The organism is Streptomyces sp. NPDC002133 (assembly GCF_040296405.1).
GTDB lineage: Bacteria > Actinomycetota > Actinomycetes > Streptomycetales > Streptomycetaceae > Streptomyces.
In genome coordinates this window covers 56,455-109,814 of sequence record NZ_JBEOXF010000022.1, presented here as the reverse complement: position 1 = coordinate 109,814, position 53,360 = coordinate 56,455, and the positions used below count along the sequence as shown (strand labels likewise).

Annotated in this window: 35 protein-coding genes, 5 pseudogenes and 2 CRISPR repeat arrays (1 of these 42 running past the window's edge); of the genes and pseudogenes, 12 read left to right on the top strand and 28 right to left on the bottom strand. The window is 68.0% G+C overall.

Translation table 11 applies throughout. The features are described 5' to 3' along the window. Positions 1 to 196: 196 nt before the first annotated feature. Together ABT078_RS21860 and ABT078_RS21855 are read right to left on the bottom strand one after the other, a co-directional pair. Entirely contained in the window at positions 197 to 1,843 is a 1,647-nt protein-coding gene (locus ABT078_RS21860; RefSeq protein WP_351230156.1) for a hypothetical protein, read from the bottom strand. Between the two features lie 116 nt (positions 1,844 to 1,959). Beyond that, positions 1,960 to 2,907, bottom strand: a complete 948-nt coding sequence (locus ABT078_RS21855; RefSeq protein WP_351230154.1) for a hypothetical protein — start codon at positions 2,905 to 2,907, stop codon at positions 1,960 to 1,962. Positions 2,908 to 3,285: 378 nt separating this feature from the next. Between ABT078_RS21855 and ABT078_RS21850 the strand changes: the two genes are divergently transcribed. Together ABT078_RS21850 and ABT078_RS21845 are read left to right on the top strand one after the other, a co-directional pair. Then, positions 3,286 to 4,071 carry a DUF5707 domain-containing protein gene (locus ABT078_RS21850; protein ID WP_351230152.1) on the top strand — a complete coding sequence of 262 codons (786 nt, stop codon included), beginning with the start codon at positions 3,286 to 3,288 and terminating at the stop codon, positions 4,069 to 4,071. 423 nt (positions 4,072 to 4,494) lie between these two features. Further along, positions 4,495 to 6,324 (top strand): serine/threonine protein kinase, encoded by a 1,830-nt coding sequence (locus ABT078_RS21845; protein WP_351230150.1) that lies wholly within the window; start codon positions 4,495 to 4,497, stop codon positions 6,322 to 6,324. A gap of 1,225 nt (positions 6,325 to 7,549) precedes the next feature. Here ABT078_RS21845 and ABT078_RS21840 read toward each other — a convergent pair. From ABT078_RS21840 to ABT078_RS21830, 3 genes are all read right to left on the bottom strand, one after another. Further along, positions 7,550 to 8,551 carry a Dyp-type peroxidase gene (locus tag ABT078_RS21840; RefSeq protein ID WP_351230147.1) on the bottom strand — a complete coding sequence of 334 codons (1,002 nt, stop codon included), beginning with the start codon at positions 8,549 to 8,551 and terminating at the stop codon, positions 7,550 to 7,552. Positions 8,552 to 8,812: 261 nt separating this feature from the next. Then, positions 8,813 to 9,103, bottom strand: a complete 291-nt coding sequence (locus tag ABT078_RS21835; RefSeq protein ID WP_351230145.1) for a phospholipase D-like domain-containing protein — start codon at positions 9,101 to 9,103, stop codon at positions 8,813 to 8,815. 24 nt (positions 9,104 to 9,127) lie between these two features. Beyond that, positions 9,128 to 16,963 carry an RHS repeat-associated core domain-containing protein gene (locus ABT078_RS21830; protein ID WP_351230143.1) on the bottom strand — a complete coding sequence of 2,612 codons (7,836 nt, stop codon included), beginning with the start codon at positions 16,961 to 16,963 and terminating at the stop codon, positions 9,128 to 9,130. 419 nt (positions 16,964 to 17,382) lie between these two features. Here ABT078_RS21830 and ABT078_RS21825 point away from each other — a divergent pair, with 419 nt between their 5' ends. Beyond that, positions 17,383 to 18,111: an IS3 family transposase gene (locus ABT078_RS21825; protein WP_351230141.1), complete on the top strand. Its 729-nt coding sequence runs from the start codon at positions 17,383 to 17,385 to the stop codon at positions 18,109 to 18,111. An 89-nt stretch (positions 18,112 to 18,200) separates the two neighbouring features. Here the strand turns inward: ABT078_RS21825 and ABT078_RS21820 are convergent. The 10 genes and pseudogenes from ABT078_RS21820 to ABT078_RS21775 form a co-directional block, all read right to left on the bottom strand. Beyond that, positions 18,201 to 18,995: pseudogene (locus ABT078_RS21820) on the bottom strand (IS256 family transposase); the annotation flags it as partial. 17 nt (positions 18,996 to 19,012) lie between these two features. Continuing rightward, the gene (locus tag ABT078_RS21815; protein ID WP_351230139.1) at positions 19,013 to 20,227 is read right to left on the bottom strand and encodes an IS110 family RNA-guided transposase; all 1,215 of its coding nucleotides are present in this window, start codon (positions 20,225 to 20,227) and stop codon (positions 19,013 to 19,015) included. A 218-nt stretch (positions 20,228 to 20,445) separates the two neighbouring features. Continuing rightward, a pseudogene (locus tag ABT078_RS21810) lies at positions 20,446 to 20,919 on the bottom strand (transposase); the annotation flags it as partial. Positions 20,920 to 21,091: 172 nt separating this feature from the next. Continuing rightward, a complete protein-coding gene (locus tag ABT078_RS21805; protein ID WP_351230135.1) occupies positions 21,092 to 23,038 on the bottom strand; it encodes a hypothetical protein in 1,947 nt (648 codons plus the stop codon). Between the two features lie 69 nt (positions 23,039 to 23,107). Beyond that, positions 23,108 to 25,039: a hypothetical protein gene (locus tag ABT078_RS21800; protein WP_351230133.1), complete on the bottom strand. Its 1,932-nt coding sequence runs from the start codon at positions 25,037 to 25,039 to the stop codon at positions 23,108 to 23,110. Beyond that, positions 25,036 to 25,626: a hypothetical protein gene (locus tag ABT078_RS21795; protein ID WP_351230131.1), complete on the bottom strand. Its 591-nt coding sequence runs from the start codon at positions 25,624 to 25,626 to the stop codon at positions 25,036 to 25,038. The genes ABT078_RS21800 and ABT078_RS21795 overlap by 4 nt, the downstream gene beginning before the upstream one ends. 242 nt (positions 25,627 to 25,868) lie before the next feature. After that, positions 25,869 to 27,137 (bottom strand): DNA polymerase III subunit beta family protein, encoded by a 1,269-nt coding sequence (locus ABT078_RS21790; protein WP_351230129.1) that lies wholly within the window; start codon positions 27,135 to 27,137, stop codon positions 25,869 to 25,871. Positions 27,138 to 27,551: 414 nt separating this feature from the next. Then, positions 27,552 to 27,929 (bottom strand): hypothetical protein, encoded by a 378-nt coding sequence (locus tag ABT078_RS21785; protein ID WP_351230127.1) that lies wholly within the window; start codon positions 27,927 to 27,929, stop codon positions 27,552 to 27,554. 226 nt (positions 27,930 to 28,155) lie between these two features. Then, on the bottom strand, positions 28,156 to 28,842 hold the full coding sequence (gene lexA / locus ABT078_RS21780; protein ID WP_351230125.1) for a transcriptional repressor LexA: 687 nt from the start codon (positions 28,840 to 28,842) through the stop codon (positions 28,156 to 28,158). 262 nt (positions 28,843 to 29,104) lie between these two features. Then, positions 29,105 to 30,292, bottom strand: coding sequence for a hypothetical protein (locus ABT078_RS21775; protein ID WP_351230123.1), 1,188 nt, complete (start codon positions 30,290 to 30,292; stop codon positions 29,105 to 29,107). A 421-nt stretch (positions 30,293 to 30,713) separates the two neighbouring features. On the opposite strand from ABT078_RS21775, the gene ABT078_RS21770 reads away from it, so the two are divergent. Beyond that, entirely contained in the window at positions 30,714 to 30,941 is a 228-nt protein-coding gene (locus ABT078_RS21770) for a hypothetical protein (protein ID WP_351230121.1), read from the top strand. Between the two features lie 231 nt (positions 30,942 to 31,172). Continuing rightward, a complete protein-coding gene (locus ABT078_RS21765; RefSeq protein WP_351230119.1) occupies positions 31,173 to 32,831 on the top strand; it encodes a hypothetical protein in 1,659 nt (552 codons plus the stop codon). Positions 32,832 to 33,291: 460 nt separating this feature from the next. Here the strand turns inward: ABT078_RS21765 and ABT078_RS21760 are convergent, their stop codons facing one another. Continuing rightward, positions 33,292 to 33,729, bottom strand: coding sequence for a VOC family protein (locus ABT078_RS21760; protein WP_351230117.1), 438 nt, complete (start codon positions 33,727 to 33,729; stop codon positions 33,292 to 33,294). Positions 33,730 to 34,072: 343 nt separating this feature from the next. Between ABT078_RS21760 and ABT078_RS21755 the strand changes: the two genes are divergently transcribed. Continuing rightward, complete coding sequence (locus tag ABT078_RS21755) at positions 34,073 to 34,759, top strand: recombinase family protein (protein ID WP_502981272.1); 687 nt, start codon at positions 34,073 to 34,075, stop codon at positions 34,757 to 34,759. A 154-nt stretch (positions 34,760 to 34,913) separates the two neighbouring features. Continuing rightward, on the top strand, positions 34,914 to 35,291 hold the full coding sequence (locus tag ABT078_RS21750; RefSeq protein ID WP_351230115.1) for a hypothetical protein: 378 nt from the start codon (positions 34,914 to 34,916) through the stop codon (positions 35,289 to 35,291). Between the two features lie 125 nt (positions 35,292 to 35,416). Here the strand turns inward: ABT078_RS21750 and ABT078_RS21745 are convergent, their stop codons facing one another. Then, complete coding sequence (locus ABT078_RS21745; RefSeq protein ID WP_351230113.1) at positions 35,417 to 35,719, bottom strand: hypothetical protein; 303 nt, start codon at positions 35,717 to 35,719, stop codon at positions 35,417 to 35,419. A gap of 522 nt (positions 35,720 to 36,241) precedes the next feature. On the opposite strand from ABT078_RS21745, the gene ABT078_RS21740 reads away from it, so the two are divergent. Further along, on the top strand, positions 36,242 to 36,763 hold the full coding sequence (locus ABT078_RS21740; protein ID WP_351230111.1) for a hypothetical protein: 522 nt from the start codon (positions 36,242 to 36,244) through the stop codon (positions 36,761 to 36,763). A 245-nt stretch (positions 36,764 to 37,008) separates the two neighbouring features. Here ABT078_RS21740 and ABT078_RS21735 read toward each other — a convergent pair whose 3' ends face one another. The 4 genes from ABT078_RS21735 to ABT078_RS21720 all read right to left on the bottom strand — a co-directional run bounded on the left by ABT078_RS21735 (position 37,009) and on the right by ABT078_RS21720 (position 40,872). Continuing rightward, entirely contained in the window at positions 37,009 to 38,154 is a 1,146-nt protein-coding gene (locus tag ABT078_RS21735) for a polyprenyl synthetase family protein (protein ID WP_351230109.1), read from the bottom strand. Positions 38,155 to 38,177: 23 nt separating this feature from the next. Then, positions 38,178 to 39,392, bottom strand: coding sequence for an enoyl-[acyl-carrier-protein] reductase FabV (gene fabV, locus ABT078_RS21730; protein WP_351230107.1), 1,215 nt, complete (start codon positions 39,390 to 39,392; stop codon positions 38,178 to 38,180). Between the two features lie 128 nt (positions 39,393 to 39,520). Beyond that, a complete protein-coding gene (locus ABT078_RS21725; protein ID WP_351230105.1) occupies positions 39,521 to 39,673 on the bottom strand; it encodes a hypothetical protein in 153 nt (50 codons plus the stop codon). Further along, complete coding sequence (locus ABT078_RS21720) at positions 39,670 to 40,872, bottom strand: radical SAM/SPASM domain-containing protein (protein ID WP_351230103.1); 1,203 nt, start codon at positions 40,870 to 40,872, stop codon at positions 39,670 to 39,672. Before ABT078_RS21720 ends, ABT078_RS21725 begins: the two co-directional genes overlap by 4 nt. A gap of 214 nt (positions 40,873 to 41,086) precedes the next feature. On the opposite strand from ABT078_RS21720, the gene ABT078_RS21715 reads away from it, so the two are divergent. Next, complete coding sequence (locus ABT078_RS21715) at positions 41,087 to 42,409, top strand: NsdA family TPR-like regulatory protein (protein WP_351230102.1); 1,323 nt, start codon at positions 41,087 to 41,089, stop codon at positions 42,407 to 42,409. Between the two features lie 340 nt (positions 42,410 to 42,749). Here the strand turns inward: ABT078_RS21715 and ABT078_RS21710 are convergent. After that, positions 42,750 to 43,037, bottom strand: a pseudogene (locus tag ABT078_RS21710) (RDD family protein); the annotation flags it as partial. Between the two features lie 330 nt (positions 43,038 to 43,367). Continuing rightward, positions 43,368 to 43,702: direct repeats of the CRISPR family, unit length 28 nt; unit sequence GGACCATCCCCGCGGGCGCGGGGCCGAC. A gap of 114 nt (positions 43,703 to 43,816) precedes the next feature. On the opposite strand from ABT078_RS21710, the gene ABT078_RS21705 reads away from it, so the two are divergent. Both ABT078_RS21705 and ABT078_RS21700 read left to right on the top strand, forming a co-directional pair. Further along, positions 43,817 to 44,659 (top strand): IS5 family transposase, encoded by an 843-nt coding sequence (locus ABT078_RS21705; protein WP_351230100.1) that lies wholly within the window; start codon positions 43,817 to 43,819, stop codon positions 44,657 to 44,659. Positions 44,660 to 44,733: 74 nt separating this feature from the next. After that, on the top strand, positions 44,734 to 46,260 hold the full coding sequence (locus ABT078_RS21700) for a hypothetical protein (protein WP_350986694.1): 1,527 nt from the start codon (positions 44,734 to 44,736) through the stop codon (positions 46,258 to 46,260). An 82-nt stretch (positions 46,261 to 46,342) separates the two neighbouring features. On the opposite strand, the pseudogene ABT078_RS21695 reads toward ABT078_RS21700, so the two are convergent. After that, positions 46,343 to 46,504 (bottom strand): annotated as a pseudogene (locus ABT078_RS21695) (reverse transcriptase/maturase family protein); the annotation flags it as partial. A gap of 5 nt (positions 46,505 to 46,509) precedes the next feature. Here ABT078_RS21695 and ABT078_RS21690 point away from each other — a divergent pair. Next, positions 46,510 to 46,647, top strand: a pseudogene (locus ABT078_RS21690) (IS5/IS1182 family transposase); the annotation flags it as partial. Between the two features lie 48 nt (positions 46,648 to 46,695). Beyond that, positions 46,696 to 48,430: a CRISPR direct-repeat array (repeat unit 28 nt; unit sequence GGACCATCCCCGCGGGCGCGGGGCCGAC). A 972-nt stretch (positions 48,431 to 49,402) separates the two neighbouring features. Here ABT078_RS21690 and cas6e read toward each other — a convergent pair. From cas6e to casA, 5 genes are all read right to left on the bottom strand, one after another. Further along, complete coding sequence (gene cas6e / locus ABT078_RS21685) at positions 49,403 to 50,155, bottom strand: type I-E CRISPR-associated protein Cas6/Cse3/CasE (protein WP_351230167.1); 753 nt, start codon at positions 50,153 to 50,155, stop codon at positions 49,403 to 49,405. A 5-nt stretch (positions 50,156 to 50,160) separates the two neighbouring features. After that, a complete protein-coding gene (cas5e, locus tag ABT078_RS21680) occupies positions 50,161 to 50,931 on the bottom strand; it encodes a type I-E CRISPR-associated protein Cas5/CasD (RefSeq protein ID WP_351230165.1) in 771 nt (256 codons plus the stop codon). A gap of 23 nt (positions 50,932 to 50,954) precedes the next feature. Continuing rightward, a complete protein-coding gene (cas7e, locus tag ABT078_RS21675) occupies positions 50,955 to 52,109 on the bottom strand; it encodes a type I-E CRISPR-associated protein Cas7/Cse4/CasC (RefSeq protein ID WP_351230097.1) in 1,155 nt (384 codons plus the stop codon). 91 nt (positions 52,110 to 52,200) lie between these two features. After that, positions 52,201 to 52,791 (bottom strand): type I-E CRISPR-associated protein Cse2/CasB, encoded by a 591-nt coding sequence (casB, locus tag ABT078_RS21670; protein WP_351230095.1) that lies wholly within the window; start codon positions 52,789 to 52,791, stop codon positions 52,201 to 52,203. 60 nt (positions 52,792 to 52,851) lie between these two features. Further along, positions 52,852 to 53,360, bottom strand: the 3' portion of a protein-coding gene (gene casA / locus ABT078_RS21665; RefSeq protein WP_351230093.1) for a type I-E CRISPR-associated protein Cse1/CasA. The gene runs 1,219 nt beyond the window's last position; 509 of the gene's 1,728 nt are visible here — the last part of the coding sequence; its start codon lies beyond the right edge, outside the window; the stop codon is at positions 52,852 to 52,854.

Sequence of the window (53,360 nt, the reverse complement as noted above, 5' to 3'; positions counted from 1 at the left end):
AACAAGGACCTAGACAATCCTCATTCTCGCTGGTCAGAGGCACTTTCTGCTTGTGTGACCGCCTGTCGGACAGCCCGCTTCATGAAAGCGCGAGGCTAGGTGACGGGCAAGGGGGCCGACCATTGCGCCATGGGCTGGGTGCCCAACCATCAGGCCTGGCAGCGATCAATCAGTGCCGGGGTCATGAAGGTTTTGCTCAGTGCTCGGTCTCCCAGGCAGGCCCCAAGGAGAGGTAACTGCCCGGGGGGAGCTCGAAGAGCGTAGGGTTCTCATTCGGGCCGTCCTCGAAGATCTCAGCGTGCGGGATGTCCGGACTGCTGACGCGATAATTGAGGTAGCGCGTCTCCAGCCAACCGAGGTGCCAGCTTTCGGGAATGTTCCAATGGCGCCATTCGGCTTCGTACTCAAAGATCTGACGCCGCCACCCGGGACCGACCTCTACGCCGTGAATGTTCCAATCCCCATCTTCGAAGGGATAGATGGACCGAGGGAACCATCCCTCGTGTTCGGACATGAACAATTCATCGCTGATGGGGTAACCGTGACCGCCATGCGGGCCGCCATCGGCCCAGTACAGACGGAACATGTTCCATGCGACACCGTACGTGCCGTGGGACGGGTGGTGGAAGAGGCCAGCGCAGGGCTCGCCCTCGCCGTTGTCCCTCCGAAAGAGAATGAAGCGACCGCCGCGAGGGCCCGGCTGCCAGTCGTCTCGCGTTGAGCGCCCGCCAAGATTCTCGCGACGGAAGTCGACGGAGATGAGGTCGTCGTGGGCGAGGATCCACTCCCACTTCTCGACCAGCGGGTCTTCGTCTCGCAGACGCCGGGGAAAGGGCGGCGGTACGGGGACATCCTCATCGGGAGCTATGACGCATTGGCTGGTGTCATCAGAACAAGCGGTGGCGCGGCGGGCCCAGCGCGGGAGACGGGCTTCGAGAGCTGCCCGGTAGTCCACCAACGGGGCTGTGTCGAAACTCTCGAACTGTTCGGGGTAGCGCAGAATGAAACCAACTTCGTTGCGCTGGGCGAGGCCGTCGACAACCTGGCGTCCGCACTCCGTGATGATCTGCTCACGAAGATGCGACTCCGCCCAGCTCAGCCCCGTGGGCAGCGGAAGGTACTTCATTTCCTTCAGATTGGCCCGGTAGTCGACCGGGTTGTCGCGAACCGCGGCGTTGAAGCCGCGGTAGAGGTCTTGCAGGTCGTCGAGGTCGGAGGGATTCTGCAGGCCTTCGCTGCCGTCCATCATGACGAGGATCGACATGTTGGTCTTCTGCTTGAACGTGTCGACCGCATTACGGAACGCGGCCTTAATCTCCCCGCCGGCAAAGAAACCGCCGACGGACGCCCGCAGGTCTGCTTGAAGATCGCTGTGCGAGCGCTCACTGCGGGTCTCGAACTTGAACAGGCCGAAGAACTCGCCGCCGCTGTAGATCTCGTCAATGAAGTGATCGCCGTAGAGCGACCGGAAGTCACCCGGGCTCGTCTCGTACAGCGCCTTGGCCGCCGCGGAGAGCCGCGGATTGATCATTGTTCTGGCCGGGCTCTGCACGTACGCCCAGAACTGCACATAGAGCGAACGGCTGTTGACCTCACTTTCGCGAACGAACTGGACCTTCGCTTCGACCGACGCCAGGCCGTACCGGAACGATGCACCAACTGACACATTCAGACTCTCCAGCAAAGTCTCCTGCGACTCGATCAACCGAACACCCGACCGGGTTTTCGCCCCTCCGCTACTGGTCGTGTCGCCGTCATGGTCGATCGCCCGACCCCGGACCTGTTCGGTCAGGCCGTCCATACCCATGCCGAACCGCATACCCTCACGCATGTTGACCAGCATCGTTTCCCCCCACTGAAGTGGATGAGCTCTTTGATTGCCGCCCGTTTGTCGAAGAGGACCTGAAGCATGTGCCAGCGCTGCACTCCAGTGACTGCGTTATCAACGTCCTGGCAGGGTCAGATCGTGACGCCGAGAGCCACGGCCAACGGGGCAAAGTCGGATGCATAGCCAATACCCGAAGCAGCATCGCCGCCGTGGAGAAGGCCAACGACCTGGTTGTCCTCGTCGACAACAACAGAGCCAGAGTCACCCGGCTGCGCGAACCCGTCCGGGTTCAGGTCCGGGTCGTTGGTTGCCACGATCTCCATCTGGCCAATCATCCACCAAGCCGTCGCGTGGCCCGGGTGACTGAAGAGGATGCTGCCGAACATGCCACTGACGAGTCCGTGGGTAAGTCGTGTCGTGCAGCCGCGTTTGCGAACCGACTGCATGACCCCGCGCACGGACGCAATGCCGCTCAGGGTGCCGATGTCGGCGATCTCACCAACGGCAGCGGACCGGTCCATCGTGCAGACTGCCGCGTCCCAGAAGCCGCTCGGGAAGCCGCCGGGGTTCCACGATGGAGTAGTCGGGATCTCCCACCGACGAAGCCTCCCCACCCGATAGCCGGCACGGTTGGGCTGCCAGATCTCATCGTCGTAGAAGATCGCGAAGGGGTCGATGCCCGCCAAGACATGGGCGCAGCTGACGCCCACGGGTGCCAAGCCGTTCTGGGAGTCCCGCAGCACACAGCCCAGCGTGCCTGGGGCGTGAGAAAGAACCCCGGTGGTGCCGCGCGCAACCTCGATCCCGCCGACCACTTCGGGGTAGAAGCCGTCATCGGGAGGGACGCTGAAGAGCGACGGATTGCGCTGGATCACATGAACCGGCCAACCTGCGAGCGAGTCGGGAACGTCCGCAGGGACGTCGCTGAGGTCCGCGACCATGATGCGCAGGCTCGAGGCACCATCGTCGTCCAGTCCTATGTCGAATCCGGTGACGCCTTCGATCGCCATTAGAGCGGAGCTGCCGTCCGCCAGCGCCTGAACCATCTCAGGATCGACAGTGATCGGCCCCTCATTCATGATCCCCCCGTGTGTCCACGCCGCCCCCAGAATGGACCTTTAACACAAACATGGCAATGGCTCTCACCTCACATCTCTCCGACTTGAGTCGGTCATGCTGGCTGACCGGGCTGCGCGGATGCGCCGGCCAGGAGCGTGACACCCACGCGGCAACGAGGCCGGTGAGATGCACCATCCATGGCGAAGAGGCGAGTGGGCAAGGCGAGCATGGACACGGGTGAGCCGGGACCGTAGTCGGCGGGGCGAACGCCGTGCTTGCGGCCTACAACCATTCCTCTCCACCGTCCGTCTGATCACGCGAGTCAAAAGACTCGTAACTCTGTCGGTCCAGCGTGAAGGCATCCTCACCGCGGACCTCTTCACCACATGAGGAAACACATGCGTATACGTGTCACTGCGGCCGCCGTGACGATCTGCGGTGCTCTCACACTGAGCGTTCTCGCAGTCCCGGGCGCGCAGGCCGCCGGGGGGCCGACGATCACTAAGGTCGTTGTCAACGGTGGCAAGAACATCGTGGTGAGCCCGACCACCGCCACGAATTTCACCGCGACAGTGACCGCCTCGGACCCCTCCGGGGTCATCGAGACAGGGCTCACTCTCTGGTACGGCAGTGGTTCTTACAACGATGCGAAGGGCTGGATCGCCAGCTCCGGCGAGCGCAAGTGCATCGCCTCCAGCTCCACCACGACCACCTGCACGATCCCCTTCCAGGTCATCGCCAATCCCAGGGCCTTGGTCAACGAGGTAACCAACTCCCTCGCGGGCACCTGGCACGTCTCTGCCTCTGCCTTCTCCAGGAACCGGGTGCAGACCGTCAACGAATCCTTCACCACAGTCAAGGTCCAGCGCGCCTCCCAGCTCACCGTCAACGCCACGCCAGAACCTGTGAAGAAGGACGCGACCATCACGGTCACCGGAAAGCTCTCGCGCGCAAACTGGGACACCCACAAGTACGCGGGCTACGCGAGCCAGCCGGTCAAGCTCCAGTTCCGCGCGAAGTCCAGCGGGACCTACACCACGGTCAAGACCATCACGACCAGCAGCGCCGGCACCCTCAGCACCACAGTGAAGGCGATGGCTGACGGGTACTACCGCTACTCCTTCGCCGGCACCTCGACGACCCCGGCGGCCAACGCCACCGGCGACTTCGTCGACGTGCAGTAAGCGAAGGGGACGAAACACATGACCGCTTGAGCTGGTGAAGGCCGCCAGCTCAAGCGGTCACAGCTGAAGCCGAAGAAGCCAGCGCTCCACCTGGCACCTGGCGCCTCGGCACGCTGGTGGGGATCAGCGCGATCCGCCCCCACCGTCTCCTGCTTGACGAGACCTGAGCGCGGACGCCGTCTCAAGTACGAAGCCCCCAGCCTTCGAGGTCGGGGGCTGATTGCGTTTCAGGGGTCAGTTGACCTGGGCGACCCAGGGCTTCCTGCATGGGAGCGTTTCGACGTGATTCCTGAACCGGGGCAGACCTGGAACGGAACGGTTTCAGAAGTGGAATGGACACGCCAAACCCCCTGTTGGCAGACTCCCGACTCCGAGACGCACTCGTTTGGCGCGCAGCCCATAGAGACTGATGAGGAATCAGCCGTGAACTGGGACAATGTTCCGCTGCCACACCGGATAGGGCCGTACCGCATCGTCGGACGGCTCGGCCAGGGCGGCATGGGCCAGGTCTACATCGGCCGCAGCCCCGGCGGCATGAAGGTCGCCGTGAAGGTGATCCGGCCGCAACGCGCCGACGACACCGAGTTCCACCGCCGTTTCGCCCGCGAGGTGCAGGCCGCCCGCCAGGTCAACAGCGCCTACACCGCAGCCGTCGTGGACGCCGACGCCGAGGCCGACGAGCCGTGGCTTGCCACCGTCCACGTGGCCGGGCTTTCCCTCGACCAGGCCCTGAGGCAGCACGGACCGTGGCCCGCGTCGTCGGTACGAGCCCTCGGCGCCGGACTGGTGGAGGCACTCTCCGCGATCCACGCGGCCGGCGTCGTCCACCGCGACCTCAAGCCGTCGAACGTCATCCTGACCCCGAACGGCCCACGCGTCATCGACTTCGGCATCTCCGCAGTGGCCGGCGCCACCACGATGACCGCTCCCGGCGCATTCATCGGCACCCCGGGCTTCGCGTCACCCGAGCAGATCCAGGACCAGCCCATCGGGCCCGCCTCCGACATCTTCTCGCTCGGAGTGCTCCTCGCCCACACTGCCACCGGGCACAACCCCTTCGGCCGGCACACCACCGATCCCAGCGTCGTCTTCTACCGCACCATGCACGAGCCGCCAGCCCTCGACGGCCTGCCGGCCGACCTTCACGCTGTCATTGCGCCCTGCCTGGCAAAGGACCCGGCCGCCAGGCCGACCCCGGCCGCACTGCTGCGACAACTGGTCGAACCGACCGACGACATAGTCACTGTGCTCGGCACCGACGCCTGGCTGCCGCGCCCGGTGGCCGAGCTGGCCGCCCTACGCGGCGCCGAACACACCAGTGCCACCACACCGGCCACCGAGCAGGCCACGCCCGCCACCACGCCAACCGCCGTCGCCACTGTTCAGGACGACACCCCCGAAACAGGCCGGGCCGGAGCCCCAATGAAAGGTGACGGCGTCAACCCCGCCGTCCCTCAAGCCGACACCGCACCCGCCGCCGCCTCACCCTCACCATCCCCTCGCCCCGAATCCAAGGCCTCCACCCACGACCACCGGGCCGTAGGCCGCCGCGGACACCGCACGAATCCCACGCACCGGCGCTGGTTCCTTCCCGGTCTCTCCGCCGCCGTTGCCCTCACTCTGCTGGCCACCGCGGGCTGGTGGTGGACCCAGGATGAGGGCAACGGCGGCACTCCGGATGCCACATCCACGCCGTCGGCTGCTGGAACGACCCCAAGCACGATCTCCTCGTCTCCTGCTGCCCGCCGATCGGCGAGCGGAGGATCCCCGAGTACGCCCACTCGCCAGTCCCCGGCCGCAGGTCAACCCTCAAGCGGAGGGACTTCGCCCGCAGCCAGCGCCTCCGCGTCCTACTTCGCCGGCGCTCCGCACTGCCGCCAGTCGATCCCGGTAGATAAGAGCGGTACGCACCCCGCCAAGATCAACCCTTGTATCTCGATTGACAGCAACAACCAGGTGATCATCTGGAGCGACTACACGGCGCAAGAGACCGGAACCTTCACCGTGTTCATCTGGCTGGCAGACGCCGCCAACGCCGACCCCGTGACCAGCATCTACGCCCGCTGCCCGGTCACATTCACGTACGTGGGCCAGCAACAGAAAACGCCCTGCAAGAAGAGCGGCATCACGCCACCCCGCCCAGGAAAATGGAGCGCATCGATGGTCGTGGAGCCTGGCACTCCCCAAACGCCCGCCCTGTGGAACACGAACTACAAGGGCACACAGAGCGGCGGGGTGATCTGGAACGGATAGCCGCTCTCCCGGCGGCCACGGGACACTCAGGCCGACGCTGGCCATCCGGGCCGCGCCCCCGGTTGGCCCACGACGGTCCGCACCTGAGTGCCACAGGCATACTTCCTCGATGAGGCTCGCCGGCGAGTTCGGCGGTCACAGTGACCGACATGCTCAGCTCCTCTCGAAGGGCGTGTGGTCCGGGTGTTGCCCGACCGCCACCACCAACCAACAAGACAACCATATCTTATATCAATCACACACGTCCACCCTGAACCCCCCCCGTCACCGGCGGGAATCTACGCCGGCCGATCCGGCCCGGCGCGCCTACCCCAGCGCCGTGTACGGGTCGCTCAGCTGGCTGAGTCCGCAGTGGCAGCAGCGGCTGTCCCGGTACAGCACCCACGTCGTCGAGGACATCCTCGACGCCTCCGAACGCACTGAGGTGGGGCCAATCGACTCATTCACAGCAGGCCCTGTATCGCTAATCGGGGCCAAAGGACTTGTTCCCCTAGGGCCAAAAGTCTCGTTCGCGGCCAATGCTGCACGCGGTCGGCGCTGTGCAGCGGAGAGCAGCAGCCGGTAGCACCAGGTGAACCGCTTTGTTCCCGCGGAGCAGAACGAACGGCGACCCGCTGCTGTCGTCCGGCGGCGTACGCCGCGGGCAGGATCACGGCGCTGCGCTGGCCCCGGCCGCTGCTCGTCCCCAGGACAGGGCCGCTGCGCGAGCAGAACCCGTATGCCGCCTGGGTCGTGCGAATGCTGCGCGTCGGACCCACGGTGCAGCCGACATGCAGCGGGACCAAGGAGCATGAGCAGCGCCAGGAGCAGCGCCATCCAGTGACCGGAAGCAGCGAGCAGCAGCGGCTACAGGTTCCGGGAGAGCGTTACCGAGGGGAACTGTCGCCTGGTACGGATCGCCTTCGGCCGCGTTCTCGGCTGCCTTGCCCAGCATCATCGTGAGGCTGCTCAGCGTCTCGCCCCGGAGTGCTGCGCCGCAAGGCGGGGGATGTGAACCTGACCTGCGGGGAGGCGTTCGACTCGGATCGGGCGATGGAGCGTATCGGCGGCGCCTTGGCCCACGCCGGCTACAAGCGACATGTCCCCCAGGGCGAACTGCGCGCGGGCGAACTGCGCAATCAGCTCCTTCGTCTGGGTGACGAGCTGTTCGTAACGCTGCCGGGTGAGGTGACCCCCGGGGAGGCGGCCGGTTGGCTCGAGGCGATTCTGATCGCCGGACCACTGTTCACTGGCGGAATGCCCTGTCGATCCAGGCGTCACCAAGCGGTGGCACGAAGAAGTACCCGCCACCGGTGGTGAGCATGTACTTGGCCATGGCCTCGCCCTCGAGCCGCTTCTGCACGGCCTCGAAGCCCTTGACGAGGTCCCGCTGGAAGCACGAGAAGATCAGGCCCATATCGCCCTCGCCACGGTCATAGCTGTAGCCACGCCGCACGATCGGCGGAGGATTGCGACGGTCGGGTGCCGCCAGTCGCACGTGCGAGTCGAGCGGGGTTAGCCGACCCTGCGGGTCAGCAGCGAAGTTCGGCTCCTCGCCGACAGGGGTTCCGTCCAGCCAACGCCCGTCACGGCGCCGACCGATGATGCGCTCCTGCTCCTCAACCGAGTCCTTGTCCCACAGCTCGGTCGCCAGTCGCACGATCCGAACGACCTGGTACATGCCGCCTACCGCCCAGGCTGGCTCACCCTGGTCGGGCCGGACAACTGTGCGATCGGCGATGTCCCGCTGTGACGCGGGATTGCCGAACCCTTCCGTGAAGTGGAAGGGATTCCGTGCGAGGCCCTTGCCACTCTGGCTCCGGTTGTCCGACCGCTGCCCGTTGAGCTGCCACCGTACCGACCAGCGCTTGGGCAGGGCCGCGATGAGCGCCTCGCATGAGGCTCTTAGTTCGGAGTCATTGTCAGCCGACAGTTCTATGAGGATGTCGCCGCCAGTCTGCGTCGGGTCAAGGAGATCTCCGGCGAAGGCAGGCATCGCCTTCAGCTGCCGAGGCCGCTGGTGTTCGGCGGTGAAGAGGCTGTGTCCCAGTGCAACCGCGCTCCGGAGACCCTCGCGCTCAACGGAAGCTATTGCCGAGGCCAGCTCCTGAAGCGCCCTGGAGCGCGACGGCTCGCCTGACTTGGCTAGGTCAAAGGCGATGGCATGCAGGTGCGGATCGAGTTTGGACCTCAGAAGTGGCTGCTGAGGAGTTCGGGTGGTCCCCTCGTCCGCTCGCAGTGCTGCCACACCTGTGCCTCCCACCGCGGCCAGGCATGCCGTGGCTGCGAGAACTGTACGGCGCCTCACCATGATTGTGCAGATCACCGCTTTCCTGATGAATGGTTCACGCCATGATGCCCGGTGCTTCAGGATGTACTTCCTGCCCATTGCGACGATCCCGCGAATTAGCGGCACCTCAGAGTCCTCGCGAACTTCCTATCAAAGCCGATCGCCGTCGATGGCCATACGAATTCTCCATGGATTCTGCACTATGGACCCTTGTGCAGTTCAGGATTCAGGCGGGGCTCCAAGCCTGTCGGCGAGCACGCTGGGCCAATCAGGTTTCCCGAGACCAGCGCCCATCAGGAGATTCCTCCAGTCCCTTTTCGCCGCATCGACGATGGTTTCGATAGCGACTCCCCTCTTGAAGAGGATGATGATCGCGCCTGCAATGCGATCCAGGTCCTGTCCGCCAAATACCGATTCATCCAGGCTCGAGACTGCCGACACTAGGGCTGCACGGCGGCCCTCGTCGAATTCTCGCGCAATAACACTGGACGCCCAATCCGACAGAATCATATTGCACCTTTCGCTTTTCCCGGCTCACCGTAGGGGCGGTGGAATCATGTAGTCGAAGGCCGATGTTCCCTCCCGGGAGAATGTGTATCCGGCGTCAAGCAGTTGATTCAACTCGCGCGCGTACACCGACTCATCAAAACCGTCCACCCCTGCCAGGTACTTACTATTTATGGGCGTCGCGAGATAGACCTTCTGTCGTTTTGCAATCACGCCTCGGATGAACTCATCATTCTTGTCGATGTCCCAGTTCTTCATGAAAAGGACTTCGTGGTTTGGCCAGTCGATAGCAATCGCGGTGTCGTCGTAGTCTCCCAGGGCGACGTACTCATCGGTGTTGGTTGAGGGGAGCCTAGTGCACATGGTGTTGTGCACCAGAAGGGGAGTGTTGCCGGCTAGCGCGTAGTAGGTGTGAAGGTCCTCAACGGTGAGGTTGTAGACCGTCTGGTGTTCACGGCGGTGGCCTAGTGCGGAAATCTGGACATAGGTACCGGCACTCGTCTGCAGCCATTGCCCCGCCTTGAGGTCAGCGGCGTCCACCCACTGGCGAAGCTCTGGAACCCAGAAGGGGTGGCCGTCGGTGGCCGTTAGTTCGCCAGCTAGGCCGTCGGTGTCAATGGTGATGTCGACGAGTTGTTTCTCACCGGTTCCCTGGATGAGGGCCGTGACCTTGCGAGGGCCAGTCTCGCCGGTTTCAGGGTCGGTGGCGGGGACCTCATCGCCCACCTTGATGTCCTTGATCGGTTTGCGGGTTCCGTCGGCCATCAGGACTGGGGTGCCTGGGGTGAAGCTGTTGTTCTTGCAGCCGCGGCTGGCCCACTTGAGTCCGCCCCAGGCTCCGAGCATTCCAGAGGCGCAGCCCATGGCGGCGGCTTGGCCGACTTGGCCCCAGTTGACTTTGCGGCCGGAGAGGCGCTGGATGCCCCAGTCGAGGGCGCCGTCGAAGAGGGCTCCGGCAGCGCAGCCGGCGAGGAGGGGGTTGTTGCCAGTGGGGTCGGTGTAGGTGGTGGGTGAGCTGAGGGCGTATTGGTAGAGGTTGGGGCCGCCGGCGTGGCCAATGGGGTCTTGGGAGATGAAGCGGCCGGTCTCGGGGTCGTAGTAGCGGTTGCGGTAGTAGAGCAGGCCGGTGTCGTCGTTCTCGCGGCCGGTGAAGGTGTACGGGTTGGAGGAGGCGGTGCCGGTGGTGGTGGGCTGGCCGTAGGGGTCGTAGGTGTAGCGGGTGGCGATGGTGCCGTCTTGGTTGGCGAGGCCGACGACAGTGCCAAGCGCGTCGGTGAGGTAGATCTGGGTCTGGCCGTTCTCGGTGCGGGTGAGGTAGTCGTCCAGGCCCGAACTGGCGACGCTGGCAGCTGTCCCGCCGGATGCGTTCTGTTCGACGAGGGGGTTGGAGCCGTCGGTGAGGTACTTGGTGGTCGTGCCGGCGAGGGTCTTGCTGGTGCGGGTGCCGAGCGGGTCGTAGCCGAACGAGCTCGAGGGTCCGCCTGTCTTGGTCAGGCCGGTGAGCTGGCCGCGGGCGTTCCAGGTGTAGCTGCGCTGGCCGTCGCCGGTGAGTTGGCCTTCGTTGTCGTAGGTAAAGCTGCGGCCGTTGAAGGTGGTGAGGCGGTTGTCCTTGCCAAAGACGGAGCCGGTTTCGGCGGCGGGGATGGCGATGCTGGCCAGGGTGCCGGTGAGGCCGGTCTGCAGTCCGCGGGTGTCGCGGGTGTAGGTGAGGTCGCCGATGGTGGACGTGCCCTGGGTGTAGGCGATGTCCTTGATGACGCCGGTCTTGTCGTAGCCGGTGGTGCGAATGATGCCGCCGGGCAGTGTCGCGGTCTTCTCCCGGCCCACCGCGTCAAGGCCGAAGGCGACGTTCTGGGTGCCGGTGGTGACGCTAATGAGGATGTTGGACTTGTCGTAGCCGTAGGTCGTGCTGGTGCCGACTGCGGTCATCTCCGTGCGGCGGTCGGCTCCGTCGTAGTCGTAGCCGACGGTGCCGGTCGGGCCGGTTACGGTCTTGAGCCGGTCGTAGGCGTCGTAGGTGAATGACTGGTTGCCTGCGGCGGTGTCGGCGATGGTCTTTGGCAGGTCGACGGTGTCGTAGCCATAGGTGACTGTGGACTCGGCCTGGCCGGCGAGGTCGACGCCGTACTTCGTGGTCTTGGCGCGGCCCAGGAGGTCGTAGTCGGCGGTGGCGATCTGGCCCGATCGGTTGGTGACCTTCGCGATCTGGCTGGCGGGGTGGTACTCGAATTCGGCGGTGCCGCCGAGCGGGTCGGTTGCGGTCTTGGGCCGGTCGGCCTGGTCGTAGGCCCACGTGGTGGCGTTGTTGCGGGCGTCGGTGAGGGTGGTGAGGTTGCCGTTGTCGTCGTACCCGAAGCTGATCACGTGGCCGAGCGGGTCGATGACGCTGCGGGTCTGATTCAGCTTGTCGTAGCTGACGGTGGTGACGGAGCCGGCCTCGTCGGTCAGGACGACCGGCCGGCCCACTGCGTCGAGGAACTGGCCGCTGATACGACCCTCGGCGTCCTTGACCGACACCAGGTCGCCGTAGCGGTAGGTGTATTCGGTAACCGCACCGGCGGCATCGGTCACCTTCTGGATCTGGCCGTCGGGCAGGAAGTCCAGCTGGGTGACCCTGTCTTCGGGGTCGGTGATGGTGTCGAGGTCGCCGTTACCGTCGTAGGTGAGGGTGGTGGGGTTGCCGAGGGGATCGGTGATCCGGGTCGGCTGATCGAACGGACCGTCGAAGGCGACGGTGCCCGAGGTGCGGGCCTGCGGGGTGCCGTCGAGTTCGGTGGTCGAGGTGATGTAGCCGTTGGCGTCGTAGGTGAGCTTGGTGCGCCGTCCGTAGGGGTCGATGACCGCGTCGATGCGGTGGTTCGTCGTACCGCGCTGGTACGTCGTCGTACGGGCAAGGCTGCTGCCGTAGGCCTCGGTGTCCTTGACGCCGTAGCCGTCCGCATCGAACTCGACCCGGCGCACCGAACCACCCGGCTGGGTCACCGTCGCAGAGGTGACCTTCCCGGACCCGTTCTGCGTGTACTCGAAGATGTACTTCTGACCCTCGGTGAGCGTCTGCTCCTTGACCCGCCCGTTCCCGTCGAACGTGTTGGTCATGTAGGTGATGCCGCGGGCGTCGGTCGCGGTCGCGATCCGGTTGGACGTGCCGTCGTAGGTGTAGCGGTTGACCTTTCCAGCAGGGTCGGTCACCGTCTCCAGGCGTCCCGCCGCGTCGTAGGTGTAGCCGGTGGTGCGGCCGGTGTTGTCCTTCGCGGCCGTGATGCGGTGCTGGGCGTCGTAGGAGAAGGCGACCCAGCGGCCGCCGGGCGTGGTGACCTGGGTGATGTCGCCCTTCTTGCCGCCCAAACGGTTGATCTTGGTGGTGTTGCCGTGGCGGTCGCGGATCTCGGCGAGCGGCGCGTACTGCGGGAAGATCCACACGGTGCCGTCGCGGAAGCGGAGCTCCCATTCGGAGTTCCCGTTGACGATCTTCGAGCCTTCGAAGGCGGCTGGGGTACCGACGGGTTCGAAGACGGCGTCGCTCCAGCCGGTGCCAGGCGAGGTGCGGGTGTAGTGGACCTTCGAGCCGCCCGGGAGGTAGAGGTCGACCTCCTTGTACTGCTCCTTGGAGTGCAGGAAGGAGTTGTAGATGAGGTCGCGTCCGATACCGAAGGCGCGTTTGTCGGTGTCGCCCTGCCAGTAGGTGCGGGTGACCTCCGCGTTGCCGCGCGGGTCGGAGACGGCGAGGTCGGTGCGCGAGTCGGTGAGCATGCCGGTGGACAGCTCGACCGGGTCGCCGGAGAGCCAGTCGACGGCGTCCTGGAGCCAGCCGGTCAGCCAGCCGAGCCATCCGTCGGTGTTGAACATTGCGCCGTGGAACGCCCACACGCGGGTCTTGGCGTCGGGCACGACCTGGCGGCCGTCGGGGGTGACGGTGCCGTGGCCGTAGACGTACCAGCCCTTCTTCTTCGGGTCGTAGTCGAGGAACTCCACGCGCGTGCCGGGGGCTTCGCGGGTGTAGTTCGGGTAGACGATCTGGGCGCCCTTGGGGAAGACGTAGGTGCCGCCGGGCTGCACGGTGAAGTAGACGGGGACGACGCTGTTCTTGGGCAGCGGGAACGGCGGCCGGTCGATGGGGATCGCGGTGATCCCGAGTTCGGTGACGGCCTTGCCCTTGTCGTCGCGGACCACCGAGCCCTTGGGGATCCGCACCTCGAGGCCGGGGATCTTCGGGGTCTTCAGCACCACGTCGGTCTTGGCCGGGGCCGCGAACTTGACCGTGTGCTTGGTGTCCAGCGGCGTCATCCACACCGGGAACCCGAGATCGGTGCTCTGGCCTGCCTTCGGGCGGATGCGGATGTCGAAACGGCCGTAGGAGCGTTCCTTGGTGTTGGCGCTGACGCCGTCGACGACGAGGGTGGTGGCCTCGGGGCTGATCCCGGCCAGCAGGAAGCGTCCCTGGGCGTCGGTACGGGAGGTCTTGCCTCCGACGGTGACAGTCACCCGCGGCAGCGGCTTGCCGTCCAGCTTCAGCACGCGGCCCGTCAGCGCGGTCGTATTCGGCGGGGCCCGCAGAGCCGCGGGACCCTTCGGTGCGGCGCTGCCGCGTTCGGTCACCCAGTCACGGCCGGCGAGGTTCGCCTTGCCCGGCTGCCACGCGTCCGCGCCCGACGGCACCACACCAGCGCTCTTCGCCGGCGCGGGCTCGGCCGTCTTGGCGGCCGTCGTCTCGGTGGCCGTCTTGGTGGTGGTCTTCGTCGGTGACGGGGCCGCGAGAGCCGCAGGTGTCGTGGTCAGGCCGAGGTTCCAGGTGCCGGTCCGCTGCGACCACGGGTCGACGCTGATCGTGTAGGTGCCGGCCGCGGGCAGTGCTGGGAGATCGGTGCTGAGCGTGGTCTCGCTCATCGACTTGTTGCTGACCAGCCACGTCCCATTGGGAGAGCGCACCGAGAGGGACCAGTAGTACGGCGGCGTGTCCAGGCCGAGGCGCAGTCTCTGCCCGGCGGCTCCTGTGAACGTGTAGTGGGCGTTCTGGCCCGCGGTCGTGATCGCCGCCGGGCGCTTGACTCCGTCGACGGTCAGTGCGCCGCCGTTCGCGTCCGGCACGAGCGTCGCGGTCACGGCACCCGGGTTGGACCGGTCGGGCTGCACGATGACCTTGTGAGTACCGGCGGCCAGCGGAGCGAGGAACTCGACGAGCCCTGTGCCGGAGGACAGCGAGCCGGCGTAGTCCTCCGTCGTGCTGCCCGGAGCAACGGCGACGACACGGGCGATCCCGAGCGTGTTGCCCGAGAACGCAACGGTCGTGCCGTCACCGGCAGCGGCGTCGAAGGTGAACTCCAGCTGCTGCCCAGGCCGCGCAACCGTGCCCGTCCTCGGTGCGGTCGTCGACAGGACGCCCGCGGCGACCGGCTTCGACAACCACAGCGTCGCGTTGCCCGAACCGGCGTCCTCCGGGGTGACGAGCAGCGTGTAGGCGGCCGCGGCGGTGAGACCCGTCAGGTAGAAGACGTCGTCCGCGTTGGCGGACAGAGTGCCGACGTAGTCGCCGCTGCCGCCCGACGGTCCGAAGAGGCGCAGGGTTGCCGACTTGTTGAGGGTGACACCGGTGAGCGCGAACCCGAGGGTTCCGTTCGCGGGGGCGATGAACTGGGTCCGGGCCCGCTGCCCGGGCCGGCTCAGGGCGACCGGTGCGGAGGGGCCGTCCGCGGTGAGGTTCACCGCCGCGTCCGCCGCCAGGGACAGGGACAGTTCGCCCGTCGCCCCGTTGTTCGGGTTGACGACCACGAGGTAAGTGCCGGTCTCGGGCAGTGCTGGCAGGTTGATCGTCTCTGCTTGGTTTGAACTCACGGAGAACCCGCTGACGATCTTCGTGCCGGAGGGTGCGATGACGTCCACGGACACGGACGTGGTGAAGGTGTTGCTGGCGACTGCGAGCGACAGGGTGTCACCCGTCGTGCCCTGGACGACGGATTCCGCGTTCTGACCGAACCGGCTGATTTTGACCGGGACCGGCTCGCCGGTCGTGGACAGCTGAGCCACGCTCAGAGACTGCGACAGCGTCACCGCGAGCGTGCCGGACGCAGCCGCCCGGGGGATGACCCGGATGGTGTAGGTGCCGGTGACGGGCAGCGTCGGGATGTCGAAATCCGTGCTGCTGCTCGCCGAGACGGTCTCGTAGTCCAGGCGGGTGCCGTCCGGACGAAACGCTTCCACGGTGGTGTAGCTGGTGAAGCCCGTGGACGTCAGCCCGAGCTGGAAACGCTGACCGGCCTGGCCGGTGAAGCGGGTCACGCCGTTCTGCCCGGCCCGCGTCAGGTTCATCGTCACCGCAGGACCCGCCGGATCGAGTGTCCCGGCGTCCGCGTAGTGCGACCCGGTCACTTTCACCGTGCCCGTGCCACCGTCGTTCGGGTCGATACGCAGCGTGTAGAGACCGGACTTCGCCAGCGCGTCGATGTCGATGCCGGCGGAGCTGTTAGCGCCCGCGTAGACGCTGTCGACCTCGGCGCCGTCCGGGCCGTACAGCCGCGCGTACAGCGGCTTGGCCATGCCCGCCGTGTCGATCGCCAGGCTCAGCGACTGGCCCAGCGATGCGTTGAAGGTGAGCTTCCCGTCCTGACCTACGCGCGGAAGCGCCGCAGAGGCGGCAGGGCCAGCGAGATCCAGCGCCGCTGCTGCCGGGTTGGAGACGGTCACCGTCGCAGCACCGATATTGCTGCTGCCCGGATCCAGAATGAGGGAGTACCTGCCGCCCAGCGGGAGATCATGGACTTCCCAGTCACTGGCCGCGCCCGACAGGTAGCCGGAGCCGCCGAACTGGTTGCCCTGCGGGTCGAACAGCCTCACTGTCACTGTCTTGTTGAACGTCGCGTTGGTGAAGCCGAAGTTGATGTCATCGCCCTGATTGGCGTCGAAGAGCACCTGCGCCCGGTTGCCCGGTGTCGTCACCGACACCGTCGGCGGCGTGTCGTCGGTGACCGACGTCGTCTCCGACGACTCGATCTGACCCGCGCCCGTCCCGTACAGCACCCGATAGGTCGTCGCCGACGTGACCCGCCCGTCCGGGGTCTCCACCTCGATCTGCCCGTTGACCGCGCCCTGCGGCACGGTCACCGTCAGCGCCGTGTCCGTACGCGACTTCACCAGTCCGACGAGCCCGCCGCCGAACCGGACCACGTTGTCCGTCGCGGCTGCGGCGAAACCCGAACCAGTGATGACCACATCAGTTTCCACATACCCGGCGTCGGGCTCGATCTTCGAGATCGCCGGAGCAGGACCGGCCGGCGTGAACGACTCCGGTGACTGAGTATTCGCCCCGCCCACGGTCACCGACACCTTGCCGGCCGGAGCGTCGGCCGGGACCTTCACGACCAGGCGGTGCGCGCTCGCCGAGACGACCTCCGCCGTCTTCGTCCCGAACATGACCGTGTTCGACGCGGGCGTCGCGGAGAACCCGGTACCCGACAACGTCACCGTCGCACCAACCGCAGCCCGCGCCGGCACCAGCGACAGGAGCGACAGCGTGCCGGAGGCGAACCGGTCGATACCCAGGCGGTTCCCGGCCGCGTCATAGCGGTAACGGGCCGTCTCACCGCCCGGATCCGTCACGCCCACCAGACGCCCTGCGGCGTCATACGCGTACACCGCGTTGCTGGTCGTGGGCACCGCAGCAGCAGCCTTGCTCTGCGGCCCGGCCAGGCCGGCCTTCTTCGCCGGAGGCGAAGCCTGCGACGGACTCGCGCTCAGCAACGGACTGGGCGACGTCGAGGACGCCGACGGCGCGCTCGCGGATGATGTCGGCGAAGGTGACGGGCCAGGCGGCGCAGCCTCGGCGGACACCGTTCCCGCTGCGAGCGCGAGGACCAGCGCGCCGATGGTCAACGACCGCCAGCGTGTGGACAGACGTACCCCAACCCGTTCGCCGTGCACACGCACCGCGCCCTCCCCAGAGCAACGACAGCAAGCCACAACAAGCGCAGAATGCTCACACTCCCCATGCGAGCCGTCACAAGCTATACACAGATCGTTTAACGCGCATGGCCTTCGAGTAGCAGCGCTTGCGTACAGCCGTGATTCCGGCCAGCGCAATGATCACCTCAGCGAGGGCGCTCTCGACCTACAGGCCCAACGGCGGAGCCATCCGCCCCGCGACCGGGAACACTCTTGCCTCGAACACACATCCCCGTGAATGGCTTGATTCCGGCACCTGAGTTACCGGTGATGAGCGACGACACGCTGCTGGCCGAGCTGGCACGAAGGCCCGGCAGACTGCCGGGCCTTGAGAAAAGCTAGACCCGGTAGTGCGCGTGCACGCCGTCCTCAAGCGTGAGGGCGTGGCAGTCGGCCGCAAGCGTGTCGAACGGCTCATGCGCCAGGCCGGCCTGGCCGGGATCAGCCCCCGCCGCGGCAAGGGCTTCACCCGCCGGGACCCGGACGCCGACCTCGCCCCTGACCTGGTCAGGCGCGACTTCACCGCAGACGGGCCGAACCGGTTGTGGGTCACCGACCTGACCATGATCGCGACCGAGGAGGGCCCACTGTGGCTGTCCGCGATCCGCGACGCGTTCTCCCGCCGGGTCGTGGCCTGGGAAACCTCCGCCCGTGCCGACGCGGACTTGGTCCTGACCTCGCTGGAGTATGCCCTGGCCAGCCGCGAAGTCGCGCACGGCGAGCTCGTCCATCACGCGGACCACGGCACCCAATACACGTCCGTGAAGCTCACGACCCGCCTGGTCAGGGCCGGGATCCAGGCGTCCATGGGCTCGGTCGGCGACTCGTTCGACAATGCCCTCGCGGAGAACCTGTGGATGCTCATCAAAACCGAGTGCATCCGCGGCCGGGTCTTCGCCACCAGGGCCGAAGCGAACCTCGCCCTCTTCGAGTACATCGACGGCTTCTACAACTCCCGCCGCATCCAGAAACGGCTCGGATACCTCAGCCCCATCGAGTACGAGGAGAAGCACTACGCCAACCAGGCAGCAGCCGAACCAGTGAACCTGAAACCACGTCAACCCGCCCTGACCAGCTAGTCAGCCACTCCCACGCAGCGGGGGAACCTCTCAGGAATTAGGTGTGGTTCGTCTGTTTGGCCTACGTGTTTTGTGTTGGGCTGTGTGGCCTATACCTGGTTGGCGGCAAGGCGGCCGTCGAAGAGGACGTCGAACTCGTTGAGGGCGGCTTTCCAGCGGTTGGACCAGCGCTGTCGGCCGCGGCCGGTGGGGTCCAGGGCAAGGGTGGCGAGGTAGAGCCGTTTGAGGGCCGCGGTCTCGTTCGGAAAGTGCCCGCAGGCCTGGGCCGCTCGCCGGTAACGGGCGTTCAGGCTCTCGATCGCGTTGGTGGTGTAGACGACCTGGCGGATGGCCGGCGGCAGGGACAGAAATGGGATGAACTCGTTCCAGGCCCGTTGCCAGATCCCGGTGATCGACGGGTACTTGGTGTCCCAATTCTCGCCGAATTCCGTCAGCCGGTCGCGGGCCTGTTCTTCGCTGACGGCGGTGTAGACGGGTTTGAGGTCACGGGCGATCTCGGCCGCGTCCCGGCGAGACGCGTAACGCAGACTGCTCCGGATCAAATGGACGACGCAGGTCTGCACCACGGTCTGCGGCCAGATTGCGTTGACCGCTTCGGGCAGGGCGGTCAGGCCGTCGCAGACGAGCATGAGGACGTCCTTCACGCCGCGGTTTCGGATCTCGGTCAGCACCGTCTGCCAGTACTTCGCGCCTTCACCGCCCTGCCCGGTCCACAGACCGAGGATCTCCCGGTAGCCGTCCGCGGTGACTGCGATCGCGACGTAGACGGGCCGGTTGGCGACCTGCCCGTCCCTGATCCGGACATGGACAGCGTCGATGAAGACCACCGGGTAAACCGGATCGAGGGGGCGAGTGCGCCATTCCGCCATTGATTCCAGGGCCTTGATGCTCCTATCGTTGGTCAAGCGGCAGCGAGCCAGCTGCGATAGGCGTCGGCGAAAAGGTCATCACGGCGAAGGCCCCGTTCGATGTTGGAGATGACGGCGGGCCAGACTCCGAAGTGGTTCGCTGCGGCGGTGAGCGTGATGTTCTTGGCCTGGCGGGCGGGCCTGAGGTCCGCGATCTCGGGAACTTCGACTGCGGTGGTCAACAGGCGGAAGACCTCCCGGGCGATGGCGCGTTTGAGCAGCCGGATGATCTCCTTCTTCGTCCGGCCGGCCTTGGTTTGACGCTCCACGTAGTCACGGGTGCGCTGGTCACGGCGCATGCGGACGAGCGCGATGCGGTAGAGGGCCCCGTTCGCCGCGCGGTCACCGCCGCGCGAGAGCCGGTGACGGTTGGTCTTGCCACTGGAGGCCGGAACCGGGGCGACACCGCACAGGGCGGCGAAGGACGCTTCGGTGCGTAGGCGGGCGGGGTTGTCGCCAGCGGTGATCAGCAGTTGCGTAGCGGTGTCGGGTCCGACGCCGTAGGCGGCGCGCAGGCCGGGGTTGAGCTGCGTGACCAACGCGTCCAACTCAGTGCTCAGTGCGGCGTGTTCAGTGGTCAGATTCTGGACGCGTCGCGCGAGCGTGCGCAGGGCGGTCAGGATCGGGACTTGGACGGGGTCGTTGCCGACCCGGAGCTGGCCCAGGGCCTCGATACGCCTGTCGCCCCGCAGCACTTCATACTTCGCGCGGATACTGTCGGGCGCGGTGATCAGGATGTGTCCGATCTGGTTCAGCGCGGCCGTACGAGCCTTGATCGCGGAGCGTGCCGCGTTGTGCAGAGCCCGGATCCCGGCGACGGCGTTGCCTTTGGGGGCACTGGTGGCCCGTCCGGATACGACCGCACGAGCTGCGGCATAGGCGTCGATCGGATCGGACTTGCCGATCCTGCGGCGCTCGGCCTTGTCCGGCCGGTTGACCTCGACCACGGTCAGACCGGCCTCGCGGGCCGCATGCGTGAACCCCGACCCGTAGGACGACGTGCCCTCCACGCCGACGGCGGCAACGGTGCCGTGAGCAGCTAGGAAAGCCAGAGCAGCCTCGTATCCGGCGGCCGTTGTGGGGAACTCGGCATCGGCGATCTGCCCACCGCGGTCGGTTACCACCGCGACGTGGACGGTGTTGGCATGAGAGTCAACCCCACCGATCACCACGTGTTCGACGACTGCTGCGGTGTCCGTTCCTGTCATGCTGGAGATGCCTTCCTGACCGGAGGTGGCTCCAGCCGGGTGGGGCAGACAGGACAGCGATGGGGCCTCTGGCCAGGCTCCTATGAGGTCATGATCCACCCGGCCGGGGCCTCGGGAACGGGCCCCGGCGGCCGGACAGACCAAGGCGAAGACAGTCCAGCAGGACGTCAGTCAGTGATCGAGCCACGACCACCGGGGACCCGGGTATCACTATCGCTGTCCGTGATCGTGGACACGGTCTCCTTGGACGTGGTCATGCCGTAGACCTCGGCGAGATGGGCGACGATCTCCCCGGACGTGAGACCTTTCGCGGTCAACGACAGGACCATGTCGTCCAGGGCGCCGGTCCGGCGGGCGTACTTCGGCAGCAGCCCGGGACGGAAGGTCCCCAGCCGGTCACGCGGAACATGCACCACCACCGGCCCGAACTCGGTCATCACCTTCTTCGCCCGGTAACCGTTGCGCATGTTGCCACCTGAGCGCGATCCGCGACCGCCGGACCGGGCTGCCTCATCCGCGAGGTGCTGGTCCATCTCCGCCTCGAGCGCGGCCTGCATCAGATGCTGGGCCAGCTCGGGCAGGATCCCGCCTTCGCCCATCAGCCGCAGCCCGCCCTCGGCGGTCTTCTCCGCCGCCAGCGCAGCCAGCTCCTCCATGAGCTCGACGGACAGCCCGTTCGGCGATACCGACATCGACTTCACGTCGGCACCCTCACCACGCTCGCCGACCCCGGCAAGCGACACACCGTCCGCCGACTCGATCAGGTGACCCACTGTCGTACTCATCAGGTGACTCCTTCGTGGAAGGTCCACACCTGATTCATGACACTCCCCCGCGGTCGGACTCCCGCCTTGGAGCGTCCTGCTACATGTCGTGAGGCATGGTGCGGTTTCCGGGCACCCGAACTACGACCGCCCAGCGGTCACCCTGCGCGGGGTCCGGCGCAGGGACATGTTCGGTCCAGATGCTGTCGCGCAGGTTGGGGAGCCATTTGGGCTTCGGCGTGAGGTCCAGGACGGCAAGCATGCCAAGGGTGACTCCCGCGGCTTGATAGGCCACGGTCTGCCCGAGATAGCGCTTGAGGTCTACGCGCTCCGCCTTCTTCAGTTCGCGCTTGCATTCGATGACGATGTCGAATCCGGGGAACGTGACGAGGATGTCAGCGCGCCCTCCGCTGCGGTCGATGGCTTCCATCTGCACGTTGAAGCATGCGCTGTCGAGGTAGTCGTGCAGGTCCTCCTGCAGCTCGACTTCCAGCGGGAGTCGGTCTCCCTGCTTCGGAGCGAGGAGGTAGGCAGTCTTTTTCGTGTGCTTATCGCGGCCGCGGTTCGTCCTGTTCGCAAGGAAGCGGATCGTTGCGGTGATAAGGCGGATGAAGTGCTCGCGCACCGCAGGGGCCTGGAAGTCGTGGCAGTGCTGCAGCCCCGCCACGACGTCATTGAAGGCGTCCTGCTCAGCCTTGGGAAGGGCTGGGGTGTGGCTGACTTCGTTGTCGACGAGCCGTTCGCGAAGACCGTCGACGATCCCGGGAGGCAGGGCGGCGAGTACCTGGCTACCGAGTGCGGCGGCCAAAGCGGCCGCCGCTCCGTCTTTTCCCAAGCCGTCCTCGGCCAGCTCCTCATGCCTGAGCCCCAGCCGCGCGTCGACTGCGCTGCGGAGTTCTTCGGCGGCGTGCCGGTCCCAGTCGGGGGGTGCGTCGGCGAGCAGTGCGCGCACGTGCAGCAGGAGCCCCTCTCTGGCGACGAAGGCGTCCTCGATGCGGGGGGCCACAAGCAGCTGCAGTGCGGGAGCGGTCCCGGTCGAAGTGAGGCGTACGGAGCGGTGTGCGGAGTACGCGGCGAGAATGTGCTGGATCGTCTGGCTCGACCAGGTGGTAAGCGGCGCACTGAGCTGAGCACCGGCTTCCTCGAGGTCGTGGCTGAGCGTGTACCACGCGGCTTCGGTGTCGTAGCGGCCGTCTCGCCAGCCTGTGCGCAGGCCGGTGAGCCAGAGCGCATGTTCGGTAGTCGAGCGGCGTAGTTGCGTCGCCTCGGCGGCGAGGGCTTGGTTGTCCTCGGCTTCGAAGGCCAGGACGGCGTTGATCGCGGCCCGGTAGGCGGTGGCGTCCGGGCGGTCCTCGTCGGCGTCGATGGCTTCGCTGAAGTGGGTTCGGCTGATCTCGAGCTGGCCCAGGAGGCTGGCGCGGTCTGCGGCATTGAAGGCGTCCGACAGGTGGCACATGGCCAGCTCAAAGGCAGCGTCGGCGCGCAGGTCGGGTCTGTCGATGAAGGGGTGGAGGGCGGCGGCCAGGTCCGGGTCGCGCCACTGTTCGTAGGCGGCTCCGAGAGCTCGCACTATGCGGCGTGCGTATCCAGCCGGTGCGGCGGTGGCTTGTGGGTCGACAAGGAGGTCGAGTACCCCGTAGCGCTTGGTGGGTCCTCCTGCCAGTGCCAGGCGCAGTGCGGCTTCGAGGAAGAGGCCGGCGGTCTCGGCTTCGAGGGAGGTGGCGTGGGTCTCGCACCGTCGCAGAGCGAGTCGGTTCAGGGTGGCCGCGTGGTGTCGGAGGTAGCCGGTGTGGTCGCAGAGCCGGTCGAGGAGATCGCCGGCGACGCCCGGCCGGCTCTCGGCCGTCAGGGCTTCGGCGATGAAGGCCGCGGCACGGTCGGGATCGGCGAGGTTGTCCCAGGCAGTGAGGAGGGTTTCGGCCGCGCGGAACCACAGTCGGGACGTGGCGAGCTCGGCCGCCTGGCCCCAGAGCTGTTCCTCACCGCCGAGGTCTTCGAGGGCGGGGGCGTCTCCGTGGCGGGCGAGGAGCGTCTCCAGCGGGGTCACGGTGAGGCCTTCCTCGTCGCGCGGCGGCGTGCGGGGTGGTGGCACGTTAACGTGTGGCCGTGGTGGGGGTCACCACATGTAGGCGCCTTCCTCGGCGATCCTCGCTCGGTCGTTGGGGATCACCGTGCGGGCCAGGTCACGGTTCGCGGTGGCGGCGATGATCTGGAGCCCTTCGGTCTCTGCGCAGATGGCTTTCAGCTGCTCCAGGGTTTCCGCCAGGTCGGTGCGGATCATCTCTTGCGCGCCGGCGGAGTCGATGAGGAGCAGGCCGGGGTGACGGCCTCCGTGCTTCTGGCCGACACGGAGCAGGGCGAGCAGCGTGGCCATCCGCAGACGTAGCTGTTCGCCGTCGCTGACGTCCATGAAATATGTGGGGCCGTCGTCCTTGTGCAGCTTCATGACGCCGTTCGACTGGAGCTTCACGCCTTGCAGGGCGTTGTAGCCGAGCCGCACAGCGAGAGTGTAGATCTCGGCACTGACCCGGTCCATGATCGGCTTTCCGGCCTTCTGCGCGCGCACGTCGGCTTCCTTGCGAGCGGCTTCGAGGATCCGTTCTTCCGCGTCGGGTTCCGTTGCTGCTGTAGCCCGGGCGTGGGTGGATGCGCGTTCCTTCAGCTGCCCGCGCAGCCGCTCCAACTCGAGCTGCCGGCGCAGCAGGGAAGCATCCGGGAGGACTGATTGGGCCGATGCCAGTGCTTGCCGGCCAGCGGTGAGTTCACTCTCGGCCTGCAAGCGTGCCGCTTCTGCGTCATGGACGGCGCTCTGGGCCTGGCGATCGGCGGCGCGCAGGGCGTTCACGCTTTCGGTGAGCTGCTCGATGGCGGTGGGGTCCTCGGGTGCGTCCTTGGGCGCGGCGGTTCCGCAGACGGAGCAGTGGTCGCCAGCGTGCGCGGCGTGGGCGAGGTCGGCTACGGGGGTGGTGCAGCGCGGGCAACAGGTGGGGTTGAGTGCGCCGAAATACCGCTTGGCTGCAGTGTTCTCCCGGAGGTCGCGCAGTTGCTTCTGGTCATCAAGGAGTGCCTGGTGGACTTCGGTGTAGCGGATTTGGGCGGTGGTGTGGGCCTGGACGGCGCTGGCGTGGTCCTGGGCGCAGCTGGCGACGCGGGCGGCGGCTTGTTCCAGTGCCGTGGTCTGGTCTTCGAGGGAGGGGGCGGCCTCGGCGTCGGCCAGGGCGGCTTCGGCGTCGGCCAGCTGGTCCTTGAGTTCCTGCAGCGAGTCGGCGCGGGCCTGGGTGTCCTGGGTGGCGCGGCGGCGTTCTCCGCGCAGTTGCTGGCGGACCGTTTTCAGAGCGGTTTCGGCGTCGCGGCGAGTGCTGGTCCAGGGCAGGCCGATAAACATCTGCAGGAGGCTGACGACGGATCCGTTCTGGGCGGTCTCGCCGAGCAGGACCTGGGCGTTGCGGTTCCGGGCGATCAAGGCGTGGCTGAAGAGCGACCAGTCGGTGACGCCGGCTTTGCCGTCTTCTTCGCCTTTGACGTCGTCCCGCCAGCCGCGGAGGATCTCAAGGTTTAGGCGGTTCATCATGAATTCGCCCATGGTGGACTCGAATTCGGCGTGGCTGGTGAAGTCGACGTGCGGTGTGGTCGTGCCGGTTTCCAGGCGGCCGGTCAGCGCTCCGGCGCTCTGTCGGAACTCGACGCTGAATGGTTCGCCGTCGATCGTGCCATCGAGGCGAACGTGGGAAATCCACCGGCGCACGCCGTCCTGAAGTCGGCTGTTTTCACCGCGCAGGCACCAATAGACCACCTCAAGGACAGTGCTCTTGCCCTTCAGGTTGTCGCCGGCCAGGCACCACAAGCCGTCGCCGAGGCGCCATGCGAAGCGGAAGTCTCCGGTGACGGTGCCCGCCTTGGTCCCGGAGAACTCGACGGACGTGAGCGAGAGGCGGTGGGGCCGGGGCAGGATTCCGCTCTCGCGGACGTGGTGGTGTTCCAGAACCGCGGCAGCCTCTTCCAGGGCGACAGCAGCCCGTTCGGCGACGGCTTCGGTGAAGTTGCTCATGCGTTCTGCCCTTCACTTGCACGGTTCTCGAACGCCGCGAGGCGAGCGCGGACCCGGCTGGTGATGCCCGTGATGCTGTCGCCGAGGTGGGTGCGCTCGTACTCTGCCTGCGCGTACTGGACGTCCTTGAGCCGGCTGCCGCTACGGTCGCCGGCTATCAGCAGAACCAGCGCGGCACGCTCGTCGTACCAGGCCAGATCCGGCTCATCGGTGCGCAGTTCCTGCGCAGTGAGCCGTGCCGGAGGTAGCAGGCAGTAGTCCCAGCGGTCGATCTCTGGCGCCTTGCCGACTGCATCGATGCCGATCATCCCGTGGGAGAGCAGCAGTCCGAGGGCGTCGTCCAGCGGCTCATACGCGCCGAATCGCCAGCGGACCATCGGATAGGACTCGAGGTCGGGCTCATCACCCTGCAGCAGCGCGGCCGCTTGGGCTACCGGGTCGACTCCAGGCAGGCTGCCGCCAGCCTCGGCGAAGTTCAACAGCTCGTCGGCCAGGTAATCCGGGTTGCGCAGCCAGAAGTCGAGCGCCTGGAGCTTCTTCTGTCCCCGCAGGATCGCCGCGGCATCCGGATGCGCTGCACACTGCACTGCTGGAGGTGAACAGTGATCCAAAAGAAATAGGATCCGCACCGCGTCTTGGACCCGGCTAGCCCGCCGTCCACGCCCCTGCTCCGCACCTGGTCTCACTGGCAGCCCCCCGATCGCCGTCGATCACTCCCCCGACACGATCAGTAGCACACCGTGGTCCCGATTGGTAAGTAGGGCGACGCGATCAGCACGTGCGTGAGCCCCCCGCCTTACGGCGGAGGGCTCCTGCTTTGCTGGGCTGTCTACTTGGACAGGTCGAGCCGTACGGGCATCAGCAGGTGCCGATACCCGTCACCGTCCATCTCGGGCCCCTCGGTGAGCAGAACGGGCTTGGTGATCTGCCCGTCCTCCACCGCGCGGATGTGCATCGTGACGGTGTCGCTGGCGAACGTTCCGATCGCGTCCAGCAAGAAGGCCGGGTTGAGAGCCAGGGCCCTGCCCCGCAGGGTGTCGGCGTTCCCGTGCGTGATGGTCGACGGGACGGTCATGCCCTTGGTGCGGGCCTGGTCGTCGACGGTGCCGATGCGCGGGGCGAGGGTGAGGGTGCCGTCGTCGCCCCACGCGAAAGCGACGGGCGTGTTCTTCTCACCCTTCGCACTAATCAGGGCCTGACACTTCTTCGCGGCCCGTACAACAGTGGCGCGGTCGACACGGACGGACGTGTCGCACTCGGTCGGGAACAGGCTGTCGTACTTGGGCAGGCTGCCCTCCAGCGGGCGCATCGTGATGGTGGTGTCGCCCATCGACAGGGTGGCCCGGGCGATGGCGCCCTTGCCGTCCTCGATGATCCCGATACCCACGCGCCCGTCGTACGACTTCAGGCGCCTGGCCAGGGGCGCGAGGATGCCAGCGGGGATGAGGGCGGTCAGCGGCTTCTCCAGCGGATGCACGGTGGCGCCGGCGGGGACTTCCGCGACCGCGAAGCGGTAGCGGTCGGTGGCCGCCAGGGTGAGCGTCTCGCCCTCCAGGGTGATCTGGACGCCGGTGAGCGTCGGCAGGGTGCCGTCGCGCCCCGCAGTCGGCAGTACGCGGTTCAGCTGGGCGAGGAACTCCTGCGCGTCCATGGTGGCCATGGCGGGCACTGCCTCCGGCGGGTGTGTGAACGCGCCCAGGTCAAGCGTTGTGATCGGCACGGTGATGTGCTCCGTGGCCAGCAGGTCTCCCGCGAGCGAGACGGGCGTGCGGGCGGCGACCGTCTTGATCTCACCCGCCACCATGGCGGCGAGGGCCTTCTTCAGCTCCACAAAATCAAGAAGCGAACGTCCCTTCGCGACTGGCGTTCCCACGGGAACCGTGACCGACACGGCGGTCCAGAAATCAAAGGTGCTGAGAGTGAGCCGGTCGCGGCTCGTCTGGATAAGCACGCCGCGCTGCGCGGTCGGCTGAGCCTGGGTCGGTACACCGAATTCAGCGATGTTCAGCGCCTCGGCGATCTGCGCGTGCATTCCGGCGAAGTGCGCGGTCGGCTCTGCGGGCTTCTTCTCGATCTTTTCGGCAGAATTCGCGGCCATGACCTGAGTCTCAGGGTGGGACATAGCTCTCCCTCGGGTTGGGGGTGCGTCTCGGTTCGTTGGCCGGCTGCCACCGCCGAACAACAAGATAACTATACCATGCACACGCCATAATGGGGGGTGGTTCGCATCGCCTCCGGGGCCAATCTCCGCCGGTCAACTGGTACATGAGCGCCACGGGCAACGAGGCGGGCAGCCTGAAGCAAGAGCGCGGGCCGCACGGCGCCTCCAGCGTCCGGCTGAGAGGCCTCCGCGGTGCGTGAGAGCGCGCAGCGCTCGGCGCGCAACAAAGTGGCGGGGAGTGCATCGGGCCGGCTGCGGGGCGATGTGCCAGACGGCGCCGATGGACGTCAGCCGGGCGCGGGAACTGCGGAAGACAGTGCACGCGGCCCGCGCTGGCGGCGCAGCAGAGTTCTAGGGCTGCGGCTCGGCAGCTTCCTTGTACGAGACGTGGCCGATAGCCCGGAAGGCTTTGTCCAGGCCGCGCTCGACGGCCTGGGTCGCCTCGCTGGCTGCGGCAAGTCCGGCGCGGAAATCCTGCAGCTTCTCCTCCAGCGATGCTCCCCTGAAATCCGTGTCCAGGCGGTCGCCGGCGAGCAGCCGGTCGATTCCGCTCTCCAGGAGCTCGAGCAGCTGGGGCAGTTCGTGCGCGCTGCGCGTGAGGCCGCTGAGGATCCGATACGCCTCCAGCGGGTACTCCAGCGGCGCGTCGACCAGGCGTCGGGCCAGCTCGATGTGGGCCTGGGAGGCGTCCGTCGCGTACTGCTCAACACCCTTGTGCTCTTCGGTCACGAACAGGCCCTTCGTCGACTCGACAGGATGGCCCAGAGTCTGGCATCGGTCGAGGTGTTCCGGGCCGGAACGGCGCATCGCACGGCACCGATCGAGGGCTGCCTCGTTCGGCCCAGACTGCGGCCGTGTTTCACGGTGTCCCGGCTGGCGACGCGGCAGCGTGGGCAGCGGGGTCCGCCCGGGAGTCCTTCGCACGTCGACCGGGCGGACCGCTCTTTCGTGATCCTCAGAGAGTGCGCAGGACGGCGACCACCTTTCCGAGGATGGCCGCTTCGTCGCCCGGGATCGGCTCGTACGCCGCATTGTGCGGCATCAGCCAGACTCTGCCGTCCTCACGGCGTAGACGCTTGACGGTGGCCTCGCCGTCCAGGAGCGCGGCGACAACGTCTCCGGAGTCGGCGGAGTCCTGGCGGCGCACAGTGACGATGTCGCCGTCGCAGATGGCCGCCTCGATCATGCTGTCCCCGACGACTTTGAGCGCGAACAGCTCGCCTTCGCCAACGAGGTGCCGCGGTAGCGGAAGGACGTCTTCGACGGCTTCCTCGGCGAGGATCGGCGCGCCGGCGGCGATCCGGCCAACCAGGGGGACATGGGCCAGCTCTGGCGTGCTGTCCGTCGGAGCCTGGGGAAGGTCGTCGCTCCAGCGGTGGCGGACGCGGTACGTGCGCGGCCGTTGCGGGTCGCGGTACAGGACGCCTTTGCGCTCCAGGGCCATGACTTGGTGGGAGACCGAAGAGGTGGATTTGAGGTGGACTGCCTCGCCGATCTCCCGCATTGATGGCGGGTAGCCCTTCCGGGTGACGGCCTCCTCGATGAAGTCCACAATCGCTGCTTGGCGGCTGGTGAGTCCATCGGGGCTGGTGCCGACACCGGGCGGCCGTCCGGGCCGACCTGCGGATTCGACGGCGTGCATGTGGTGCTCCCCCCTGACGGGATCTTGCGTGGGGTGAAAGTAGCTCGCCAACCACAACAAAGGGAACACCTCTTCGATAGCCCGCTGTGCGCAACCGGGGCGCCAGGGGTGACTGGTCCGGTCTTCAGGTGACGGTGGCGCCGATCGAGGTGCTGCCTGCCCACGCTGATCTCGTTCATGACTCACTCCCGTCCCTTCACGTCCCGGCCGCTCCGAGCCTTGTCGACGCTACGAGTCGCGCTGACAGTCCAGTCCTGCTCGCTCAGGACACGGCCCGGTCCCCCGTCGGCTCCACCGGGACCGGCTCCCGGTCGATGATGTCTGCGAGCAGGTGGCGTACCGGGGGCGGCAGCACTCTGGGCATCCCCAGGACGTGCCACTGGCAGCCGGGCGCAATGCTGCCGAGCACCAGCAGCATCTGACGCAGGAAGAGCAGGCGGAGCGCATCGAAGGCACGCATCGATGGCGACCAGCGGCGATCGCGCAGGGCCTCGAGCACTGCCTGCCCGGACAGGAGGTGGCGGCCGGCGTACCACTCGTTCACCGCTTCGCCGAGGTGTCCGGCGTCAAGCTCGGCCTCCGTGCGCTCGCACAGGTCCAGAGCCCACTCGCGTACCTCCTGTGCGGTCTTCCAGGTGGTCGCAAGGTCCTGCAAGGGCGTGGCATCGGCCAGGTCTCGCAGGAAGTCTCGAGCGTCGCCGTCGGGCAGGAAGGTCAGCGTGCCGTCCGGATCGATGACTGCGGCCGCAGTGTCCTCCAGAACGTCCTGGCCGGTGGTTTCGACGAGGGAGGCGATCGGGGCGGGCAGGCCCGGGGTCATCGCCCGGAGGAGGCTTCCCATCTCCATCAGGGAGAGGGAGCCGGTGAGGGTCGCCGTCACGGCGGCAAGAGTTGCGCCCTGGGGTGTGAGGGGCGTCGGCTCAGGGTTGTCGTCCAGGTCTGCCAGGTCCGGCGGAGGCCAGGCGCCGCTAGCCGTGCGGACAGCGCGGGCGATCCCCTCGTCGATGCGCCGGGCCCGGGCGGGGACGAGGGTCAGCACGGGTCCGGTATCGGCGAGGTGGCCGTCGATGTCGTCCAGGCGGTCGTCCAGGTTCTCAGCCGGGTCGTTGCCCTCGCCGGGGATGGTGATGGCGGTGGTGGCACGGAAGGCTGACCGTACGGTCGCCTCCGGTACCGGGAGGCCTTCGCCGAACAGCAGCAGCGCCAGGTCTGACGGCCGCTTGCCCGGTCCGGCGTGACGGGCGAGGCCGAGGAGCAGGTCGAAACTGTGGGCCGCTGGCCGGGAGGTGCTCCCCCGGCCGCGCCCGAGGCCTCCGCCGGGGATGTTGCCCGGCAGCAGCCCGTGGCTGCGCCAGGTGGCCAGCTGCTTGACGGTGACCGTGTACCCGTGTCGCTGAGCATGGTCGATGAGCTGCTGGTCGGCCGCGCTCGGGCCCTTGCTGGATGACATGGCGCGACGCTAGCGGCGCCGCGCGCGGCTATGGGCGGGTTCTCGTGCCTGGATCAACAACACCTTACTCATGTGCTACACGGGCTAACGGAAGCGCTCGTGTGCTGAGCCGACTGCTTGGAGGTCCCGTGCGGGCGTGCGAGTTCCACCCAGGAGCAGTCGTCTCGGGCTGCGCGTACGGCGGCTCCTGCCAGCGTTGCGCTCACCCTCCGCAGGGAGGTGAGGACCTATTAGAGACCCCCCACCTCGGTCCGGTCGAGGCGTGTCGCGTCGGCTGAAATGGCGGCGAACCGGCAAACCCGGCGTCGCTCCAACGTCGCTGTGGCTGCGCCGGGTTGGCACTCACCGATGCGTGGCACGAACCGGTGCCCGACGACGGCAACGCCGTTGCACGCCCGATCCGCGAAGGATTAAAGACCTCATGACCACGAACACGGACACGCCCCACCAAGACCGCGACCACCACGAGCTGCGCACGGTCGTTCTCCTGCTGGCCGTGGCAGTAGGACTGCTGATCACGGGAGCTGGCGTCTACCTCGCCCTGGTGCACCCGCCGCTGGCCGGGCCGCTGGGCGTCGGTGCGGCCATTGTTGGTGCGCTGGCCGGCGCTGCGGGTCTCGTAGCGCGCACAGCACGGCATTGGACCTGACAGCCGGCCACGCGGGACGGGGGTGCGTCCTGCCACGTCGCGGAGCCCTGCGTCCCGCCGCTGATCCTCCGCCGCCCGAGGGCACCGGCCTCGTCCTCGAGCCGGGGGTGCGCTCACGCGCGCTGCGCACCGCAGTGTCCAAGTGCCTTCTCTGACCTGCCTGGACACTGGGGCTCGACAGGTTTCGGCTCGAGGCCGGTTGCTGTCATATGTGGGCCGTACCGTTGGCTCATGGTGGAGATCCAGTGGGAAAAGCTGGCCAAGAATCCGCAAGCGGCCGAGGCGCTGATCACCATGCTCATCCTCCGGCTTCGCCCGCGCGCACAGGAGGTCGACGGGGTCGGCGGCGACGAAGGACGCGACGTCTACGAGTACACCGAGAGCAATACGCTGGAGATCGTCGAGATCAAGTCCTTCACGGGACGCATGCGCAGCAGCCAGCGCGATCAGGTGGAACGGTCACTCGTTTCGGCCGCCCGACACCAGCCTGACGCCTGGGATCTCGTAGTTCCTATCAGTCCCAATCCTTCTGAGCTCCGTTGGTTTGGCGGCCTTCGCACAAGGTTTCCCTTCGTACGCGATTGGCGCGGCTTGAAGTGGCTGAACATGCAGCTCGCGGCGCACGACGACCTCGTGCGCTACGCGCTTCATGAGGCGGCCGACTACATCCTGGAGCGGATCGCTGAAGCCCGAGCCGAGCGTGACACGCTGCTCGGAGGTGTGCCCGATCTACTGGCCCGCTACGAGGCACTGCGCCGGCGAGCGCAGGAGATCTCGCCCCACTACACGCTGGTCCCGCTGACAGGGCCGGACGGCAGCCCGGCGGTGAGCGTGCGTGCCAAGAGCGCGTCCTCCACAGAGCAAGCGCCCATCACGATCAATACGCAGCTTCATTTCCGGAGCGATGATCCCCAGGATGCCGAACGTCTGAAGAGACTCGAGCAGACAATGCATTTCGGCGGCGACATCGAGCTGCATCCTGAGAACCTCGGTCTGTTCACTGTCGATGCGCCGCCAGCTCTGGGAATCGGTAGCTCTTTCACGCCAACCAGCATGCGCATCAGTTCCCCCCGCGAAGTCGTCGACCCGCCTATCAGGGCCAGTCTCGCGCTGATGCAACCATCCGGAATCCCACTCGCATCGATGCCACTGCAGTTCACCGAACGCGTCACCGGCACGGCTGGCGGCACCCTCTTTGGGTCCGACTCGGGAGGCCTGCTCACAACCCGGCTCCGCTTCAATGCCCGCGAGCGCTCCTGGCAGCTGAACTGGACCCTCGACCCCGAAGCCGAAACGCTCCCCGGCGCCGCTCTCCCCGGATTGCGTCTGATGAGCTCCCTTGGCCCGGGCTCAGATCTCCAGCTCACGCTGCGCGCTGAGGGGCCGACGAGCAGACTATGGACCTCGCTGCCCCGGGGCTGGCAGAACCCAGGTGTGGCACAGACCCGCGAAGCCATAGAGGACCTTGCGGCACTCCAGGAGCGCACCGGGCAGGTCTTCCCTATACCGAGGGACTTCACCCTCCGCGACGCCTGGGACGTCAAGGGAATCCTGGCACTGCTGCGCGGCGAATCGGTACCGACCAACGCGAGCACGGTGGCCTGGGACGTGACCACTCTTGATGAGCTCGATCGGCTTTCACGGATCAACGACACCCGCATCGCGGCATCGTGCGGATCCCTCACCTTCACCCTCGGCGACTGGGACATCGAACTCGGTCCCTGCATCGAATACTTCACCGTGCACAAGGTGCTCAACCAAGACGAAGCCGCGGACATCCTGGCGAGCGGCCGCCCCGCAAAGGTACGGATGCAGCTGACCCCTGGAGCGCCATCCTGGCGCGTTCTGGGAACCGAACTCGAGGCCCCCGGCGCCGCTCCAGCCTCATAGCACACCAGGTTCGAATCCTGCTGTGTCGCCGTCACCTCCCGTACCCCGGCCGACCGGCGCGGCCTGACCCCGCTGTTCTGGTCCCACGTACGCCCGTACGGCGAGGTGAACCTCGACATGGCCGCCCGTCTTAAGCTCGCAGCGGCCACGGTCCCTCGCCCACGTGCTCCAGACGGTGCGGAGTCGGCGACGGGGCGTGCGAACGTGTGAGTACAGTCGACGGCGCGGTCCGCAGTCAGTTGCGATGACTCCGGACCGCCCATGGGCCTTCTGCCAGTTACCGGTCCGTCGGGCGCGGGTCGCAGTCGGAGCAGGCCTGGCTCTCGCTCGCCGCCGCGTCAACGTCCTCTGGGCCCTCCTGCGCGACGGACGGCGCTACGAGCCAGCTCCGCCGGCAAGGGCTGCCGCATAGGAAGGGGCGCGACACGCTGCGCGCGGCCAGGTGGTCTGACCGACCCCGTCAAACCAGGCAAAACTCGTTACCTTCCGGGTCTGCCATCACCACGTGATCCGGCCTGCCCTGCAACTCGTCCTCGCGGACCACGGTCGCGCCCGCAGCGGTCAACCGCTCCACTGCCTCGACCACGCGGGGCCAGCGCACCTCCCACGGGGTTTCACGGCCGCCACCAACTCGCACGTCGATATGCAGCCGGTTCTTCGCCACCTTCGGCTCCGGCACCTTCAGGAAGGACAAGGTGGGGCCCACTCCGTCTGGATCTGAGAGGTACGCCCCGTCATCCCACTCGTCCTCCGGAACCTCATGATGCGAGAACCACTCCTCCCAGCTCCCGAACCCTGCGGGCGCGGGCTTCTCCTCGTAGCCCAACGCCAGCGCCCAGAACGCGGCCAGCTTCGCCGGGTACGCGCAGTCGATCGTCAAGCTCCACTTGGTCCCCATGAGCCCTCCCCAGTCGGATGAACGGACTGTACCGCGCACCTCCGACACCTCCTGCCCGCTGCCTCAAGCGTGCGCCGCGGCTTGACGAACGGCATTAGGAATCGATGGCACAAACTCGCTTCCGTCAAGGTTCGATGGCACGCACTCAAGATCCGATGACACAGGACACAAGGGGATTACTTGGGTTGCCCCATTGACTGCTCATCTATCGACCGATTGACGAGCAAGATCGACAAGCGGGGCTGCGTAACCGGACCGGCACCGGATCATGCCCATAAAACGGTGTCAGAAAGTCGATGTGCTCAAGAACTTGAGGAGCACCGTTTTCTGTACGATCTGGCGGGTGCAGCCACCCCAGGACGACGCCGCCGATCTCCTCGCCCCCGTTCCGGCCGTACGGACCGGCGACCTCGTGGGATACGCACGCGTGTCCACCAAGGGGCAGTTGCTCGACCGGCAGATCCACGCACTCACCGAAGCGGGATGCATCCGGATCTTCGCCGACAAGAAGTCCGGCAAGAACGCCGAACGCGAGGAGCTATGGAAGGCCCTCGACTACCTGCGCGAGGGTGACACGCTCGTCGTCCCGTCGCTGGACCGGCTCGGCCGTTCTATCCAGGACCTCATCGCGATCGTGTCCGGCCTACGCAAGCGTGGCGTCGGCTTCACCTCGCTGCACGAGGCACTCGACACGACCACGCCCGGCGGGTGCCTGGTCTTCCACGTCTTCGCGGCGCTCGCGGAGTTCATCCGCGAACTCATTGTGCAAGGCACCAACGAGGGCCTGGACGCCGCCCGCGCCCGCGGTGCCCGACTCGGCCGCCCGCCAGCCATGACCGACGAGCAGGTACGGCACGCCCGCGACCTGCTCGCCCGCCCGGAGAACACCGTCACCTCGATCGCGAAGCTCCTCGGCGTCTCCCGCAACACCATCTACAACTACGTGCCCGAGCTGAAGGGCGGTCGCGTCGCACTCGCCGAGGCGACCAGCACGGCGGAACTGCCCCGACCCTCCAGGTCAGAGGACTGATCACCGCCGTTTGCGGCTGGTGACACGATTCTTACCGGCACCCCTACAAGGGCTGGAGATCGCCGAGAATGTCTGCGGCCGATGCGGAGCGGTTGAGTTCTCCGGCCGGAACCAGTCGGTCAATCTGTCCGTTGCCACAGCTCCAGAGGTCTTGATGATGCTTGCGGCCGGCGTCCAGAGCGAGCTGCTGTGGCTGGCCGGGATCGGCCTCCTGACACCGGAACGTACGTGGGCGGCGGAGGTGGGCGGCCTCGACGACCAAGGTGTTGCCCGGGACGTCGCGTACGCCGAGGGGTGGCAGCTCGCCTACGAGCCCTCCCTGATCGAAGTGCCCTGGAACTACCGCACTCAGCAGGGGCGGGCGCTGCGCACCCTCACCCAACATTGGACACAGGTCTCCGCCGTAGTGGAACTACTCTCCCAACGCCACGAACTCTCAAGCTCGGATCTCGAACGTCTGGCCGCCCTGCCCACCGCTCCTGTTCCGGCTGCGACACAGCCGGAAGAGGAAGACCTCCGACCGCAGACCTGAACAGCCCTGAGCATGTATGCGGTGTGGCCAGCCTTGGTACTGCTACAGCCGCTGGCGCCGAGATTGATCTTGATCAGCGGAGGAACCCGGCCGCGTGATGCCGGGGTCCTCCGCTGCGCTGGAGTTCAGCCTCGTTCGTTGGAGAGGTCGACGGTGAGGTCCAGGCGGTGGCGCGGCGGTCCGGGCGGGTCGATGTCGTGCGGGGAGAGGTAGTCGCCGATCCAGTTCATGCCGAGGAGGACAGCGTCGAGGTGCTTCCCCATCCACGAGCCAGCCGCATGGATGAGGTCGGCTTCCTCCGAGCCGGTGAACGTCACGACCTGGACGTTGTCCTCGCGGGAGTGGACTTCGACGGCGCCGTGGTACGTCTTGTCGCCGTGGGCCCGGGGGCGGCCGATCCGGGTCATGTTCTGGTTGTCCTCGCTCACGCATCCGTCCTTCCGTCGAGAGTCTGCGGGGTGAGTGGTTCCATCAGTTCGGGGTCGGTGCTGCTGCCGGGCGGCACGTGCACGGCTCTCAACGCCATCAGCCCCCCTGCTTCACCGGCGAGGAGCCCAGTGTGGCGCTAACCACTGATATTGCATCAGGCCGCGAGATGTGGACCGGCGCCGGCGCCCGGCGGGCGCCGTACGGTGGCGGGTGATCCTCAGCTACCTCTGGGTGTAAGGGGGTGCCGCGCAGTTCGGCGTCGTGCCGGGCGAGCGCAAGGCCGACCCGCTCGGTACGTACGAAGAAGAGGACCAGGATCCGGCGGAGGAGGTCCGCGGCGGGACATTCACTGACTTGCCTCCCCCGGAGATCAGTTCGGCAACCAGGGCGTGTTGCGAAGGTGCTTGTCCTGGTCCTTGAGTTGTGTTGACATGCTGCGGCGTGTCGGGGAGTGCCATGGCGTCTGCCTGAAGAACCGCTCTGCCCGTGGCGCTCTGGTGTGGGTGAGTGAGGGTGATGACATGGTGCCGCAGCCCGAAGACATGTCGGCAGAGGTTGACGACCTCCTCCTGCCACCCGTTGAGGTCACGGTTCGCCCGAAGCAATCCGGCGCCCAGTCGGTCCTACTGGTGTTCGTCGGCCTGGCGTTAGCACCTTTTGTACAGGCTGTGGCCGAGAGTTTGGGCAGCAAGCTCGGGGACACGATCGATGCCAGCGCCCGCGGAGCGGTACGTCGCTTGTTGCAACGGGTCCACCACCACCCGGAAATTCCACCCGAAGATCCGTGGTTTGCGGATGGCATGCGGATCACGGTGTCGCTCCTCGATGAGGACTCAGGCGCTCGCGTTTACCTTGACGACAACCTTCCGGCTGAAGCTGTCGCCCAGTTGCTCAAGATGTCCCGGGGCGGAACACAGCGAGTCCGCGGCTCGGTGTATTGGCTCCCGAAAGGGGCGCCTGACGGGCGCTGGTACGTGGAGGACGAGGGACGACCCGAATGGGCATGGGACTCCGCGGCCCAAGAATGGAAGCCCGTTCAGTAGCGGTCACCAGTCTCAGCACGGGCGCCACTTTCGCAACTGCCTAACTCCTCTCCACGGCCCGCTCCGCGTCCGCCCGCACGGCAGGCAGGCTGAGGGGGCGGGCGGGGCTCGGCCAGGACGAGAGCGCCGAACTGCACGACGCCGAGGTCACGCATCTGCTCGATGGGGCACGCGGTCTAGCCGGAGGAGGAGGGCTCCCGAACGCATGAACGCTCCGGGACAAGACTGCGGCGTTTCGGCATGTCTCAGACTACGGCCTGCAGGTCGGTGCGAGCCTGCAGGTAGAGCTGGCTGGTAGGGGATGCGGGGTCATAGAGGGCAATCATGTAGCCCCAGGTGGCGCTAAGCGCGGTCCGTAGGGCGGCCGGCAGTTGCGTGTCGGTGACGATGCGTTCGCTGGCCTGGGCGTGGAGATCGGTGACAAGGCCGGCGCAGTGCCGGGGCGCGTCGGAGGCTCGGATGAGGGCAACAATTGTGGTCAGGTCGTCGTCGGCGCCGTCGAGGTAGGCGAGTAGCCTGCGGCGGTTCGCCCCGGAGAGTCGGTCGAGGGCGGCGCGGACGACGACGGTGCGGCGGCGCCGGGCGAGGTCGGAGGTGTTGGCCAGCGTGAGTGTCTCGGCTGTGTCGGCATTCTCGGCCATGAGGCGGGCGAGTTCGGTGTATCCGGCGAGGTCGTTCTGTACCTGGAAGCCCTGGCAGAGCGGCAGTCCGGCCTGAGTGATCCGGTGGAGTGCGTCGTCGTCGAGGCCGGCGAGCGCGGCGGAGAGCTGGATGGAGCACAGGAGGTAGGGGGCGAACTGTCCGGCGTGGATACGCAGGATGTCGGCCTCGCTCACGGCTTCCGGGTCCTGGCGGACGTCGAGGTGGAGTTGTTCGGTCTGTCCGGCAGCGACGAGCGCGGTCGTGTGCTGGAACAGCTCGGCAAGCCGGGCGCGCAGCGGCGCGGGGAGGCTGGTGTGCAGGATCGGCAGCGGGGCGAGTCCGGCGAGGACGTCGCCGGCGAACAGCGCGGCGCTGGATGCCTCGGCCGGGCCGAAGGCCGGGGTTAGTGCGTGGTGGGCGGTGGGGTGGCCGCCGCGCAGGGTGTCGCCGTCGACGATGTCGTCGTGCAGGAGGATCGCGCCGTGCCGGATCTCCAGTGCGGCGGCGACCGCAGTCAGGTCGTCGGGGTGGGCGTCGGTATCGGCGTTGAGGGTGTGGGCGGCGTGGAGGAACGCCATGCCGAGCAGTCGCTTGGAGGGGCGGAGCAGGTAGGCGGCGGCTGCGTCGTGCACGTCCGGGTTGCTGATGCGGGCGGTGGCGTGGCGCAGGTCGTTGTCGGCGAAGCGGGCGAGGGCTTCTTCGAGGTGCTGCTGCCAGCGGATGAGCTGCTCGTTGGACGGTGCGAACATGGCGTTCCTCCAGGAGGTGTGGGTCAGGCGGTGGGGTCAGGCCAGGGGACGGCGGTCTCAACGGGGGCGGTGTAGTCGATGCCGGGCGCGGCGAATCCGTACAGGCGCCGTACTTCGTCGTGGAACCAGCCGAGGTCGGCGAGGTCACGGATGGTGTCGGTCGAGGCCTTCTTCCACCGCTCGGCGACCGAGGCCTGCACAGAGTTGGCGAGCTCCCAGGTGTCCAGGCGTACGCGTCCCTCGTCATCAACGGTGAGCGGGCGGGCGCCGGTGAGCTGGTCCCACAGCTCGACCAGCTGCCCGATCGGCGGCACGAGGGTGTCGCCGAGGACTCCACGCAGAAGCCCGACGTAGAGGGCGATGCCGGGGATGGCGGTGGAGGACTGGGTGACTGCCGCGCCGTTGACCGAGGTCACCGCCCGCCCGCCGACCAGCTTGCCCAGGCGCTCATCCAGGGTGCGGGCGGTGGCCTCGAGGTGGGCCTTGGCGGCGCCGATGGTGCCCTGGCGGTAGATCGTCGCGGTGAGCGGCGAGCCGATGTAGGAGAGGGCGGCGGTGGTGAAGTTGTCGGCGAGCAGGCCGCGGTCGGCGAGGTGGTCGATCCAGCGTTCCCAGTCCGCGCCGCCCATTACCGCCACGGTCTGGTCGATGTCGTCGCCCTCGGCCGGCGCGGTCTCGACCTCCTTGACCTCCGGGGCGCCCTGGTCGTCGAAGACGAGGGTCTTCGTCCGGTAGGGCTTGCCGATCGGCTTGAGGACGGAGGCGTACGTGGTGCCGGTGTCCGGATCGGTACGGCGGGGGGCTGCGACCGAGTAGATGAGGTAGTCGAGGCGTCCGCCGAATCGTTCCTTGAGGACGTCGGCGACTGTGTCCTTCATGGCGTTGCTGAAGGCGTCGCCGTTGAGGAAGACCATGTCCTGGCCGTGGGCGCGGGCGAGGGCCGCGGTGGCGGCGGTGCGGTACCAGCCGGCTGTGCCGGTGCGCCGCTCGGTGGGCGCCTTCTCGAAGCACACCCCGATGCCGCGGATCCCCGCCCGGGCGAGTCCGGCAATCGTCGCGGCAAGCCCGTATCCGGCGGAGGAGCCGATGACCAGCGCTACCGGCCCCTCTCCGGGCGGGCCGGACGGCGGCGCTGGCACTGCTTGCCACATGTCTTCGACGAGGCGCTCGCAGCCTGTCGGGTGGGAGTCGAGGAAGAGGAACCCGCGGCTGCGGGGGTTGATGACGCGTTCGCTCACGAGGGAGTCCTTGAGGTCGTCACGGACGAGGACGCGGCCGCCAACATGCTGGCCACCGCATTCTGCAAGTCTGCGACCGTTCGGATACGCGCAGTGACTTCATCGGGCACAGAGATCGCGAGCCGGGTTTAGAGGGTTACCACCAGCTCAAGCAGAGACAGGCTGTCGAGGCCCAGGTCCCGCCCCAGCTCGGCCTCACTGCGCGCGCACTCCTCGCGAGTCCGCCCGGATACCCACGCCAGCGCCTCCACCGCCACCGCGGCCGCATCGATGCTGCTCACGGCTGGCTCCCCGGCGCTGCGCCGTTCGTGCGGGCCAGCAGCGCGGCAGGCGGGATCACCATCGGGGTGCGGTGGCCGGTGGTGGTGGCGGTCTGCTTGTCGAACTGGTCGATCAGCAGCGCGCACGAGTCGCAGAAGGAGGTGCAGGTTGTGTTCCGGGTGAACTCCTGCGATACCACGTCGTGCAGCGCTTTCAGTCCCCCGCCGGCCCGCACCCGCTGTACGTAGGGGGATGCGGCGGCCCGAGCGATCACGTCGGTCGCGCGCTCGCGGAGCAGGTTCCCGAACGCCAGCTTCTCCGGCACGTTGAACGCGGCGCAGGTGTACCAGTCACCATTGTTCTTCAGCAGCGAAGTGGGCAGCACGTACGCGCCGATGGTGGGGGCGAAGCAGTCGAAGCAGTGGTCCATCCATCGCGCGACCGAGGTGTGGCCGGGCCGGTGGACCGGCGCCTGGCCGCCGAGGCGCTGGTTGTTGAGGTAGACCCGCATCGTGGAGTGCACCCGCTCGTGCGGGAACGGCCCGTACGCGCGCTCGTAGGCGGAGATCAGGTCGTCGACTTTGTGCTCGCGGGTGGCCGGGTCGGCCAGCGAGGACACCGCGACGTTGAGCTCGCGCTCGCTGTAGTGGGTCACCGCGTGGTGCAGAATCCGGGCGACCGACTCCAGCGGGGTGGTCTGCTCACCGATCGACATCATCAGCAAAGGCACAAACAGTCGGCCGTCCAGGAAGCCGGCCTTCTCCAGCCGCTCGAACACCCGCGCGCACCGCCCCAGGGTGCCCCAGGAGCCGTTCGTGGTCAGCTTCGAGATGTCGATGTGGTGCTCGCGCGCACCTTCGATCATCCGCAACAGGGCGCGCCAGGCGGTGAACGGCTCCCCACCGGTGATCGCCATGGAGGGGAGGCCGATCGAGGCGAACTGCTGCAGCAGGAACCGGATCTGGCCGTCGGTCAGGGTGCGGCCCTCAGCCAGCGGGAGTGCGCCCATCCCACAGGACGGGCAGGAGTCGTCGCACTTCGTCGTCAGCTCCAACTCGATCCGCATCGGCAGATACGCCGACTCCGGAGCCAGCCCGGCCTGTGCCCATCCGGCCCGGATGCGCTCGAACACGTTGGCCGACTTCACGGCGTACTTTCCGCGGAACGGCTCGACGGGGCCCTGGCCCTCGACGAACAGATACGAACCTTCCTTGATCACGACACGCTCCTTCAACCGGCTCACGGCCAGGCCCGGCGGGACAACAGAGGAAGACGGCAAGCCTGTCGGCGCCGAAACCAGCGTCTCCACCACCACGGCGCGCGTCTGTATGCCCGGTGTATGCCTGACCGAAGCTGGCCTCGGGCGGCCTTGCCGCACGGCGCGGCCGCGCGGGACCGTTGAACCAAGCAGCCAGCGGCCGAGGGAGTCACAGATGGGCGGGGATGGTCCGCAGCGGCATCCGCTCACGTACGTACGCCGCCAACGCGGCTGGAGCATGGAGGACCTGGCCCGGCTCCTCGCACTGGCCGCCCGTCGGCGCGGCATGCTGATGCACCCCGGCAGGGACCGCATCTACAAGTGGGAGCACCGGCTGGCGACCCCCGGCGGCGACTACCAGATGCTCCTCGCCGACGTTCTCAACGTCAGCCAGGCCGACGTCGTCCGGCTCGGCTGGCCCTGGTGGCTGCCCGCCTATGACGCCCCGCGCCCATTCACCACCGGCGGCACCCACGCCGCCCTCACGGAGGTACTCGTGGCCCTCGACGACCCCGACCGCCGCGGCTTCCTCGCCCTCACCACCGGCGCGCTCGCCTCACTCGCCTCCGACTGGGCCACCATCGAACCCGAACGACTCACCGGCGCACTCGCCGGCCGCCGCGTCGATGCCACCCTGCTCGCCTGGCTGGAGACCCGCACCACCGAACTACGAGCCCTCACCAACACCAACGCGCCCGAGTGCACCACGCTCATCCACGCTCTCCTCAAGACCAGCATCCAGCTGATCCGCACCGGCGCGTACGACGAGCCCACCGGCCGGCGTCTCCTCCGGGTCACCGCCTCCGCCGCCCAGTGCGCCGGCTGGCTCCACTTCGACCAAGGCGAACACGGTGCCTGCCAACGCCACTGGCGCAGCGCCCTGCATGCCGCCCACACCGCCAGCGACCGCGACCTCGGCGCCGGAGTCCTCTCCGACCTCGCCTATGCCGCCACCTGGCTAAACCACCCCGCGGCCGCCGTCGAAATCCTCGAGCACGCCCGCAGCCGCACCCACTCCCCCGCCGCCCGCGCGCTCCTCGACCTGCGCCGCGCCCGCGCCCTCGCAGTCCTCGGTGACCACCCCGCCACCACACGCGCCCTGGGCTCTGCAGAGCACCAACTCGATCAATCACGCCCCGGAACAAGCCCGGCGTGGGTGTCGTGGATGTCCCCTGCAGACCTCGCCGTCGACGCCGGCCGCTGCTGGCTTGACCTCAACCGCCCCAAGCGTGCAGACTCCGCGCTCGCCCAGGGCCTCATCCTGCTCGACCCGGCCCGCGAACGAACGCGCTCCGTCGTCCTCGCCTACCGGGCTGAGGCCGCGCTCGCCCGCCACGACCTCACCGCAGCCGCCGCCGACACCCGCGAGGCCCTCGATACCGCCCACGCCACCCAGGCAGCCCGGTGCATCGGCCTTGTGAACGCCACGCTCGACAAGCTCGCCCCTCACCGTTCACACCCCGCCGTTGCTGGCCTCTTCACGCGAGCCGGCCGATAGAGGCAGGCCGCGCCGCCAGCGCGGACCAACAAGCCGGCCTTTCGCGAGTTCGCTCCTCGTATCCGTTCGGCGGGAGCCTGGGTCGGGCGGGGCGTCGGCTCGGTGAGCTCGCGCCCCATCCCTCTCCGCGTCAGGACTTGCCCATCTGCTGCTCCAGCGTGGCCAGGAAGCCGAAGAAGAGGTAGCCCCCGTCGGGAAGATCCACGTCAGTGAACTCGATCGACTCGGTGGTCTTCCTCAGAGTCGGCGTCGCCGGTGCACGTCGCCAACCCGTGCCGTGACAGCGTTAGGCGGGCGCCATTTCGCTGGCGGTCCGGGGGCGCTGAATCGGCTGGACGGCTCACCGCTTGTTGATCTTGATCACGATGGTGTTGCATACCTTGTCGGCGAAGGTCTGCCTCTTGTCATCCCACAGCGGCCACAGCCAGCCGAGGTAGCAGGGCAGACCGTCGAGGATGTGGGCCAGCTTGCGTACGAAGGCCATGCCGAAGCCGAGGGTGCTGCCGTCCCCTACTCTGCGCAGGCTGATCCCCAGAGCCCTCTTGCCGATCGTCTGTCCGGTCCGACCCTCCTTGTAGAGCTGAAAGATGGTCAAGGCGAAGGCGTAGAGGATCCCGACGGTTCCGAGGGCACCGACGGTGGACGGATCACCGCTCGTGGAGAGATCGGCGAAGGCAAGTGTGTGCATCGGGCCGGCAATGACCAGGAAGACGAGAGGTAGGCGCCGACCCGATGCCCCGACGGCATCTGAACACCTCCCCGACGAGCTGAGGATCCCCATCCCCGCAGGAGCGGGGCCGACTCCTACACAAGGAGAAGCAGGCGTTCATTGAGCGGACCATTCCCGCGGGCGCGGGGCCGACGAGGCCGGCAGAGAGATCAAGATCAGCCATCTGGGACCATCCCCGCGGGGTGCGGGGCCGACCAGGGACGTGAGGTCGGCAGATGCGTTCGGTGCCGGACCATCCCCGCGGGCGCGGGGCCGACGCATGGTCATCGGTCCGCGCGTCGTCGTACACGGGACCATCCCCGCGGGCGCGGGGCCGACAGAACGTATTGAGGCCGCCGATCGCGATCCACGGGACCATCCCCGCGGGCGCGGGGCCGACCGGCATGGGGGTGCTCCTAGGTCTGTGGTGCGGGGACCATCCCCGCGGGCGCGGGGCCGACCAACGGCGGCCGCCAGTACGGGCCGTTTTCCCGGGGACCATCCCCGCGGGCGCGGGGCCGACGCGGCGTCCCCGAGCTGCGCATAGGTAGGCGCAGGACCATCCCCGCGGGCGCGGGGCCGACATGCGCGAGTAAGAGACCGCGCGGATAGGCGCGGTTGGGGATACCGGCAACAGAACGGGCACAGGTCCCGGTGATCATGGAGTTGTCTACGCTCTGTGATCACATGGAGGGCCTGTGCCCGCGCTGCCATCATGGCTGACCGAACCGCTCTGGGACCAATTCGCTGCGCTGCTGCCCGAGAGGCCGGAGTACCACCCGGACCATCCACTCGGCTGCCACCGTCGACGCATCAGCGACCGGATCGTCTTCGACAAGATGCTGCAACTGCTGCGCTTCGGCTGTTCTTACGAGGCGATCGCCGACACAACATGCTCGGCCACCACGATCCGAAGCCGCCGCGACGAGTGGATACGACTCGGCGTCTTCGCCCAGCTCAAGCAGATCGCGCTCGACTCCTACGACCGGATCGTTGGTCTCGTCCTCAACCAGATCGCGGTCGACGGCTCCATCACCAAGGCCCCCGGAGGCGGCGAAGCCGCCGGACGTTCACCGGTCGACCGCGGCAAACAGGGCCTCAAACGCTCGGGCATGACGGACGGGTACGGCATTCCACTGGGGCGTGTCCTGGCCGGTGCCAACCGCCACGACTCCCCGTTGCTCGCACCGACCCTGGACCGCCTGGACGACCTCGGACCGTTACCCGACGACATCACCGTGCACCTGGACGCCGGCTACGACTCGGACAAGACCCGCGCACTGCTCAGCGAACGCGGCCTGCACGGACGCATCGCGCACAAGGGCGCGAAGGCGCCCATCCAGGCCAGTCAGCGTTGGCATGTCGAACGCACCCACGCGTGGCAGAACGCCTTCCACCGGCTCGCCCGCTGCTACGAGCGGCGCACCACCGTCATCGACGCATTCTTCGACCTCGTCGACACGATCATCACCGTGCGTAGTCTGATCCGGCAGGCATGGACGACCCACCGCTGGGACGAACGCCCGAACCACCGACCATGACCGCATCCCTATCCGCACGGCCTCCTACAGGGGCCGCGAGTCCGTTGTCAGTGCACGGTGTTACTTTCTGTGACATGACCGATCACGCGCTATGGCTGCTGCGGCAGGACCGCCGCCTGGCCGAACTGGCCGCCTTCCCCTTCGGCTTCGACCTGGACCGCGCCGCCCACGGCCATGTCGAGGAGGTCCGCCTCGCCTCGGGTGGGCCGCTGGAGACGGTAGCCGGGGACGATACCGGCGGTACGTACTTCGTGTGCGCGGACGGCTCGGTGCTCTACGCCGACTCGGAGGGCGCCGCGGGGATCATCGGCTCCAGTGTCGACGAGGCCCTTGAGCTCGTGATCGGCCTGCCCGGCTGGCGCGGCTACACACGTCTGTCGTCGGACGACAGCGAGGAGAAGATCCTGGCGTGCGTCGCGGAGACCGAGGACGAGATCCGTGAGCACTACGGAATCGACGACGAGCGTGCCGAGCTCCGGGCGGCGCTGGGCTTCCCGAATCGCTCCCCGGTCGAGCTGGTGGGCAGGCTGCGTGCCGCGCTGCTGCGCACCGAGCCGGAGTTCGTACTGCTCAATGCGGATGAGGGGTGTGCGTACGACCGGATAGGCCCGGCCGGTCCCCCGCTGTGGGAGCCGGTGCTCGCGGCGGGCCGCGCCGATCTCGCCCGGTTGCGGGAGGGCGACTGCACGGCATGGCGTGAAGTCGCCGAGGACCCGGTGCGGCGCCGGATCACCCTGCGGGCCGCGCAGTTCGACCGCGCCGAGGGCGATCTGGAGCTGCTGCGGCATCTGCTGCGGCACGAGACGCGGTCGTCGATGACGGACGAACTGCGGCTCGCGGCCGTGCTGGTGGGGCTGGCCGGGGACACCGGAGATCTGCCGCTGCTGCTTGAGGTCCGGAAGACGGACTTCGACACGGCGTGCGGCTTGAGCGAAATACCGGAACCGGGTGCAAGCGCGGACGAGTTGCAACAGTGGGCGCGGGAGCTCGACGAGTCGATGTTCGGGACGGACCCGTCGGACGAGCCGGTCTCCACATGGACCGACCTGGCGCGGGACCAGGGGATGACGGACCTCGCGCGGGTGACGCTGATCCGCGAACTCGACAGCATCTTCATGGACCAGAGCAGACTCCGCCGCCCCGAGGTGCCCCGCAGCCTGGCCACGGATCCGCTGGACTGGCTCGCCCGGGACTTCGAGGAACTCGGCGACCTTCCCCAGGCGCTGCGCGCCCAGCGCCTGTACGCCGCCCTTCAGGAGACGGCATGGGACCGGGCCTCGGCCGGGTACACCCTGGCCCGCCTCGAGCGGGAGGCGGGCCGGTTGCCGCAGGCGGCGGACAGCCTGGCCGCCGTGCGCGACGCCCTGGCCACCCCGGGCGACGACTCACTGCTCCACTGGCAGCGGGTCAACCTCGGCCGCTTCATCGCCGAGGAGCACTACCGGCTCACCCTCGCCCTGGCCGACGCGGGCCGCCCCGAGGAGACCCGTGCCCTCCTCGCGGCCGCCGACGCCGTATTCGGCGAGCTCTCGGGGAACGCCGCGAACGGCGTCCGCGAGCTCGCCGAGCGGACCGCTGCGAGAGTGCGGGAGGTCAACTGAGGACGGGCACGGCGGGCGGGCGGTCCGCCAGGAAGCCGTGTGCGCGGCAGACCAGGTAGTCGGCCTGTTCCGGCAGCAGGATCACGCCACCCTGCTGTGCACCGCTGAGCGTGGCGTTCCACCGCCCGTCCTCCAAATACCCGGCCTTGAGCATCTACCGGATCAGCCGCAGAAATCATCCATCGTGGATTCTCTCCTCCAGACTTGCGAGCAGCACCTCGTGATCCAGGCTGCCGAAGCAGTCTCCCCGCTCGCTGCTACGAGCGGCGCACCACCGTCATCAAGGCATCCTTCGACCTCGCCGACGTGATCATCACCGTGCGTAGTCTGATCCGGCAGGCATCGACGACTCACCGCTGGGACGAACGCCCGAACCACCGACCATGACCGCATCCCTATCCGCGCGGCCTCTAAAGCAGCCGCACATCATCCGGAGGACCATCCCCGCCGGCGCGGGGCCGACGGGGCGACCCCGTTGACGGTCAGCAGCCACCAGGGACCATCCCCGCGGGCGCGGGGCCGACATCCCCCTCACTCACCTGTTAGGTGACCGTGGAGGACCATCCCCGCGGGCGCGGGGCCGACTCCGACCATCCGGGCACGCGTTCCGTGTCGCCGGGACCATCCCCGCGGGCGCGGGGCCGACTACCGGCACAAGGTGCTCTACCTCAACAGCCAGGGACCACCCCGCGGGCGCGGGGCCGACTGACCGCCGGGCCGGTACGGGGTGCCGCCCGAGGGACCATCCCCGCGGGCGCGGGGCCGACGGCAGTGAGGACACCGACCATGGCGACCATCAGGGACCATCCCCGCGGGCGCGGGGCCGACTGGAGGATCGGATGGACGTCGCCTGGGTACCGCGGACCATCCCCGCGGGAGCGGGGCCGACGCGGCGACCCGCCGTGATGCCCAGTTCATTGGGGGACCATCCCCGCGGGAGCGGGGCCGACACCCCATAACCAGAAGGCGCACGCTCGTGAAGAGGACCATCCCCGCGGGCGCGGGGCCCACATCGTGGTCCCGCCGTTCCCTGGCCGCCACGCAGGACCATCCCCGCGGGCGCGGGGCCGACTTGGTCGTAGTGACCGTGGCCGTGCGGCCTTCGGGACCATCCCCGCGGGCGCGGAGCCGACGACGCGATCGCTGCGGCCTTCACCGCGGACAGGGGACCATCCCCGCGGGCGCGGGGCCTACCCTACGGCGGCAAACAGCTCGGCTTCGGTGACCGGACCATCCCCGCGGGCGCGGGGCCGACGACTGGCGCTACGACCCGCAGACCGGGTCCCTGGGACCATCCCCGCGGGCGCGGGGCCGACCTCGCACTCGACTATGCCGGGGTTTTTTGAAGGACCATCCCCGCGGACGCGGGGCCGACTTGGAGCCGTAGCGCCAGGCGATCTTGCCGTAGGGACCATCCCCGCGGGCGCGGGGCCGACAACAAGATGGTCCCGCCAGCCTGGTCCTGGCGGGACCATCCCCGCGGGCGCGGGGCCGACCTCCTCGTACTCGGGCCAGTCGACGTCCTCGCGGGGACCATCCCCGCGGGCGCGGGGCCGACACGACGCTTCACGGGGAGCACCGCCATGGCGGAGGACCATCCCCGCGGGCGCGGGGCCGACTCATGGTTCGGAGGAAGCGGCGTCGCACCGCGGGGACCATCCCCGCGGGCGCGGGGCCGACGGAACCAGATACGCAGAACGGCCGGCTGGAGGGGGACCATCCCCGCGGGCGCGGGGCCGACTCGCGCGAGGAGGTCGGCGTGCCGCCCTCGATCGGACCATCCCCGCGGGCGCGGGGCCGACGGGGGTCCTATGGCGCCCAAAGCTGTGCAGGGGGACCATCCCCGCGGGCACGGGGCCGACCCCCTTGGTGGGCATGGATGGCAGCAGGGACAGGGACCATCCCCGCGGGCGCGGGGCCGACTCGGTACCGAAGTCGGTCCTGAGGTTCACCAGGGGACCATCCCCGCGGGCGCGGGGCCGAACCTGTCGTGTGTTCTGCATGGTGTGGTGACTCCCGGGACCATCCCCGCGGGCGCGGGACCGACACCCTGTGGTCCTGGACCCCCACGCACCAGACGGGACCATCCCCGCGGGCGCGGGGCCGACGTTGTCCGGCGTGGTGAACATGTGGATGCCGAAGGGACCATCCCCGCGGGCGCGGGGCCGACTGTTCACAAGCTGCCTGCGGACGTCCGCGCGGAGGACCATCCCCGAGGAGCGGGGCCGACTCGGGGTCGATCTCCTTGGTTCGCTCGGAAAGCGGACCGTCCCCGCGGGCGCGGGGCCGACGGGGCTTGGTCTGCGAAGGGCATAGCTCGTCCGGGACCATCCCCGCGGGCGCGGGGCCGACGAGCCGGGGCCGTTGATGACGGTCTTCCAGCGCGGACCATCCCCGCGGGCGCGGGGCCCGACACCGTCTTAGCGGCGTCCTTCTTGTAATGCTCCGGACCATCCCCGCGGGCGCGGGGCCGACTGCCCGGTGAGGGCGGCGATCGACTCGTACTGCGGACCATCCCCGCGGGCGCGGGGCCGACAGGATGAGCGCGGGCCAGTGCAGGACGTAGCCGGGACCATCCCCGCGGGCGCGGGGCCGACGCGCCGTAGCCGACGATCCGCCGCGGCTGGGAGGGACCATCCCCGCGGGCGCGGGGGCCGACTCCGCCCCAGCATGCGTGTACAGCCACGTCACCGGACCATCCCCGCGGGCGCGGAGCCGACGTAGACATGAGCGAGAGTGCCGATCCCCGCGGGCGCGGGGCCGACTGGGTGCATCTCGGCCGTGTCTACAAGACGCGAGGACCATCCCCGCGAGTGCGGGGCCGACCGGTTCGGGGGGTTAGTCGGCTTCCCAGGTGGGGGACCATCCCTGCGGGTGCGGGGCCGACTCCAGGCGGGCCATGTCCAGCGCGGTGCGCCTCGGGCCATCCCAGCGGGCGCGGGGCCGACGGAGCGTGAACCCTTCCGTGACCACCATGCAGGGACCATCCCCGCGAGCGCGAGGCCGATACCGTCTGCTGATTGTTGATGACGACGACGGCGGGGCCATCCCCGCGTACGCGGGGCGTAGACGATGGGGACGCGATCGACGAGGCGGTGTAGGTCCTGTGGGTCAGCCTTCCACCAGTTGTCGGGCATGTGGGTCACGCCCTGGTGGGCTGGAGTGGTGCGAGGGTGAGGAGACCGCAGCCGTATGCCTTGGAGGGGCCGATCCCGTTGAGGAGCCGTTCGGTGAGGAGCGCCACGTCGGTGACGCGCAGGCGTCCTTCGTAGGTGGCCGCTTGCATGACTACGCGTGTGTCTTTGGGTATTGACCCTTTGCTAAAGGTACGGCGGTCGCGGGCGACGAGACGGACGTCGCGGGGCGGGTTGCCGTCTGCGTCGTGGGTGTCGGCCAGGCCTTGAGCGAGGGGGATGTCGAAGCCCCAGCGGGTAGTGCGGGTGAGGAACCAGTTCATCTGGGCGGCGGCGGTGCGGTGGCCGAGGCGGAAGCTGCGGGCTTCCCCTCTGGCCAGTCGTTCGGCCTGACGGGGGGTGGGTTTGTCGGGGCGGCTGGTGTTCTGCACGGGGCTGGCGGTGAGGCGGAAGGCGAACTCGCGGCCCAGCGCGAGCTGTTCGAGGAGCGGGGTGTAGTCGGCGATGGCGTAGTGCTCGCCGTCGGCGTCTGGCCACCCTGCCTGTTCGACGAGATGGGTCCAGTCGGGTTTGGAGGGGGTCAGGACGTACAGGTGGGGGCGGTGGGGGTTGTCGGCGTCCAGGCGCCACAGGGTGCGCTCCTGGGCTGGTGTTCCCGGCAGTCCGCCTTGGACGGCGCCGTGCATGGCGCGGGGGCTGGCGAGCAGTTTGCGGCTTTCGGCGCGCAGCGGGTTGATGCGGATGCGTGAGAGGAAGGACATGTTGGTCACCAGCCCAGGAGGGCGAACGGGTCGTGGCCGCTGCTCGAGGAGGGCGGCTGGTCGGGGTCGGGTGTGATCCCGGTCGGGGCGTCGAGGTAGACGTGGCGTACGCGGCGGGTGGTGAAGGCGCGAGCCTTCGGGTCGAACGACAGGGGCAGGTCGTCGCGGACGTCGTCGCCTGCCGGATCGTCCAGCGTGGCGGACAGGGTGATCCGCCCGGCGTTGCCGCAGGTGCGGCCCCAGCGCTCCCGTACGGTCCGGGGTGCCTGCCAAGGTTCGTCCCGCAGGGCCTGCTCCAGGGGGGTGGTGCGCAGGCCCAGTACCAGCGGTTGGGTGGGTACGCAGGAGCGGCGGCCCAGTGCGAGCGGGTAGGCCGGGTGGCGCAGGGCGTGGTGCAGTGTGGTGATGAGCTCCTGCGGGCCGGCGACGGCGGCGAGGAAGACGGCATCTTGCAGGTAGAAGCGCTGGGTGACGTGGGTGTGTTTGGCCGGTGAGGTCGGCTTCTGTATGCCCTTGGCATTGACGGCGGCCGACAACAGGGGTGTGCCTCGGTGGTCGCTGACGGTGTGGTAGTCGCGCAGAAGGCTGCCCGGCCGGTCGATGCGGATGCCGAGCGCCAGTCCGGCGAGGTCGTCGATGGGGGTGGTGCGCCAGCGGCCTTCGGCGGCGGCGAGGAGGCCGACGATGCCAGACTTCGTGGGCTCGGGTCTGGTCTCGCGGCGGTTGAAGGCGCTGCGGTCGCCCCACGACTGCAGTGGCCCGGCAAGCCGCAGCATAAGGACTGTCTGGGCGCGGTCGGTCACGCGGGGTCCTCCATGCTGGTGGCAAGGCGGGCACGCAGGCCGGAGATCAGCTGGGGGAAGGCGACGGGTTCGCCGAAGGCCTGCGTGAGGGCCTCGGTGGTGTCCTTGGTGCGGAGGTCGCCGGGCGTGAAGGTGTGGCTGGCTGCGCTGTACAGCGGGGTGTCACCCCACATGCGGCAGGCGGTGGTGTGCTCTTCTGCGAGGCGGCGTGCGGAGGCGGCCGCGACGCCGGCTTCGGTGGGGAGGGGCTCTTCGAAGGCGGAGACGAGGTTGACCGGCTGGTCTTGGCGGACCACGACGGCGACCAGGCTGGGCCGGGTGCGGTGGGCGAAGGAGTTCTGGTAGCCGGTCGGCGCGGAGCGGGCGAAGCTGTCGACGAAGCTGCCCACGGCATCCAGCGCTGCCCCTGTGTCGCCGCCGAGGTTGGCGGTCAGCTGTTCCAGTCCGAGGGCGGCGTAACGGTAGAGGGTGGCGGAGTTGAAGCCGATGGTGCCGATCATGCCGGCGCCGGTCTCCTCCTTTTCGTTCTCGTCGTCGACGGCAGTGAAGTAGTCGAACTCCAGTTGCGTCTCGTGCGTGGACAGCGCGTGGGCGACCTGCACGGAGGCGTCGACGTTGAGGGCGGGGATGTTGGCGACCATTCGGCCGAACAGGGCAACGCCCATCGGGTGGCCGGTGGTGAACTTCTCTGCCACGGGGATGGCTTTGAGGGTCTCGCTCAGGGCCTTGTCGTCCAGCGCGGCAAGTTCTGTGGCACGGTCGGTGACCAGGTCGGCCACCGTGTCGAGCTGGGCGTTGCCGTAGAAGAGGAGGTAGGCGGTTTCGCCGACCTTCTTGCCCGCGCTGAGTCCCAACTGCTCGAGCAGGGTGGCGGCGATGCGGGTGGCGGGGGCTTTGTCCAGGCCGGTGTTCCGGGCGATCCGCTCGGCCAGTTCGGCGGTGATGCGCTTGGTGCGGGTGGCGCGGTCCTGCTCGGGCGCTTGTGCGTCGAAGTGGATACGGGTAGCGCGCTTCCATGCCTGGGAAGAGACACGGGAGCGGCGCACTCCTCCGTAGACGGCCTCCTTGGGGTTGCCCTGGTCGTCGCGGTTGAGGTTGGCCGGCGGCACGGTCTGCACGATGTGCACGTCGATGTAGAGGCGGGAAGTCATCGCACGAGCTCCAAGTGGTGTGTGCGGAATGCGTGAGTGGGTGGGTGTGGCGCGGGGTTCCGTCGATGGGGCGGCTGCCCGGTTGCGTCGTTTACTTGGCGCCGTTTTGGGTCCAGCCGTAGTAGTCCAGGCCCCAGCGGCGGCGGACGCGGGACCGTGCCTCGGGTCGGTGCCAAGCGAGCAGGTCGCCGGCGAGCAGGTCGTAATCCAGCGGCTGGTCGATGCCTTTGAGCTGGGTGATCAGGCCGCGCAGCCGGAGCTGCAGCGCGCCGGTGGAGTTGGCTGCAAAGGCCTGCTGGAAGCGGGAGTCGACCGCTTCCGGGCTCGAGCGGTCGTGGTGACGCAGCGCGCGTACGGCGCGTCCGATGCTGACGTCCCGGCGGTGCATGGGGCGGTCCTGGCTTTGCTGGTGCAGTCCGTAGAGGGCGAGTGCCGCGTGTTCGGCCTCCTGCTGGAGCGACATCTGACCGCGGCGGGCGGCGAAGTCGTCCACGGGGCAGGTGTAGAACGGGAACATCTCCAGCACGTCGCCGGCCGGGCGGCTCAGCCCGCGGCGCAGCACGGCAAGGTCCTCGCCCGGCGGGCGCTTTTCTGCCGGGCTGCCGTCTTTGCGGCGCCAGGTGCCGTCGGCAGCGATATAGCGGTGCCAGAGCCTGCGCTGCTGGTGGTTGTCATCAGACATGTCGTCTCCGAGCGTGTTCACGAGAGTGGCGGGGCACCGTGTCCGTCGCCGTGGTGGCAGTTAGCCGGCTGCGGACCGTTCGGCGTGGGCCAGGCGGCGGGCTTCGGCGGCGCGGTGGAGGATCTCCCCGCGGCGCCGGCGGAAGGACGCTTCGGCCAGCGACGCCCGGTAGGTGCGCTCCGGCTTTCCTCCGCCTTCGCCCTGGTCAGCCTTGCGGCCGGCATACGCGCTGACCGGCACCGCCTGCAGCAGCCCGTCGGCGATCTCCCAGCTGCGCTGCCAGGCCAGTTGCTCCCACTGAGTCTGCCGGGCCTCGACTGTCTCGATGTCCTCACCGACGCCGCGAAGGGCGGCGAGCAGCCGTCGCATCAAGGGGTCCAGGGCATGGAGCACGAACTCGCCGGGTCGCTGGCCTTTGTCCCACGGGATGGGGTCCGCGCCCAGCGCGCGTCGCAGGTCGGCTGAGAGGTTGTTGACGGCAATGGCCAGTTGTTCAGCTTGGGCGGCTGCCTCCAGGACGGCCGCATGGACGTAGGTCTCCGCGCCCAGTGCGGCCAACGGCAGAGGCA

Excerpts from the sequence above, each read along its gene's own strand:
- ABT078_RS21860 (WP_351230156.1), bottom strand. The coding sequence starts at position 1,843 with ATGCTGGTCAACATGCGTGAGGGTATGCGGTTCGGCATGGGTATGGAC.
- ABT078_RS21855 (WP_351230154.1), bottom strand. The coding sequence starts at position 2,907 with ATGAATGAGGGGCCGATCACTGTCGATCCTGAGATGGTTCAGGCGCTG.
- ABT078_RS21850 (WP_351230152.1), top strand. The coding sequence starts at position 3,286 with ATGCGTATACGTGTCACTGCGGCCGCCGTGACGATCTGCGGTGCTCTC.
- ABT078_RS21835 (WP_351230145.1), bottom strand. The coding sequence starts at position 9,103 with ATGATTCTGTCGGATTGGGCGTCCAGTGTTATTGCGCGAGAATTCGAC.
- ABT078_RS21815 (WP_351230139.1), bottom strand. The coding sequence starts at position 20,227 with ATGACAGGAACGGACACCGCAGCAGTCGTCGAACACGTGGTGATCGGT.
- ABT078_RS21800 (WP_351230133.1), bottom strand. The coding sequence starts at position 25,039 with ATGAGCAACTTCACCGAAGCCGTCGCCGAACGGGCTGCTGTCGCCCTG.
- ABT078_RS21790 (WP_351230129.1), bottom strand. The coding sequence starts at position 27,137 with ATGGCCGCGAATTCTGCCGAAAAGATCGAGAAGAAGCCCGCAGAGCCG.
- lexA (WP_351230125.1), bottom strand. The coding sequence starts at position 28,842 with ATGCACGCCGTCGAATCCGCAGGTCGGCCCGGACGGCCGCCCGGTGTC.
- ABT078_RS21775 (WP_351230123.1), bottom strand. The coding sequence starts at position 30,292 with ATGTCATCCAGCAAGGGCCCGAGCGCGGCCGACCAGCAGCTCATCGAC.
- ABT078_RS21770 (WP_351230121.1), top strand. The coding sequence starts at position 30,714 with ATGACCACGAACACGGACACGCCCCACCAAGACCGCGACCACCACGAG.
- ABT078_RS21765 (WP_351230119.1), top strand. The coding sequence starts at position 31,173 with ATGGTGGAGATCCAGTGGGAAAAGCTGGCCAAGAATCCGCAAGCGGCC.
- ABT078_RS21760 (WP_351230117.1), bottom strand. The coding sequence starts at position 33,729 with ATGGGGACCAAGTGGAGCTTGACGATCGACTGCGCGTACCCGGCGAAG.
- ABT078_RS21750 (WP_351230115.1), top strand. The coding sequence starts at position 34,914 with ATGATGCTTGCGGCCGGCGTCCAGAGCGAGCTGCTGTGGCTGGCCGGG.
- ABT078_RS21740 (WP_351230111.1), top strand. The coding sequence starts at position 36,242 with ATGGTGCCGCAGCCCGAAGACATGTCGGCAGAGGTTGACGACCTCCTC.
- ABT078_RS21735 (WP_351230109.1), bottom strand. The coding sequence starts at position 38,154 with ATGTTCGCACCGTCCAACGAGCAGCTCATCCGCTGGCAGCAGCACCTC.
- ABT078_RS21715 (WP_351230102.1), top strand. The coding sequence starts at position 41,087 with ATGGGCGGGGATGGTCCGCAGCGGCATCCGCTCACGTACGTACGCCGC.
- ABT078_RS21700 (WP_350986694.1), top strand. The coding sequence starts at position 44,734 with ATGACCGATCACGCGCTATGGCTGCTGCGGCAGGACCGCCGCCTGGCC.
- cas6e (WP_351230167.1), bottom strand. The coding sequence starts at position 50,155 with ATGTCCTTCCTCTCACGCATCCGCATCAACCCGCTGCGCGCCGAAAGC.
- cas5e (WP_351230165.1), bottom strand. The coding sequence starts at position 50,931 with ATGCTGCGGCTTGCCGGGCCACTGCAGTCGTGGGGCGACCGCAGCGCC.
- cas7e (WP_351230097.1), bottom strand. The coding sequence starts at position 52,109 with ATGACTTCCCGCCTCTACATCGACGTGCACATCGTGCAGACCGTGCCG.
- casB (WP_351230095.1), bottom strand. The coding sequence starts at position 52,791 with ATGTCTGATGACAACCACCAGCAGCGCAGGCTCTGGCACCGCTATATC.